The following is a 55,039-nucleotide window of genomic DNA, read 5'->3' on the forward strand; positions in this document are numbered from 1 at the left end:
ATCGACGCGGTGGCCGATACCCCCGTCTGGGGCCGTGCCGAATTGACCGAACGTCAGGTGTCCCGCCCGCAGGAGGGGCTGATCGTCATCGGCTATCATCTCGCAGCCAGCCGCGGCGACGAAGAATATCAGGCGCATTGCACCTCCGTCATCCGTCGCCTGGAACATGAGGTGTGGCGCGTCGTCCAGCATCAGCAGACACCGTTGCTGGCCAAGGCGCTGACCAGGGATTGATGCGATGGGGTCGGGGTCGCCATGCTCCGACCTCATAGGGCGCGGAACGTCCGAGGCGCCGCGCGCATTGGGTCGATCAGGAGAGACGCCATGACCGACCCGATCAAACCCACCACCGAAACCCGCGACCCCAATCTGTCGACTGAGCATCAAAAGGATGGCGACGCCCGCCGCCCCAGCGATACGCTCGACCGGGGGCAGGGAAGCACCGAAGGGCGGGACGCGCCGAAGCGCAAATCCTCGCTGACATAACAAAGCCGGTGTCGCTTTCCTCTCCTGGCAGGGAGGAAGGGGGCGGACACATGAGGATATGAAGCGGGCAGGGGCATAAGGGACGCCCCGTCCGATCCGTAGTGACACGATGATGGACGGGGCGCCGAGGACGTGCGGAAGCTCGACCTCGCCCCCTTCTAACGACCTTTCGCTGAAAAAGCTGCCATGGTCGGGACGTAGCAGCGGAAATATTCCTGCGGCCCCGTGCCCGCTGGTGTCGTGTCATCGAAACGACGCCGATATGTCACAAAAGATTCTTCCAAAATGCATCTTGGCGTCATGAGACGCGCCTAACGCCGGGTCCGGGATCGACAGGGGGACTTGTCTTGAGTCGGTCATCGGGCGGCGTTCGCCCGGCTTTTGCAACGATAAAGATCGGGAGTTTTTCGGCGATGGGCAGCTTCAAGCGCTTCGGCCTCCTTCTCATGACGACCTCGGCCTGTGCGGCTCTGAGCGCCTGCGGCGGTGCCGACAGCGTCGCGTCGCCCGGTGCGGGCAGCGTCGTGATCGTCCAGCCTCAGCCGACACCGACCCCGTCGCCCACCCCGACGCCGACCGCCAACATCACCGCCGCACAGTTCGCCGCCGTCACCGCGGTCAACGGCATCTCGATCACCGCCGACGAACAACTGGCGATCGTCAATGCGGGCACGAACAACAACGTCAACGGCACCGGCGCGGCGCTGAACGGCATCTATCCGACCAGCGCCACCTCGCTGACCACCGCGTCGGACCCCTCGACGCTGAACAGCTTCTTCACCTCGACCAACTATGTCGGCGCGCTCAACGGCCCGAACGATACCTCTTTCCAGGGTTGGACCTGCAATGCGCCAGGCCTGGATTTTGGTGGAGGCGGCACCTCCTGTTCGTCCAACTCCGCGCTCGCCGCTTATATTGGCACCAGCGACCAAGCGTCTGCCGCGACCTGCCCGGCGGGGACGACCGACGATGGCTTGGTCCAGGGTCGCAAGGCTTGCCGCCTCCCCCAGAACATCACGACGAACCTGACCCTGCCTCGCGTGGCGGGTGTCTTCTACCGCTTGCGCGGCCAGACCGAGGTGGGCACCGATCAGGGCTCTTCCGGCGGCTCGGGCGTGACGCTGACCATCGAGCCGGGCGTCGTGATCCTGAACGACGCCAGCGAGGCGACCAACGACCTGTTGCTGGTCAATCGCGGATCGAAGATCCAGGCGGTCGGTACGCGCGCGTTGCCGATCATCTTCTCGGGTCAGTTTAACCTGGGCGGCAGCAACAACTTCGGCGACAACGCGCAGGGCCTATGGGGTGGTATCATCCTGCTCGGCCGCGCGCCGACCGCCGTCTGTGCTACCGGCACCGGCCCGAACAATGCGGGCGGCACCTCGACCACCTGCCAACTGGCGATCGAAGGCGTGACCGGCCGCTTCTATGGTGGTGCGAACCAGACGGATTCGTCCGGTCAGATGTCCTATGTCCAGATCCGCTATTCGGGCATCGCCCTGGCGGAAGGCAATGAGTTGCAAGGGCTGACGCTGGGTGGCACCGGTTCCGGCACGGTGATCGATCATATTCAAAGCCACAATTCGGCCGATGACGGCATCGAAATCTTCGGCGGCACGACCAACCTCAAATATATTGCGATCACAGGCGCGGACGATGACGGGTTCGATATCGACAATGGCTATCGCGGCTTCATGCAGTTCATGATTGCAGCGCAACGGCCCTCGGGCGCGACGGTGGACAGCTTCTCGACCGAGATCGACTCGAACAATGCCGAAGACCTGCTGCCGCGCACCTTCGGCCGCTACGCCAACTTCACCTTCGTCCAGACGGCCAATGCTCCGGCCGCGATCCGCCTGCGCGGTGGTGCCGACATGACCTTCATCAACGGCATCGTGAAGTCGACGCAGAGCGGCGTGGCCTGCGTCAACCTGATCGCCGGCGAAGGATCGGGGGCGAGCCGCACCACGATCCGCGCCGCCGACGGCACGCTCCAGGATCAGGGGCCGCCGGTCTTCACCTCGGTCTATTTCAGCTGCAACGGCCGCTAAGGCCCCGCTGACCATGCGCCCGGACCTGATCGGGCGCTCTCGGCAGGCCGGGGTGGCGATCATCGCCGCCCCGGCTTTCCTCCATAAGACATTCATACGGGAAGACCCGGCCATGCAGCGACGCCTCGCTTATGCCTCCCTCCTTCTGCTGACCTCGCAACTCGTCGCGCCTGCCTTGCTCGCGCAGACGGCGGGTGCCCCGGCACAGACCAGCACCACCGCGACCAGCCCCGACGGGCAGGCCACTCCGCAGAGCCAGACCCCGACCGGCCAGGACGGCCAGTCGGCGGACGAGCCGGTCGAAATCTCCGCCCCCGGCGTCGACGCCTCGGCCAGCAACGAGATCGTGGTGGTCGGCCGCAATATCCCCAACACGATCCGCGCCACGCCGCAGATCGTCTCGGTCCTGTCCGCCGCCGATATCGCGCGCACGGGCGAGGGCGATATCGCGGGCGCGCTGACCCGAGTCACCGGCCTGTCGGTCGTGGGCGGCGGCTTCGTCTATGTCCGGGGCCTGGGCGACCGCTACTCCTCGTCGCTGCTCAACGGCTCGCCCTTGCCCAGTCCCGAGCCGCTGCGCCGCTCGGTCCCGCTCGACATCTTCCCGACCACCATCGTCGGCTCGGCGCTGGTGCAGAAGACCTATTCGGTCAATTATCCGGGCGAGTTCGGCGGCGGCGTCATCAACCTGACGACCAAGGCGATCCCGGCGAAGAACTTCATCTCGGGCGGCGTGACCCTGGCGGCGGACGATGCGACGACCAGCGAATTGGGCTATACCTATCGCGGCGGCGGTGCCGACTGGATCGGTTTCGACGACGGCACGCGCGGCGTGCCGCAGTTCGTGCGCGACGTGCAGGCGGGCAAGGGGTCGGGCATCGTTCCGGCGGCGCAGGTGGCGCAGTTGTCCAATGCCTCGACCACCTTGCTCCAGCGCAACAACCAGCTTCCCGCCAACTGGTCGGGCGAGCTATCCGCAGGCTCGGTGTTCGACATCGGCAGCGACCGTCTGGGCGTGATCTCGTCGCTCAGCCTGTCCAACACCTTCCGGACCCGCTCGGCGATCCAGCAGGATTCGGTGTCGCCCGACGGCACGATCCGCAACGATTTCCGCACGCTGCTGACCGACAACCGCATCGTCGCCAATGCGCTGGTGGGTTTGGGCTATGAGTTCGGCGACAACACGGTGCGCTGGACCAATGTCTATATTCACGACACGCTGAAGCAGGGGCGCGGATCGGCGGCGGAGGTCTATAACAACGCCAGCGGGCTTCGTTTCCAGCAGAACACCAACTGGTTCGAGCGCCAGCTGATCGAAAGCCAGTTGGTCGGTGAGTTCAAGCTGACCGACGCGTTGAAGTTCGACGCGCGCGGCGCCTTCGCCAATTCGAAGCGTAATGCGCCCTATGAACGCCAGTTCGACTATCTCTGCTCCGCGCGCACGACGACGGGCCTGCCGATCAGCTATGACGGCGCGAACGGTGCGGGTGGGTTCCAGTGCAACGGCGCGTATCAGGTGACGCAGCGCTTCACCCCCTTCGCCTCGATCATCTTCTCGGAGTTGAACGAGAATCTGTGGACCGGCCAGGCCGATCTTTCCTACAAGATCGACAGCGATCGTCCGATCACGCTGAGCACGGGCTATTTCTACCAAGGCACGGACCGCTATTCGAGCCGTATCCAGTTCAATTACCAGACCAGCGACGGTGCGGGCACCGCGCCGGGCTTCCCGTACAATCTCTATCGCCCCGACTATCTGCTCAGCCCGGACGTCATCAACAATGCCTGCCCCTTGCGCGGGCAGGGGGCGTGTACGCTCCAGCTGCAATTCTCGACCCAGGCGGGCGCCTATGCGTACGACGCCAAGCTGAACGTCCATGCCGGTTATGCCCAGGCCGAGGCAGAGGTGATGGACGGGCTGCGTGCGGTGGCGGGTGTCCGCTACGAAACCGCGGTCGAGACGGTGACCCCGGTGCAGAGCGCCACGACGCGGTTGAAGAATGATTATTTCCTCCCCGCCGGTACGTTGACCTGGAACTTCGCCGCCGACATGCAATTGCGCGCGAGCGGGGCCAAGACCATCTCGCGCCCGCAATTCCGCGAACTCGCGCCGCAGCAGTTCCGCGATCCCGACTCGGACCGCCTGTTCTTCGGCAACCCCAATCTGCGCGACAGCGAGTTGTGGAATCTCGAGGCGCGCTACGAATGGTTCTACGCGCGCGACCAGCGCTTCACGCTGGCGGGCTTCTACAAGCGTATCAAGAACCCGATCGAGCAGGTCGGCTTCTACACCGGCGCGGATGACCGGTTGCAGACGGGCTTCACCTATCTGCCCTCCGCCAAGCTGTACGGCGCGGAAGTCGAGTTGCAGAAGTACGCGCCGCTGGCGGGCCTGGGCGGGGACTTCTTCGCCACGCGCCGCCTGGTCGCGATCGCGAACTACACCTATACCAAGTCGCAGATCAACGCGGACGCGACCTGCGTGCCCAATCCGGCGGCGGCGGCGGGTTCGCCCGGGCTGGCGGGCTGTGCTTCGGGCTTCGGCCCGGCGCGGCTGCTGTTCCGCGACGGCGCGTCGCTGACCGGCCAGTCGGACCATCTGGTCAACCTGCAACTGGGTGTCGAGGATACCGCAGCCCTGTCGCAGGTCACCCTGCTGTTCAACTATGCCAGCAACCGCGTGACCAATCGCGGGCCGTCCAACCTGTCGGGCACCGGCTTCCAGCCGGACATCGTCGAGGTTCCGGGCATCCGCCTAGACCTCGTGGCGCGTCAGGGTTTCGAGTTGATGGGCGGCAAGTTCGAGCTGAAGGCCGAGGCCCGCAACCTGACCCGCACGCGCTACAACGAGCGGCAGGATTTCGGGAATGGGCGGTTCGTCTATCTGAACCGCTATAATCTGGGCCGGGTGTTCTCGCTGGGGATCAGCACGACCTTCTGATCCGACGAGGGGCCGTCGTTCGGGATGATCCGGGCGGCGGCCCTTTAGCTTGTGGTTGCTATGGGGCATGGGCTTCGACTTCGCTCAGCCTGAACGGAGTTGGGGATTCGTTTCGTCATGGCGAAAGGTTGGGCCCTACACCCCGTTCAGGCTGAGCGAGGTCGAAGCCTAAGGGAAAGCGAATGTCCGCCCATCGCGGAATCGTACGCTCATCCGTCATCCGATAAAACCAATATGACGAACATGTTTCGGGGCTTTGACGCAGGGCTGTAACATGCCATGCCTAGACCCCGAAAATGCGGATGGGGTCTGGTTTCATGCGGTTGAGGCTCGACACGCGCGGACGCCGATTGTTGCGGCGTCTGCCGGTCGTGAATGTCTATTCGGTCGCCGAACTGGCGATGATGGCGGTGCTCGCCGTGCAGGGGGCGCGGCTGCTCTGGGTGATCGTCACGCCGATCTCGCCCCTGGGCGAGTGGCGTCCCGTCGCGTCCGTCGTCGCCGGATCGCCGGGTGCGATCCTCGACGGCTTCGACCCCTTTTTCCGCTTGCAGGGACAGCAGGCGTCGTCCTCCGCGGTCACGACGCTGCAACTCACCCTGTTCGGGACGCGGATCGATGAGGCATCGGGGCGCGGTTCGGCGATCGTCGCGGGGCCGGACGGCGTCCAGCGCTCGGTATCGGTCGGCGAGGAGATCCAGCCGGGCGTCACGCTGAAGGCCGTGGCGTTCGACCATGTCACCATCGATCGCGGCGGTCGCGCTGAGGACCTGTATCTCGACCAGTCGGACGCGCCGCCCGCTGGTGCTTCGGCGGCGGAGGCGCCTTCCGTGCAACTGCCCGGATCGGTCCCCCCGGCGGGCGGCGTCGCGATGGCGCAGTTGCGCAGCGATATCGGTTTCATTCCCCGGCTCGACGGCGGGCGCGTCTCGGGACTGGTCGTCCGGCCGATGGGGTCGGGCGCGGCGTTCCGGGCGGCGGGCTTGCGCGAGGGCGATATCGTCACCGCGCTGGCTGGCCGTCCCGTCACGGGGCCCGGCGATCTCGACCGTCTGGCGGCGGATTTCGCCCAGGGCGGTTCTCTCTCCATCACGGTCGAGCGGGGCGATCAGACGCTGCCGCTCTCCCTCCAGATTGCGGCACCACGGCCATGAAGAAGCTTGTCCTCGGTTCGGTTCTGGCGCTGGCATTGACCGCAGGGGCGCATGGACAGACCACGCTCAATGTGCGTGATGCCGATATCCGCGCCTTCATCGCCGATGCCGCCAAGGTCACGGGGCGGACCTTCATCATCGACAGCCGGGTCAACGGCAAGGTGACGGTCGTGACCGACCGGCCGCTGTCCAGGTCCGAATATTTCGAGATTTTCCTGTCGACCCTGCGCTCCAACGGGCTGGTCGCGGTGCCGACTTCGGGTGGGGCGTTCCGGGTGCAGCCGGTGGATAACGCCGCGTCGCAGCCCAGCCGGATCGGGTCGGCGGGCGCGAACCGCAACGCCTATGTCACCGAGATCATCCGCCTGCGCGCGATCGACGCCAACAGCGCGCTGGAGACGGTGCGCCCGCTGGTCAGCGCGCAAGGATCGGTGACGGCCAATCGCGCGGGCAACAGCCTGGTCGTGGTGGACTTCGCCGACAATATCCGCCGCATCCGCGAGGTCGTCCGGCGGATCGACGCCGACAATGCCTCGACCCGCGTCATCGCGCTGAGGAATGCGGGCGCGCGCGAGATCGCGACCGCGCTCCAGACGCTGGCGGGCGGCGGTGGCGGTGCACAGGGCGGCCCGGCGCAAGGGGCGACCGGCGTGTCGGTGGTCGCGATCGACAGCTCCAACTCGGTCGCGTTGCGCGGCGATCCGTCGAGCGTGGCGCGCTTCGCCCAGATCGCGCTCGACCTGGACAACAAGGCCAAGAGCGGCACCGAAATCCGCGTCGTCTTCCTGCAAAATGCCGATGCGGAGCAGCTTCTGCCGGTGCTCCAGCAACTGGTCGGCCAGACACCCGATCCGGTGCAGGAAACCACCCTGTCGCGCGGCAGCTTCACCCAGACCAATAGCCAGGCGGGGTCGGCGGCGGGCACCTCGATCGCGCAGCGTATCCAGCCGGTGGCGCAACCCCAGGCCGCGAGCGCCCCCGGTGCGGGTGGCCAGAACGGCCAGCAACCCGCGATCAGCACGCAAGGGGGACGCACGGCGGCGGTCGTCACCCGCTTCACCGGCGCGAACGCCATCGTCATTGCGGGGCCCGCCGATATCCAGCGCCAGATCGGCGAGGTGATCCGCCAACTCGACGTGCGCCGCGAACAGGTGCTGATCGAGGCGATCGTCGCCGAGGTTTCGGACCAGACCGCGCGGCGGCTGGGCGCGCAGTTCCTGCTCGGCAGCCTTTCGGGCGGGGCGTTCGCGGCCTCGACCTATGGCAATACCGCGCCGAACATCCTCCAGATCGCGGGGGCGGTGGGGGCGCAGACCCTCGGCGGCACCAAGACGATCGTCACCGCCCCCGACGGCACGCGGACCGAAACCAATGTCCCCAACCCGGCCTTCAGCCAACTGACCCAGTCGGCGGTCCAGTCGATCCTGGGGACGACCGGCGGCTTTGCAGGCTGGGGCGGGCAGGTCGGCGACACGGTGTTCGGCGCGATCATCAACGCGGTGAAGAGCGACACCACATCGAACCTGCTGCAAGTCCCGCACATCATCACGCTGGACAATCAACAGGCGCACAGCCTGGTGGGTCAGGAAATTCCGGTGACGACCGGACAGGCGCTGTCGAACAATTTCGACAATGCCTTCCGCACCGTGCAGCGCCAGAATGTCGGCATTCAGTTGGACGTGAAGCCGCAGGTCAATGCGGGCGGTTCGCTGAAACTCTATGTCCGGCTGGAGGTGAGTTCGATCGCCGGGCCGGTGTCGAGCAACAACAGCGAGTTGATCCTGAACAAGCGCGCGTTCGAGAATGTCTTCACCCCCGATGACGGCCAGATCACGGTCATCGGCGGCCTGCTGGACGACAACGAACGCCGCACCATCGAGAAGATTCCGCTGCTCGGCGATATTCCCGGCCTGGGCGCGCTGTTCCGGTCCAAGGCGCGCAGCCGGTCGAAGACCAACCTGATGGTCTTCATCCGCCCGACCATCTTGCGCACGCCCGAGGACAGCCGCCGCGTCACCGAACAGCGTTACGGCTATCTCCGCCAGCTTCAAGGCTATGCCCAGCCGGGCGTCGAGCCCTCGATCGACGAACTGGTCCGCGATTACATGAACGCCGCGCCGCCCATCCCGCACGCGCCCATGCCCGGCAATATCGAGGACCCGCGCATCGCGGTCCCCGTCGCCAAGCCGGTCGAGCCGATCAAGCGCCGTGACTGACGACCCGCAACCCATTCCTACCGGCGATACCGTCCCCTTGCCGCTGGGCACGCCCGTCCCGCAGGCGGGAGGGGATGGGGGAGGGCCACCCGCTCTCCCGCTCCCCACGCCCGACGAAGCGCTGGAACTGGTCGCCCCGCTGACCATCCCCTACGCCTTCGCCCGCAAGTTCGGCACGGTCGTCCACACCGCCGATCCGCTGACCATCGCCCTGCGCGAAGGCGCGGACCCGCGCGCGCTGATCGAGCTGCGCCGCCATATCGGCCGCCCCTTCGCCATCGCCCTTGTCGAGGCGCCCGCTTTCGACCGGTTGCTCTCCGACGCCTATGCGATGGACGGACAGGCGACTGCGATCGCGGCGGTGGGCATGGGCGACGAGTTGGACATGCTCGCCGACGGCATCCCGACCGCCGAGGACCTGCTCGACACCGCCGATGATGCGCCCGCCATTCGCCTGATCAACGGCATCATCGCCGACGCCGCGCGCAACGGCGTGTCGGACATCCATATCGAGCCTTATGAGACGGGCCTCGTCGTCAGGATGCGCATCGACGGCGTGCTGCGCGAGACCTTGCGCATGCCGCCGCATGTCGCGCCGGTGGTGGTCAGCCGTATCAAGGTCATGGCGCGGCTCGACATCGCCGAGCGGCGCGTGCCGCAGGACGGGCGCATGGCGCTGACGCTGGGCGGCAAGCTGCTCGACGTGCGTGTCTCGACCCTGCCCAGCCGCGCGGGGGAACGCGTGGTGCTGCGTATCCTCGATAAGGAGAATGCGGGCATCGACCTCGACGCGCTGGGCATGAACCCGGCGATGTACGCGCTGCTGCGCGAGGCGCTGAGCGAGCCCAATGGCATCATCCTGGTCACCGGGCCGACCGGCTCGGGCAAGACGACCAGCCTGTACGCCGCGCTGCGCCTGCTGAACGATGGCAGCCGCAATATCCTGACCGTCGAGGACCCGGTCGAATATGCGGTCGAGGGGGTGGGGCAGACCCAGGTGAATGCGAAGGTCGACCTGACCTTCGCGGCGGGCTTGCGCGCGATCCTGCGCCAGGACCCGGACGTGGTGATGGTCGGCGAAATCCGCGACCGCGAAACCGCCGAGATCGCGGTCCAGGCCTCGCTGACCGGGCACCTCGTGCTGTCGACGGTCCACACCAACGATGCGGTCGGCGCGATCACCCGGATGCGCGACATGAAGGTCGAGCCCTTCCTGCTCGCCTCGACGCTCCGCGCCGTGATCGCGCAGCGGCTGGTGCGGCGGCTGTGCCCGGCGTGCAAGCGGCCGGTAAAGGCGAAGCACACTGTCGCGCCGCTGCTCGGCATCGAGAACAAGGCGACGGTGTACGAAGCGGTCGGCTGTCCGCAGTGCAACGGCAGCGGCTATAAGGGGCGCACCGGGGTCTATGAGGCGGTCCGGGTCGACGACACGATCCGGCGGCTGATCAACGAAGGCGGTGACGAACAGGCGATTGCCGCGCACGCCTTTGCCCGGCAGCAGCCATTGGCGGCGGCGGCGCGGACGCTGGTGCTGGACGGCGTGACCACGGCGGAGGAAGCCATCCGCGTGTCCCGCCGCGATTCCGAGGCGGGGTGAACGTGGTCGCCGTCCTCCCTCTCTTCCGTACCACCCCGGCGAAGGCCGGGGTCCCGTTGCGTTCACGCGAAGCCGCGAAGGCGCGAAGAGAAGATGTTTTTTTCGCGCGGAGGCGCGGAGAACGCGGAGGTGTCTGGCCCGCGGCAGCGAACAGCTTTTCCCATCAGCCGATGCATGAGCGCCGCTGGCGCGGCAGGCACGCCCTCTCTGCGTCCTCCGCGCCTCCGCGCGAACATCATTCCATTCTTCTTCGCGTCTTCGCGTCTTCGCGTGAGATAAAATTTCAATCCCGCACTCCGCTTCTGCACCGCCACCGCAACTGGACCCCGGCCTTCGCCGGGGTGGGCCCCTATTATGGGAAGGGGGGGCACTGACATGGCCGGGTTCGACTATGTCGCCATCGACACCAGGGGCGCGGAGAAGCGCGGCTTCATCCCCGCCGAGACCAGCGATGCCGCCCGCGCCGCGCTGGAGAAGCAGCGGCTCTATGTCGTCTCGGTCAAGCCGGGCAGCGGCGATACCGCCGAGCGGCGGCCGCTGTTCGGGCTCAAGCTCGGCCGCGCGCGCATGTCGGTCAAGCAGCTGACCCTGTTCACCCGCCAGCTCGCCACGCTCAACCGCGTCTCGCCGCTGGAGGAGTCCTTGCGCACCATCACCCGCCAGACCGAGCAGGAGCGGGTGCGCGCCATCGTCGCGACGGTGCATCAGGGCGTGACCGAGGGCCGCCGTCTGGCCGACGCCATGGCGCGCGAGCCCAAGAGCTTCCCCCCTCTCTACCGCGCGATGGTCGCGGCGGGGGAGAGTTCGGGGACGCTGCCCACGATCCTCGAACGGCTGGCCGCGCTGCTAGAGCGGCAGGCGGAGATACGCGGCAAGCTGATCACCGCGCTGGCCTATCCGACGATCCTGGCGGTCGTCGCGCTGGGCGTCGTCACCGCGCTGATGATGTTCGTCGTGCCGCAGGTGGTCGAACAATTCGATACGGTGGGGCAGGAGCTGCCCTTCCTGACGCGGATGGTGATCGGGGTGTCGGACCTGCTGGTCGGCTGGTGGTGGCTGATGGCGGTCGTGGCGGTCGTGGCAGGCGTCGGCTTCTGGCGCGCGTTGAAAGTGCCGTCGATCCGGCTGTCCTTCGACACGTGGCTGCTCAAGCTGCCCTTGCTCGGGCGATTGTTGCGCGACCTGCATGCCGCGCGGATGGCGCGGACGCTGGGGACGATGGTGGCCAGCCGGTTGCCGCTGCTCGAAGGGCTGACGCTGACGGCGGGCACGATCCACAACCGTCGCCTGCGCGTCGCCTCCGACGCGATCGTCGATTCGATCCGGGGCGGCGGCAGCCTGTCGGCGGCGATGCGGCGGGCGGGGGTGTTCCCGCCTTTGCTCACCTATCTGGTGGCCAGCGGCGAGGCGGCGGGGCGGCTCGACGAGATGCTGGAGCGCGCCGCCGACTATCTGGAGCGCGAGTTCGACCGCTTCACCGCCACCGCGCTCTCGCTGCTCGAACCGGCGATCATCGTCGTGATGGGCGGCGTGGTCGCCACCATCGTGCTATCCATCCTGCTGCCGATCCTCCAGCTCAACACGCTGGCCGGTCAATAAGAGGACATGTTCATGCGTACCCAAAATCGCCGTCCGATCCGCCGCAAGCGCCCCGCCAACGGCTTTACGCTGGTCGAGTTGATGGTCGTGATCGTCATCATCGGCCTGCTCGCCACCATCGTCGCGCTGAACGTGCTGCCCTCGGGCGACACCGCGCGGGTGCAGAAGGCCAAGGCCGATATTGCGCAGATCGAGGGCGGGCTGGAGATGTTCAAGCTCCAGAACCTGACCTTCCCGACGACGTCGCAGGGGCTTCAGGCGCTGGTGTCGATGCCCGCAGGGCTCGCCGATCCGTCGCGTTACCAGAAGGGCGGCTATCTGAAGAAGCTGCCCGACGATCCCTGGGGCCGTCCGTATCTTTATGCCTCGCCCGGCCAGCATGGCGAGGCGGATGTCTGGACCTATGGCGCCGACGGCAAGGAAGGTGGCGAGGGGATCAACGCCGATATCGGCAACTGGGATAAGTGAGCGCGCGGCTTCGCCTGGATGCCGGGGACGGCGGCGGGCGGGGCTCGTGTGGGGTATTCTCCCCACCCTCCGTTCGCACTGAGCGAAGTCGAAGTGCACGGGGTGACGTTTCCACGTGGCCTTCGACTTCGCTCAGGCTGAACGGAGGGTGGGAAAAGCGATTAGCCCGCCGTTCGCGGTCCGCCGAATACGGCTTTACCCTGGTCGAGCTGATGGTCGTCATCACCGTGATCGGCCTGGCTTCCGCCATCGCGGTCTGGTCGCTGCCCGACCGGCGGGGCCGCGTGGCCGACGAAGCCCTGCGCTTCGCCGCCCGCGTCCGCGCCGCGCATGACGTGGCGGTGGTGGGGGCGTCGCCGGTCAGCATCTGGGTGACGCGCGGTGGCTATGGCTTCGACCGGCGCTCGGACGGCGCGTGGAGTCCGATGACCGCGAAACCCTTGCGCGTCGCCCAATGGGAGGACGGCACCCAGGCGATGATCCCCGATGCCAGCGGGCGGGTGCGGATCACTTTCGACGTGACCGGGCTCGCCGACCGCCCGGTCGAACTCCGCCTGACCCGCGAGCGCGCCAGCAGCATCGTGCGGATCGGCGCGGACGGTACGGTGCGGGTCGATGGTTGAGGGAACCAGAATTCCTCCCCTGCAAGGGGAGGTGGCGCGGCGGAGCCGTGACGGAGGGGGCGTGCCTCATAGGGCGACCCTTGCGGGGATCCCCCTCCACCATCCTTCGGATGGTCCCCCTCCCCGTGCCGGGGAGGATGGCTTCACCCTGATCGAGATCATGGTGGCGCTGGCGGTGTTCAGCCTGGCGGCGATGGCCTTGGTCCGACTGGAGAGCGCGACGATCCGGGGAGCGGCGATCCTGGACGAAACGGTGGTCGCGCAGATGGTCGCGCGCAATGTCGCCATCGCCGCCGTCACCGATCCGCAGGCTCCCGCGCTGGGGCGTATGTCCGGCACCGAGGTAAATGGCGGACGAAGCTGGAAATGGACCCGGATCGTCAGCGGCACGGGCGACGTGCGCGTCGTGCGGATCGACGTGGCCGTGGCGAATGCGGGGGGCCGCATCGCGGGCCGGATGACGATGGTCCGCCCGCCCATGCCCGCGCCGCCGGTCGGGGTTTCGGCGTCGTGAGATTGCGCGCGCTTACCTTTCTGTTCCCCGGCGAAGGCCGGGGTCCCGTTGCTGCCCGGCTAAAGGCGCGGGGCGGCGTTGGCCCCGATTTTCCGGGTTCGCCGCAACTGGGCCCCGGCCTCCGCCGGGGAACAGGGCAGAACGGCTTCACCCTGGTCGAGGTCATGGTGGCGCTGCTCATCTTTTCGATGCTCGCCGCCGCCGCCGTGGCGATCCTGTCGCTGAGCGTCCGGGCGCAGGCGGTGACGGGGCAGAAGCTGGACGCGATGGCGGCGGTCAGCCGGACGACCGCGATCCTCTCCGCCGATCTGGCGCAGGCGGTCGATCGTCCGACCCGTGACGAAGGCCTCGTGCAGACCCCCGCCATGGTCGCAGGGGCCGACGCGATGCGCTTCGTCCGGGCGGGCTGGAGCAATCTCGACGGGGCGCAGCGGCCATCGTTGCAGAAGCTCGCCTATCGCCTGAACGGCGACGTGCTGGAGCGGGTGGCATGGCCGCTGCTCGACGGGGCGGCCCCGATGGAGCCCGCCGCGCTGATGGACCATGTCCGCGAACTGCACCTGCGCTATCGCTTCAACGGCGCGTGGCTCGACCAGTGGCAGGGGGAGCCGGGCGTCGCGCTGCCCCAGGCCGCCGAGGTGACGATCGTGCGCGATGACGGCATGATCTTTCGCCAGTTATTTCTGGTCGGCACCGGTTATGTCGCCGTGCCGCAAATCGGTCCGACGCCGACCCCTACGCCCACGCCGGCCCCCGGTGGCTAGGCCCCGATCCCGTCCCGGCGAGCGGGGCGCCGCGCTGCTCACCGTGCTGATCCTCGTCGCGGTGATCGCCGTGCTGGCGGCGACCGCGCTGGAAAAGCTGCGCCTGTCGACCCGGCTGGGCGGCAATGCGGTGGCGATCGAGCAGGCACGCGGCTTCGCTTATGCGGCGGAGGCACTGGCGATCATCCGTATCGGCGACCTGCTGGAACGGTCGCAGGGCAAGGTCTCGCTGCTCGGCGGGTGGAGCGATCGGCCCTTCGCGCTGCCGCTCGGCGATATGGCGGGGGGCGGGACGGCGGTGGCGCGCGTCACCGATGGCGGCAATTGCTTCAACCTCAACGGCCTGGCCCAGCCGATACTCGGCCAGCCCGGCGTCTATGCCGCGAACGGGGTGGAAATCGCGCATTTCGCCAAGCTGATGCGGCTGATCGGCATTCCGGGTCAGGTGGCGGAGCAGGTGGCGACGGGCACCGCCGACTGGATCGACAGCGATCCCAATCCGCAAGGCGGCGGTGCGGAGGATGCGCTCTATCTCGCCCGCGATCCGCCCTATCGGACCGGCGGCACGATGATGGCGGATGTCAGCGAGATGCGGATGGTGAACGGCGTCACCCCGGATATCTATGCGACCCTGCGCCCCTGGATCTGCACGCTGCCCGAAGCGAAGCCGACCAGTGTCAACATCAACACCCTGGCCCCCGAACAGGCGCCCCTGGTCGCGATGGCGCAGGTCGATATGATTTCGCCCTCGGCCATCACCCAGGCCCTTTTGCGCCGCCCGCCGCAGGGCTATGCCGACGCCGGTGGCTTTTGGGCGCAGATTCCGGGGGCGAGCGGGGCGGGGGGCGTGGCGACGACCAGTCGCTGGTTCAACCTGCGCATCGCGGTGACCTTGGGCAGTGTGCGGGTGGACGAGCGCGCGCTGGTCGATGCGTCGCGTCAGCCGCCGCGACTGGTGGCGCGGATTTGGGGGGAAGAGTGATGAGTGCGACCAACCTCCTGTTCCTGCCGCCGGGCGAGGGCGGCGATTATCGCTGGATGCGGATCGAGGATGCGCGCGTCGCGGCTGCGGGCGAGGGGCTGCCGCAAGGGGACGGCGACGTCATCGCGGTCGCGCCCGCCGATGCGGTGTCGCTGCATTGGGCCGAAATCCCCGCCCGCTCGACCGCGCAGGCCGCCGCCGCCGCGCGGCTGCTCGCCGCCGAGGTGAGTGCCGCCCCGATGGACGAACTCCATGTCGCGGTCGGTGCGGAGGAAGCGGGCGCACGCGCGATCGGGATCGTCAATCGCGGCGCGATGGCGGGATGGCTCAGCCTGTTGGCGGGCAAGGGGATCGATCCGGTGGCGGTCGTCCCCGCCCCGCTGCTGCTGCCGCGCCCGGACGCAGGCTATGTGCGCGGCGATCTGGCCGGGCAGGGCGTGGTGCGCGGGCGCAGTTCGGGTTTTGCCGACGAACCCGGCCTGATCGAGATCGTGATCGGCGAGGAAGCGCTCGCCGATCTGGATGCCGACGGCATCGAAACCGCACTCGGCGCGGCGGTGGCGGCTCCGGCGCTCGACCTGCGGCAGGGGCTGTTCGCGCGGCGGCGCAGCTTCGCGATCGACTGGCGGCTGGTGCGGCGGCTCGGCTGGCTGGGTGTGGCGATCGTCGCGGTGACGCTGGCGATCGATCTGGTGCGCTGGACCAGATACAGCTTTGCCGCCGACGCGACCGAGGCGAAGATCGAGCAGGTCGCGCGCACCGCCCTGCCGCGTGGCGAGACCCTGGTCGATGCGGACCGGCAGCTTACCGAGCGGCTGGCGGCGATACGCGGGCCGGGTCAGGGGTTCAGCCGGACGGCGGCGGCGGTGTTCTCGGCGGTGCGCAGCGTGCCGGGCTCGGAGTTGACCGCGATGGATTTCCAGCCGAACGGCGACATCCGCCTGGGCGTGGCGGTGGATCGCGAGGCGCTCGCCACCGATCTGAAGCGGGCGATCGAAACCCAAGGCTTCACCGTCCAGCCCAGCACCTTCGTCGCGGCGAATGGCCGGATCACGGGAGAATTCATGGTGCGCGCACGATGAAGGCGCTGAAACTCTGGTTCGACGGGCGCTCGACGCGGGAGAAGCGGCTGCTGCTGGTCATGGGCGCGCTGCTGATCGTGACGATCGTCTGGGGCGGCATCCTGCGGCCCATGGGTGACGGCCTGTCGAGCGCGCGGGAACGCCATGCCGATGCGGTGATCAGGCTGGGCGAGGCGCAGGCCATCGCCGACGAACTGCGTAACCGGCGGCGGCGTCCGCCCGCGCTGGCGGGGACGCTGGCCGATACGGTGCGACTGTCGGCGGAGCAGGCGGGCTTCACCTTGTCCGCGCTGACCGAGGACGGCCCCGGCCGTGTGCGTGCGCAGATCGCCTCGGCGCGGGCGGGGGCGCTGACCCCCTGGCTCGCCCGGCTGGAACGGGGCGGGGTGCTGGTCGAGCAGGCGACGCTGACCGACAATGGCGACCGGACCGTCGGCGTGGCGCTGATCCTGCGGACGCGGGTGTCGTGATGCGGTTGCGGATGACCACGCGGCCTTCGGTGCTGTTCGCAGCCATGCTGGCCGTGGCGCTGATCGTCTTTCTGCCGATGCGCCTCGCGCTGGGCGCGACCGGACTGGCCGACGAAGGGCTGAGCGCCAGGCGGGTCGGCGGCACCATATGGGGGGGCAGCCTGTTGGAGGCGCGGTTCGGCGACGTCGCGCTGGGCGACCTGCGCGTGTCGCTCTCGCCCTTCGCGCTGCTGGTCGGCCGCGCCCGGCTGGCGTTCGAGGGGGCGGGCGCGGATGGCCGTCCGATCATGGGCGCGGCGACGATCGGCCGTCATGCGATGGGGATCGATGGCGTTACCGCCAGCCTGCCCGCCGCCGCGCTGTTCGCTCCCCTGCCGGTCACCACGCTGGCGCTGGAGGATGTGACGGTCCGCTTCCGCGACGGCGTGTGCGAGGAAGCGGGCGGGCGCGTCCGTGCGAGCGTGACGGGCGATGCGGGCGGCCTGCCGCTGCCGCCGACGATGATGGGCAATGCGCGGTGCGAGGCGGGGGCGCTGCTGCTGCCGATGACGGGGCAGGGGGGCACCGAGTCGGTCAATCTGCGCATCCGGCCCGATGGTCGCTACACCGCCGACCTGGTCCTGACGCCCGGCGATCCGGCGGCGGCGGCGAAGCTGGAGCAACTGGGCTTCGTGGCGGGGTCGGGTGGCGGATACCGACTTTCGGCGGAAGGGCGCTTTTGACCGCTTGACGAAGGGGCTGCAACCCGTTTAGGGGCGCAAGCCTTCGCGGCGACCGTAGTTCAATTGGTTAGAGCGCCGGCTTGTGATGCCGGAAGTTGCGGGTTCAAGTCCCGTCGGTCGCCCCATTCTTTTCCGGCCATTTGCTGGCCACGGCACCGGCCCCCTTCAGAGCCGTGTCCTCCCAGAATCCTCACCGATCGGGTGGCCGGGTCGGAAGACTCGGTCCGGTTCCGCATTTGTCGGACCGAAGGACGAGCATGACCAACTGGGGCTTTCCCGATTTCGACGCGCATGAAGGCGTGCACCTGTTCACCGATCCCGCATCGGGATTGCAGGCGGTGATCGCGGTGCACTCGACGCATCTCGGCCCGGCGGCGGGGGGCGCGCGCTTCTGGAATTACGGCACCCCCGCGCTCGCCATCACCGACGCGCTGCGCCTGTCGCGCGGCATGAGCTACAAGAACGCGATGGCGGGTCTGGCGCTGGGCGGCGGCAAGGGCGTGGTACTCGCGGCCAAGCAGGGTGACACGATCACCACGGCGCAGTTGGAAGCCTTTGGGCGCGCGGTCGAATCGCTGGGCGGCCGCTATGTCACCGCCGAGGACGTGGGCATGTCCGAGGAGCGGATGAAGATCATCGCGACCCAGACCCGCTATGTCTCCGGCCTGCCGGTGGCGAGCGGCGCGGCGGGCGGCGATCCCGGCCCGTACACCGCGCATGGCGTCTATCTGGGCGTCAAGGCGGCGGCGAAGCGCGGGCTGGGCGCGACCGACATGAAGGGCGTGCGCGTCGCGATCCAGGGCGTCGGCTCGGTCGGCGGCGGGCTTGCCAAGCTGCTGGCCAAGGACGGCGCGGTGCTGACCATCGCCGACGTCAATCAGGCGCGAGCCGAACAGATGGCGGCGGAACTGGGCGCGAGCGTCGCCTCCGCGGATGAGATCCTGTTCGCGGATGTCGACCTGGTCAGCCCCAATGCGCTGGGCGCGGTGCTGAACGCCGATTCGATCCAGCGGCTGAAGGCCAAGGTCGTCGCGGGCGGCGCGAACAACCAGCTTGCCACCCGTGAAGACGGTGCGCGCGTGGCGGAGGCGGGCATCCTCTATGCGCCCGACTACGTCATCAACGCGGGCGGCATCATCAATGTCGGCCTGGAATATCTGGGCCAGGGCGACGAGGCCGAGGTCATGGCGCGCATCGCCAAGATCCCCGAGCGTCTGGAGCAGGTGTGGCAGCGGTCGGAGGAGACGGGCCATCCGGCCTCGGACGTCGCGGACGAAATCGCGCAAGACCTGATCGGGCGCTGACTGAGTCTCACGCCCCTCCCGTAAACGGGAGGGGATGGGGGAGGGCCGGGAGTCTCACCGAGACCATCGCCTGTGGCCTTGCCCTCCCCAAACCCCTCCCGCCTGCGGGAGGGGCTTAAGAAAGAAGATGAGCGGCACTGCCACTCACACCCATCGAAATTCCCGCATCGAAACCCGGTTGACGAACCGGCCCCTCACGCCCATTTGCCAATCGGATCAAATTCATCCGATTGGGAGAATATGCGCCTTTCCAGCCTGGCCGATTATGCGGTCGTCATGATGACCGCCGCCGCGCGCGAAGGTGCGGGCGGGCGCAGCAATGCGACCTTGCTGGCCGGGCAGACGGGCGTGCCCTTGCCCACCGCGCAGAAGCTGGTCAGCCGTCTGGCGAGCGCGGGCCTGATCGAGAGCACGCGCGGCACCGGCGGTGGAATCCGTCTGGCGCGCGAGGCGGACACGATCAGCCTGGCCGACATTGTCGAGGCGGTGGACGGCCCGATCGCGCTGACCGCCTGTGTCGAGGGGGCCGCGCATGAATGCGGCCTTGAAATGCAATGCCGCGTTCGTCCGCATTGGCATGTCGTCAATCAGGCGGTACGCGCCGCTTTTTCCGGGGTGACGCTCGCGACGCTCGCCGCCGATCCTGTTGAATCGCAAGTGATGGACGCCGGTTTGCGTCCGGGGGTATTCGCCTGATGGCCACGAAGAATGCAGAGGCGCTCGCCGCCGCCAACAAGAAGTACGAGTGGGGCTTCGCCACCGAGATCGAGCAGGACTTCGCGCCCAAGGGGCTGAGTGAGGATACGGTCCGCTATATCTCGGCCAAGAAGGGCGAGCCGGAATGGATGCTCGACTGGCGGTTGAAGGCGTTTCGCCTGTGGCAGACGCTGGAGACGCCGGACTGGGCGAAGCTGAACATCCCGCCGATCGACTATCAGGACGCGTATTATTACGCCGAGCCGAAGCAGAAGAAGACGATCGCTTCGCTCGACGAACTCGATCCCGAGATTCGGCGGACTTACGAAAAGCTGGGCATCCCGATCGCCGAGCAGGAAGTGCTGGCGGGCGTCGAGGGCGCACGCAAGGTCGCGGTCGACGCGGTGTTCGACAGCGTCTCGGTCGCGACCACCTTCCGCAAGGAACTGGAAGCGGCGGGGGTCATCTTCCGCTCCATCTCCGAGGCGATCAAGGAATATCCCGATCTGGTCCGCAAGTGGCTGGGCAAGGTCGTGCCGCAGCGTGACAATTATTTCGCGACACTCAACTCGGCGGTCTTTTCCGACGGCACCTTCGTCTACATCCCCGAGGGCGTTCGCTGCCCGATGGAACTGTCCACCTATTTCCGCATCAACGCGGAGAATACCGGCCAGTTCGAGCGCACGCTGATCGTCGCGGACAAGGGGGCCTATGTCTCCTATCTCGAAGGCTGCACCGCGCCGATGCGCGACGAGAACCAGTTGCACGCGGCGGTCGTCGAACTGGTCGCGCTGGACGATGCCGAGATCAAATATTCGACCGTGCAGAACTGGTATCCGGGCGACGAGAATGGCGTCGGCGGCATCTACAACTTCGTCACCAAGCGCGCGCTGTGCCAGGGCAAGAACAGCAAAGTGTCGTGGACGCAGGTCGAAACCGGCTCGGCGGTGACGTGGAAATACCCAAGCTGCGTGCTGGCGGGCGATGGCTCGGTGGGCGAGTTCTACTCGGTGGCGGTCACCAACAACCGCCAGCAGGCCGATACCGGCACCAAGATGATCCATCTCGGCAAGAACACCCGCTCCACCATCGTGTCGAAGGGGATTTCGGCCGGGCGCTCGGACAATACCTATCGCGGGTTGGTCCGTGTGGCGGCGACCGCCGAGAATGTCCGCAACTTCACCCAGTGCGACAGCCTGCTGCTGGGCGACCAGTGCGGTGCGCACACCGTGCCCTATATCGAGGTCAAGAACCCCAGCGCGCAGATCGAGCATGAAGCGACGACCAGCAAGATCAGCGAAGACCAGCTCTTCTACGCGATGAGCCGGGGGCTTGATCAGGAAGCGGCGGTCGCGCTGATCGTCAACGGTTTCGCGCGCGAAGTCTTGCAGCAACTCCCGATGGAGTTCGCGGTCGAGGCGCAGAAACTGCTGGGGATTTCGTTGGAGGGGAGCGTGGGGTGATGACTTTCCTCCCCTGCAAGGGGAGGGGGACCGCGCCCGTCAGGGCGGGGTGGAGGGGTGTCCCCCTATCGTGAGCGCGACACCCCTCCGTCAGCGCTTCGCGCTGCCACCTCCCCTTTAAGGGGAGGAAAGAAATTAACGCCGACACGGTCGGTCACGTCATGGTCGAGCTGAGAAACTGATGCTGAAAATTGAAAACCTCCACGCCGAGATTGACGGCAAGCCGATCCTCAAGGGCCTGTCGCTTGAGGTGAATGCGGGCGAAGTCCATGCGATCATGGGCCCCAATGGTGCGGGCAAGTCGACGCTCGGCTATGTGCTGGGCGGCCGTCCGGGGTATGAAGTGACCGAGGGTTCGGTGACGTTCGACGGCGTCGACCTGCTCGAACTGGAGCCGAACGAGCGGGCCGCCGCCGGGCTGTTCCTGGGCTTCCAGTATCCGGTCGAAATTCCCGGCGTGTCCAATGTCCAGTTCCTGCGCGAGAGCCTGAACGCACAGCGTGGCCAGCGCGATGAAAAGCCGCTGTCGGGGGCTGAGTTCCTGAAGCTCGCCCGCGCGCAGGCCGATGGGCTGGGGCTAAACCAGGACATGCTCAAGCGTCCGGTCAATGTCGGCTTCTCGGGTGGCGAGAAGAAGCGCAACGAGATGGTTCAGATGGGCATCCTGAATCCCAAGTTCGCGATCCTCGATGAGACCGACTCGGGCCTCGACATCGACGCGCTGCGCATCGTCGGCGACGGCATCAACCGGATCATGCGGGCGCCCGACAAGGCGGTGCTGCTGATCACCCATTATCAGCGGCTGCTCGACTATGTGCAGCCCGACCGGGTGCATGTGCTGGCCGATGGCCGCATCGTGCGTTCGGGCGGTCCCGAACTCGCGCTTGAACTGGAACGTGAAGGCTATGCCGGGGTGGAGGCATGAGCGTGACCGCACCATTCCTCCCTGCGCAAAGCGCGGGGAGGGGGGGCGCTCGCGAAGCGAGGGGTGGAGGGGCCGGAGGGGCTTGCCCCTCCACCATGCTGCGCATGGTCCCCCTCCCCAAGCATGGCTTGGGGAGGAATTGATGGTGGACGTGTTGGACCTTCCTTCCAAGCGGGAAGAGGCCTGGCGCTGGGCGGATCTCGACGCGCTTCGGCGGGCGGCGGAGAGTGAGCGGGCTGGCCCGGTTGCGGGGGCGGATCGTTTCCTCGATCTCCCCGGCGCGCGGTTGCTGTTCGTGGACGGCGTGCTGGATGAAAGCGCCAGCCATCTCGGCCCGGTGCAACTGACCCAGATCGACGCCAGCGATCATCCGCTCGGGCGGCAGGCTTTGGGGCGTGGCTGGTCGCTGCGGCTGGAGCGCGATGCGGTCGCGGAGCCCGTGCAGATCGTCCATGTCGCCAGCGGCGCGGCCAATCACCTGCCCGCCGAGATCATACTGGCCGAGGATGCGGCGGCGCAGGTCTATGAGACCTATGTCGGGCGCGGCTGGACCAACCGGCTGACGCGGGTGACGCTGGCGGCGTCGGCGCGGTTGATGCGTGGCGTTCGGCTGTTGCAGGACGACGGCTTCGTGTCGCTGCGCGAGGAAGCCGAACTGGGCGAGGGCGCGAGCCTGACCGCGACTTTCCTGGCGGCGGGCAATATGGGCGCGCGGATCGATGGCGGGATCACCCAGACCGGCGACGGGGCCTATGCCGAGTTCGGCGGCGCGCTGCTGACCAAGGGGGAGTTGAAGCAGGAATGTGCGGTGGGCCTGCGTCACGCCGCGCTGAACGGGCAGAGCCACCAGCTATGGCGTGCGGTCGCCGCCGATCGCAGCCAGGCGAGCCTTGCCGCCCGCGTCGAAGTGGCACGTCATGCACAGAAGACCGATGGCGAACAGTCGCTTCGTGGCCTGCTGCTCCAGCGGACGGCAACGGTGAATTTGAAGCCCGAACTGGAAATCTTCGCCGATGATGTGAAGTGCGCGCATGGCGCGACCGTGGGCGAACTCGACGCCCGCGCGCTGTTCTATATGCAGAGCCGTGGCATTCCGAAGCCCCGCGCGCAGGCGTTGCTGACCCGCGCCTTCGTGGCGGATGCCATCGACCGCATCGGCAACGAGGTGGTGCGCGAAGCCTTCGCGGCGGATGCCGATGCCTGGCTGGAGGCGGCGCTTTGAACGTGACCACCCAAATCCTCCCTGCGCTTTGCGCGGGGAGGGGGACCGCTCGCGAAGCGAGGGGTGGAGGGGCCGGAGGGGCTTGCCCCTCCACCACCGCTTCGCGGCGGTCCCCCTCCCCATCGGAGATGGGGAGGAATGGGTGATGGCGACGGCTTGTCCTCTTGACCGGGTGGCGGATTTTCCGGCCATCCCGGACGGTTGGGCCTATCTCGACACGGCCGCGACCGCGCAGAAGCCGCAAGTGGTGATCGACGCGATCACCCGCGCCTACGACACCAGCTATGCGACCGTGCATCGCGGGGTGTATCAGCGTTCGGCGGACATGACGCTGGCCTATGAGGCCGCGCGCGAGGCGACCGCGCGATTCATCGGTGCGGGTTCGGCCAACGAGATCGTCTTCACGCGCGGCGCGACCGAAGGGATCAACCTCGTCGCGCAATGCTGGGCCGCGACCCACCTCAAGGCGGGCGACCGCATCCTGTTGTCGATGCTGGAGCATCACTCCAACATCGTGCCGTGGCAGATGGTCGCCGAGCGGCTGGGCGTCGCGATCGATGTGTTGCCGCTGACGGCGGATCACCGCATCGACCTGGATGCAATGGCGCGCATGCTGACCCCGGCGCACAAGCTGGTGTCGCTGGGCCATGTGTCGAACGTGTTGGGCTCGGTCCTCGACGGACGGCGCGCGGCCGATCTGGCGCATGGCGTGGGTGCGAAGATCCTGCTCGACGGGTGTCAGGCGGTGCCGCGCATCGCGGTCGATGTGAAGGCGCTGGATTGCGACTTCTATGTCTTCTCCGGCCACAAGCTTTATGGCCCGACCGGGATCGGCGTGCTCTGGGCGCGGCCCGAATTGCTGGACGCGATGCCGCCCTATCAGGGTGGCGGGTCGATGATCGATCGGGTCAGCTTCGCGAAGACGACCTACGCCCCCCCGCCCGGCCGGTTCGAGGCGGGGACGCCGCATATCGTCGGCGCATTGGGGCTTCATGCCGCGATCGACTATGTTTCGGCCATCGGGCTGGACGCGATCCATGCGCATGAGGCGGCTTTGGTCGCGCAGGCGCGCGAAGGTCTGTCGGCGATCAACTCGGTGCGGCTGCTGGGCCCTGAGGACTCGGCGGGAATCGTCAGTTTCGCGGTCGAGGGGGTGCATCCCCATGATATCGGCACCATATTGGACGAGAGCCGGGTGGCGATCCGCGCGGGCCATCACTGCGCGCAGCCGCTGATGGAGGCGCTCGGCCTGCCCGCCACCGCGCGGGCGAGCTTCGGCGTGTATAACGGACCCGATGACGTCGCGGCGCTGGTGGATGGCGTCCGGCGGGTCACGAGGATTTTCGGATGAGCGACTACAAGATCGAAGAAGTGGACAGCGTCGCGCAGCCGCCCAAGGCGCGGGTGCAGGATGTCGTCGAGTCCCCGGCAGAACGCCAGCGCGACTATCTGTCGGGCTTCCTGTCGCAAAAGCCGGCCAGTGACGATCCGACGCAGCCGGGCGGGGCGCTGTATGATGGCATCATCGACGCGCTGAAGGATATTTTCGATCCTGAAATCCCGGTCAATATCTATGATCTGGGGCTGATCTACGGGGTCGAGGTGACCGAGGGCGGCCATGCGGTCGTTACCATGACGCTGACCACCCCGCATTGCCCGGTCGCCGAATCGATGCCGGGTGAGGTCGAACTGCGCGTCTCGGCGGTGCCGGGGATCGCGACGGCGGACGTCAACCTGGTCTGGGACCCGCCCTGGGATCCGCAGAAGATGTCGGACGACGCCAAGCTCGAACTGGGGATGCTCTGACCATGGCGACCACCTTGCGCCCGCGTCCCGCCGCGCTCAACCTGACGCCCTCCGCCGAGGCGCGGATTGCCGACCTGATGGCCCGCGCGCCCGAGGGGGCGATCGGGGTCAAGCTGTCCACCCCGCGCCGGGGGTGTTCCGGCCTCGCCTATTCGGTGGATTACGTGACCGAGGCCAAGGCGTTCGACGAGAGGATCGACACGCCGGGCGGCACGCTGTTCGTCGATGGCGGGTCGATCCTGTACCTGATCGGCTCGACCATGGATTGGGTGGAGGACGACTTCACCGCCGGTTTCGTGTTCCAGAATCCGAACGCCAAGGGCGCGTGCGGGTGCGGGGAAAGCTTCACGGTTTGAGGGGAGGGGGTATCCCTTCCTGATCCCGTTCGCACTGAGCGAAGTCGAAGTGCACGTCCCGACCTCTCGCCCGGAATCCCCTGGCCTTCGACTTCGCTCAGGCTGAACGGAGGCTGGGGAACCGCACAGCCTAAACCCGGTGCTCCAGCCTCAAACTCGCGCCATCCCACTCCACCGACAAATCACGATAGTCCGTCACCATCGCATGGTGCGTATCCATCCTATCCCGATGCGTCTCGGCGATCACCACCACCGTCATTCCCGCCGCTTCGGCCGCCGTGATTCCGGCGGGGGCGTCTTCGAACGCCAGGCAATCCTCCGGTGCGACACCCAGACGCTCGGCCCCCAGCAGGAAGCCATCCGGCGCGGGCTTGCTCCGTTCCGCATCCTCCGCCGTCACGAATACGCCCGGTAGCGGCAACCCGGCGGCCTTCAGCCGCACCTCGGCCAGCCGCTTGGGCGCGGAGGTCACGATCGCCCAGCGATCCGCCGGCAGCGCCGCCAGGAATTCGGCCGCGCCGCCGATCGGCGCCACATCGTCCACGTCCAGCATCTCCGCCTCGGTCAGCGCATGCGCTTCGGCCACCGGATCGACTCCGGGCAGGTTCAGTCGCCGGATCGTCTCGACCGACTGGACGCCGTGGATGGTTGGGAGGAACGCGGCCACGTTCAATCCATGCCGCTCCGCCCAGATGGTCCAGGCGCGTTCGGCCGAAGCGATGGAACTCAGGATCGTTCCGTCCATGTCGAACAGGAAGCCGCCAAATGCGCGAGTGGGCAGGGCTTTGGTCATCGGCGCTCCGGGTAGGGATCAGCGCCCCGCCACCCGATCGGCGGCGGGGCGAAGGGGCTTAATTGGCCTGGAAAACGCCACAGGCGATGCGGCCGCCGCTATTGCCGCTGGGGTCGGTCTTGAGATCGTCGGCGGCGGCATGGATTACGATCGCCGAGCCGTCCGCATCGAGCAGCCCCGCCATGGTCGCGCCCGGCAGCACCACGCCCAGCGTCCCGCGCCCGTCGCTGCCGACCGTCATGTTGGGCATGTCGCCCTCATGCGGCCCTTGCGGGTTCATGCTGCCATGCTGGCGCTGCGTCGGGTTCCAGTGGCCGCCAGCGGTCGTGAAGTCCGGTGCGTCGCAGCGACCGACTGTGTGGATATGGACGCCGTGCATCCCCGCCGGAACGTTCATCGCGTCCAGCGTGATGCGAAGCCCGCCCGCCACCTCGGTCGCGGTGGCGCGGCCCGCCTCGACGCCGGTGCCGGTACGCAGGCTCGCGGTCGCACTCGGTCCGCCGGGGACGGGGGAGCCCGTTTCCATCCTGGTCTGGTCGCAGGCCGACAGGCCCAGCGCGACGATCGCGGCAGTCGTGAGTGCGAGATATTTCATGTCGGAAGCTCCCTGATCGAACGAAACGAAGAAGGCCCGGCTTGTCACCCGCCGGTATCCAGCGGCCAACGCATCAACGGTTCATAGGATGCGCCGCCATGGCCGAGGTGGCTTTGATAGAGCAGGATATGCTCCATGGCGAAAGGGGCGCTGGACAGACCGGCATGGACGGCGCGCCACCCCTCGATCTCGGGCGCGGTCCCGGCGGATCGGGGCAGGCGGGCCAGCGTGATATGCGGGCGATAGGCGCGCGCTTCGGCGCGGCAGGCCGACACGCACACAGGCCTGGTCCACCTTGCGATGCAGATGGGCGAGCGCGTCGTGCGGGCCGACCCCGGCCCATAGGGTGTCGACCCGCCCGCGGTGATCGAACGCGCCGACCCCGGCGATTCGGACGACCGGCGCGGGGGCGTGGACCTGTCCCAGCACGGCGACGATATCCTCCGCCACCGGGCGATCCACCTCGCCGATGAAGCGCAGGGTCAGGTGAAGCTGGTCGTCATCCTGCCACCGGGCATGGGGAACGCCGTCCATGACATCGGCCAGCCTGTCGCGAATGGCGGGGGGCGGGCGAAGGGCGACGAACAGGCGGACCATGACAAAACATGTCTATCGCATTCTGTTGCCGTCACGGGAACCTCTCCCGCTTGAAATGAGTCACCAACGGAGCGATATTTCCCATAACCGGCATATGGCCGGGCAAAGGAGCAATGTTTCACCATGGCAAACTGGTCTGATCCACGGCCGAGCGCCGCGCCGTTCGGTACCACCGCCACCACGGGCTCGACCGCCTATGATGCGGGTCTGCGTTCGTACATGCTGTCCGTCTATAATTACATGACGTCGGGCGTGCTGCTGACGGGTATCGTCGCGCTGCTCTTCGCATGGGGCGGGCGGGGCAGCATGGCCGCGAACGTCTTCCTGAACGGCGGTCCGCTGAAATATGTCATCATGTTCGCGCCGCTCGGCTTCGTGTTCGCCCTGAGCATGGGCGTCAACCGCATGAAGACCTCGACGATGCAGATGCTCTTCTGGGCGTTCGCGGTCGTCATGGGCCTGTCGCTGTCGACCATCTTCCTGGTCTATAGCGGTTCGTCGATCGCGGGCGCGTTCTTCGCCACCGCGGCGGGCTTCGCGGCGCTGAGCCTCTATGGCTACACCACCAAGCGCGACCTGTCGGCGTTCGGCACCTTCCTGATCGTCGGTCTGGTCGGCCTGATCGTCGCCAGCGTGATCAACATCTTCCTCCAGTCGGGCACGATGGCGCTGGTCATCAGCTTCGTCGGCGTGCTGCTGTTCGCTGGGCTGACCGCCTATGACACGCAGCGGACCAAGGAGATGTATTATCAGGTGCGCGGTACGTCGATGCAGGACCGGGTGGTCATCATGTCGGCGCTCAGCCTGTATCTCGATTTCATCAACATGTTCCTGTTCATCCTGCGTCTGTTCGGCTCCAGCCGCGACTAATCGTCGGATAACGGGTTTAGACATGGGGCCCGGCGGAGTGTCCGCCGGGCCCTTTTTTCGTGGAAGGAACACGGCCCATGCGCCTGTCGATCGAAGTGACGCTGGACTATGGCCTTCGCGAACCGGCGGATATCCTGTTGCAGGTCGAGGTGGCGGCGATGGCCGACCAGCGGCTGGAGCATCAGGCGCTGACCATCTGGTCCGACCACGGCGTGACGGCGGTGCCGGGCGAGGACGGGATCGGACAGCGATGCTGGGTGCGCGCGGACCATGCCCTGGTCGCGCGGTACGAGGCGGTGGTGGCGATCGACCGCCCCGTGCTGCGGCTGGAGGGGATGCAGGCGACCCCGGCGCGCGCGCTGACCGGCGACCTCATCCCCTATCTGCTACCCAGCCGTTATTGCGAGTCCGACCGGCTGGAGGGGTTCGTGCGACGGCGTTTTGCCGGTCTTTCGGGCGGTGTGATGGCGACGGCGCTGATCGACTGGGTGTCGACCCGCCTCGACTATCGGTCGGGCAGTTCGACCGGCGGGACCAGCGCGCTCGATACCTTCGGAATGCGCATCGGGGTGTGTCGCGACTATGCCCATCTGCTGGTCGCCCTGGCGCGGGCGGCGGAGATCCCGGCGCGCTGCGTCTCGGCCTATGCGCCCGGCGTCGACCCGCCCGACTTCCATGCCGTCGCCGAGTTGTGGCTGGAGGGAAGCTGGCACCTGGTCGATGCGACCGGCATGGCGCGTGCCGACGAGATCGCGCGGGTGTGCGTCGGGCGCGATGCCACCGACATCGCCTTCATGACCGTCTTCGGCGAGGCGCAGCTTTGCGATCAACGGGTCAGCGTTCGCCGTCTCGACTGAGGCGGGGCAGGAACGCTTGCGCGGGCTGGCTCGTTGATCCTGTCCACTCGTGATGGGGAAGTGACATGAACGACAGCATCGACGACCGCGCGCTGGACAGCGTGTCGGTGGCGCCGGGCGGCGAACAGGCCGAGCAGGGCAACCGTCCGCGTCCGCCCGAACAGGACGCCGGACAGGACCCGGAGATCACCGGCGACCTGAAGAAGAACCCCGAGGATGTCGAAGCACAGCTCGACGAAAGCCTCGACGAATCGATGGACGCCAGCGATCCGCCCTCGATCACCCAGCCCGGCCGCGACGGCCCGGCAGAGTCGTCGGGTTACAAGGAATAATCGCCGATCCGGGTGGGGAGGCGCAACCGCGCCGCCTCGCCCGATGGGTTCGTCGCGACGCATCCGGGCCGCGTGGTCGATGCGGAACCGGGATGTCGCCAAACGACCCTTTCTGTCCCGTCTGCGGACAATATCCGGAAAATGATGGCCCCGAGCACCGTTCGTCGCAATCAATGTTGCGGCGCGGCGGATTTCATGGTCGTCTGTCTTCGGCCCGTTCAGCATTGCGTTAACGAGATCGGCGCATGATGATCGGGCAGTCTCGATGGGCGGGGTAAAGGATATGGGATCGAGGAACAGACCGGCCGAAGGCACGATGACATTGGCCGAGATGAAGGAATTTGCGGGCTTCGCGGCGGCGACCCAGCGTTACATCCGCCGGTCGCTCGACATCGGGCTGGACCGTGAGGATGCGATGGCCCGCTGGTCGCGCGACGTGGTCGAGGCGGCAAGCATCCGCGCCCAAGCCCGGCTGTACCGCAACCTGCCCGAAATTCGGCACCTGATCCCGGTCGACAGCGGCCTGGAATCGCTGGAGCCGTTCATGGCCCCCTTCGTGACGATCGCGGCGTTCGATCTGGGGCAGGGGCGGCTGACCAGCTTTTCGGCCTTCCGCTTCCTTTATGAGCGGCTGATCGGGGCCGAGGTGCGGCCCTGGCTGCCGGCGGTCTTCTGTTCGGCGGCGGCGCTGCCGCATCTGCATCCCGAATTGCGGCGCAAGCTGCTCCAGTCGATCAGCGAGGCGGCGGCGACCGCGGCAGGCTGGTCGAGCCGCCAGCCCGCCTTCTTCCCGCATTGGGTGGAGAAGGTGGACACCAACGGCACCTCGCTGGCCAATTGATCGCCGAAGAGCGCGCCGGTCAGCGACAGGCGCGCCAGCCCATCGGCCCGCGATAGGCCTGGTCGAGATGGAAATGATCGGCATGGGCGGCGTTATAGTCGGGCGACAAGGTGGTCGCGAACAGATCGCATGCCTCGTCGCGGACCCGGCGCAGGAATTGCCCGGTCTTTCCCTGATTGCGCCAGTCGCGCAACACGCTGATCCGGCGACCGTCGCTCAGGCGAAACCCCGCGATATCGACCGCATTGGCGCGCGCATGTTCGCTCCAGTCGCTGGAACTGCGACCGTTGATCCGGCGGCAATTATAGCTGCCCAGATGATCGATCGCGACGACCTCCGCCCCCAATAGCGCGCGGGCGGCGGGCTGGACGCTGTTCCATTCCCATAAGGCGAGCGAGGCGGCGACCGGGCAGGAGACGCCGAGCGAGGCGGGCCGATAGCCGACCGACCGCGCGCCGCCGGTTGCGAAGCGCACCGCATCGTCATAGCCGCACTGTCCGCCCGTCGAGCGTGGCGGCAAGGCGGTATAGGCGATCCCCGCCTTGTCGAGCAGCGCCAGGCACGCCGCCCGGTCCCGGGTCAGTGCGGTCAGCTTGCGCCCGGTGAACAGCCCGACCGGCTGGCCGAGATCGAGCGGCGCCCAGGGCACGTCCTGTGGCCGCTGCCGCACCAGAGTCCAGATCAGCAGCGCCAGCATCGCCGATCCGGCGATCAGGACCATGACGGTCGTCCATCGCCGGAGCGCGCGCATCACCCGCGTCTGGCGGCGGTGACGGGCTCCGAGGTGATCGGATAGCCCATATCGTCGGGGATGCAGATCGATGGCACGCCGTTACGCTCCGCCTGGAAAGGAACGATCCGCCGGACCGGCCAGGCGCGGGCATCGGCCATGGCAGAGGGGAAATCCCGATACTGGGCCAATCGTTCCAGCGTCCGACGGGTCGGGAAGATGATATGGATATCCCCCCGGTCCGCCGCCGACAGGGCGGCCTGCGCCGTCATCCACCGCGCGGCGGCGGTTTCGCCCCCGTCGATGATCGGGGTGGAGGCGTGGCGCGGTATCTCCGCCAGATAGAAGCGCGCATCGAACCGACGCACGGGGACATGTTCGGGACACCATCGGGCAAACGGTGTCAGCGCGGCCTCCTCGATCCGCAGGTGCCGTTGGGACAGCGCCGCCGCGAAGGACTGGCCGCGAGCCATGTCGGCGCGCAGGTCCGCGATGGTGATTTCATCGGGATTCGGCATCAGGCCGGCCGCCAGCCCGACTTCCTCGATCGTCTCGCGAATGGCGGCGATGCGCGCGGCGCTGTCGTCCGGATCTGCGGCATCGGCGGGCACCATGGCATGGTCGCCGGGATCTACCCGACCACCGGGAAAGACCATTGCCCCGCCCAGAAAGGCCAGCGCCGCGCCGCGTTCGACCATCAGGATTTCGGGAAGGGCGTCGCGCTCCGCCCCTTCGCGCATCAGGATCAGGGTGGCGGCGGGAATGGGATCGGGGATCATCGCGGCGTCAACGCATGGCATGCGGGATCGGGCAAGAGCCGGACGGCGTCAGCGATGGGGGAGAAAAGCACCGGCATATCGTCCGGTAAAAGGGGTGGTGGAGCTGAGGGGAATCGAACCCCTGACCTCTGCAGTGCGATTGCAGCGCTCTCCCATCTGAGCTACAGCCCCGCCCCATATCCCGACCGTGGTCGGGAGCGACGCCATTAGCCGGTGATCCGGGGCGACGCAACACTCCAAAGCGGCGGGCTGCGAAAATTTTTCCGCCGCTTTCGGCCTTTCGCATCGGGCATTCCGTCGTGCGGAGCACCCCGGCCACGGAACAATGTCTTGATCTTCCTCATTGAAACCGTCGGAAGGTACGGCCCGCCGGACGAGCGGCGTCGGCCCCCGCAGGACCGATTTTCAGGAGGGTTTAGGATGGCTTACGATCGCTATTCCCGCGACGCCAATCGTGGCGGTCGCGACTTCGACTATGGCCGGGATTACGGCTCGGGGCGGGACTACACCTATTCCAGCGCGCGCGATTACGAAGCGGCGGGCGCGTTCGACGACGATCGCGATGACAGCCGCAACGACAGCCGTCGCGGTTACGGCGCGCGCGACTATGGCCATCAGGGCTATGGCCGCCAGGGCTATGACCGGGACGACAGCTATCGCGGCTCACGCCAGGATTTCGGCGGTCGCCAGAACGAAGGCCGCTATGGCGAAGGGCGTTCGGGTTCGGGCGATTATGGCTCCTATGGGCGCGACAGCTATCGCGGTGGCCAGCGCGACTATGGCCGCGAAGGCTATCGACCCTCGGGCTATAGCGACACGACGCGCGGTTACGGCGATTCCGCGCGAGGCTATGGCTATACCGGCGATCGCTATGGCCGGGACGACCGCCAGGGTCGCGGCGATCAGGGCCGCCAGCAGTCGGGCCGCGACTATGGTCGCCAGCCGCAGGGCTATGACTATGACGATCGCGGCTTCTTCGCCCGCGCAGGGGACGAGGTCCGTTCGTGGTTCGGCGACGAGGAGGCGGAGCGCCGCCGCGAGGCCGATGCCCGCTTCGACGAGCGTTACTATGCCGCGCAGGACCACGACTATAATAGCTGGCGCTCGGGCCAGATCGCCGCGCTCGACCGCGATTATGACGAATATCGCAGCGAGAACCGCACCAAGTTCGAGAACGAGTTCAGCAGCTGGCGCACCGAGCGCGAGGGGCAGCGCGGCCTGTTGTCCAAGGTGACCGAACATCAGGAAGTGCTGGGGTCGGACGGCGCGCATGTCGGCACCGTCGACAAGGTGCGCGGCGATCGCATCCTGCTGACCAAGAACGACCGCGATGCGGACGGCCAGCACCACTCGATCCCGTCGCGCTGGTTGAAGTCGGTCGAGGACAAGGTCACGCTGACCAAGACCGCCGAAGAGGCCAAGAGTCACTGGCGCGAAGAGGAAAACGCCCGCGCCATGTTCGGCGATCGCACCAGCGAGACCGGATCGAACCGCTACGGCCAGTCGAACGCCTATGGTCAGTCGAGCAGCTACGGCCAGACCGGCCAGGGCACGACCGGCACCACCGGTCAGAGCGCTACGGGGGCGACCTCGACCACCGGCGGTTCGACGGCGTCGACCAGCACGAGCGGCACGACCACGGGCAGCACCTCGGACACCAACCGGGGTTACTGATAGAAAAAAACGTCACTAACTGGTGACTTTTCTTGGAGGGCTCGGGTGGACTTCACCCGGGCCCTCTCCCATGTCCGCCGCAGACGATGAAAAGGATATGAGCATGAAAGCTTGGACGCTGGCAAACCGCCCGCAGGGGATGCCGAAGCCACAGGATTTCGCGTTGATCGAGCAGGCGCTGCCCGAACTCGCCGAGGGGCAGGTGCGGGTGGCGAACCGCTGGTTGTCGGTCGACCCCTATATGCGCGGGCGGATGAACGACGTGAAAAGCTATGTCCCGCCCTTCCAACTGGGCGAGCCGATGCAGGGCGGCGCGATCGGCGAGGTGGTGGAAAGCCGCGCGGACGGCCTCGCGGTCGGCACGCTGGTCAGCCATATGGCGGGCTGGCGCGACGAGGCGGTGATCCCGGCGTCGCAGGTCCAGCCGCTGCCCGATCTGTCGGTCGATCCCCAGGCCTTTCTGGGCCAGTTCGGCATGCCGGGCATGACCGCCTATTACGGCCTGCTCCGCATCGCCGAGGCCAAGCCGGGCGACACGGTGTTCGTGTCGGCGGCCGCGGGCGCGGTCGGATCGACGGTGGTTCAGATCGCCAAGGCCAAGGGGATGACGGTCATCGGATCGGCGGGCGGCGCGGACAAGGGCGAATGGGTACGCTCGCTGGGGGCCGATAAAGTCATCGATTACAAGGCGGGCAAGCCGGTGGTCGAGGCGCTGGGCGAAGCGGCACCGGACGGGATCGACGTCTATTTCGACAATGTCGGCGGCGACCATCTCGACGCCGCGCTGGCCCATGCGCGGCCGGGTGCGCGCTTCGCCATTTGCGGGATGATCGACGTCTATAACGACGCCAAGCCGACCAGCCTGAAATATTTCGCCCGCCTGATCGGCAATCGCGTGCGGATCCAGGGGTTCATCGTCTCCGACTTCAAGGATCAGGAAGGCTTCTACCGCGACATGGCCGCGATGCTGGGCGAGGGGAAGTTGCAGCGGGAGGAGACGGTCTTCGAAGGGCTGGACCGGATGCCCGAGGCGTTTCTGGCGCTGTTCTCGGGCGGTAATAAGGGCAAGATGCTGGTGAAGCTGTAAGGGCTATTAAAGCCCCCCTCCCGCAGGCGGGAGGGGTTGGGGGAGGGGAGTGCCACGAGCGTCGTCCTGTGGGGCGTTCCCTCCCCCCGACCCCCTCCCGCTTGCGGGAGGGGGAGTGTGCTGGGCGGGCGCTGGCCCTTCAATAACTCCCCTCCCGCAGGCGGGAGGGGCTGGGGGAGGGGAGTGCCGCGAGCGTCGTCCTGTGGGGCGTTCCCTCCCCCCGCCCCCCTCCCGCTTGCGGGAGGGGGAGTGTGCTGGGCGGGCGGCGGGCCTTTGATAATTCCCTTCGGCAGACAGCCGGGCTATCCCTGCCGCCTCAAATTGCGCCCGAGAACGTATCGCACTGGGCGGGATCGCCGGTTTCCATGCCGCGACGAAGCCAGCGCATCCGCTGTTCCGACGAGCCATGGGTGAAGCTGTCGGGCACGACCCGCCCGGTCGCTTCGCGCTGGAGCGTGTCGTCGCCGATGGCGCGAGCGGCGGTCATGCCTTCCTCGACATCGCCGGGCTCCAGCCGGTCGCGGTTCTTCGCCGCCCAGACACCCGCATAGCAATCCGCCTGCAACTCCAGCCGGACCGACAGGGCGTTGCCCTCCGCCTCGCCCGCCGCCTGTTGCGCCTGGCGGACCTTGTCCGACGTGCCGAGCAGCGTCTGGATATGATGGCCGAACTCATGCGCGACGACGTAATTGCGGGCGAAGTCGCCCTTGGCACCGAAGCGGTTGGCCAGCTCGTCGAAGAAGCGTGTGTCGAGATAGATGGTGCGGTCGGGCGGGCAGTAGAAGGGGCCGACCGCCGACTGCGCCACGCCGCAGCCCGACTGGGCCGAGTTGCCGACGAAGAAGCGCAGGCCCGGCGCCTCGAAGCGCTGGCCGCTGTCGGCGAAGATCTTCTCCCAGGTGTTGTCGGCGTTGCTGAACGCCTGGCAGGCCTCACGCCGCTCGGGCGAGGCTTCGCAGATCTGGCGTGCGCTCTGCTGGCCGCTGTCGGCGGACCGGGTCACGGGCGCATTGCCCCCGCCGGTCAGCAGGCCGAGCGGGTTCATACCCAGCACGGCCAGGATGATGAGCACCACGACGATCCCGCCGCATCCGAAGCGGCTGCCGATCAGCGGGAGCAGGCCGAACAGCAGCCCGCCGCCGCCACCGCCGAAACCGCCGCCGGGTTGCGCCTCTCCGACATTGATGTCGTTGTCATAATCGTCGAGCCGCATGGCACCGTCACCCCTTTGTCGTTTCGCCCGCCTTTCGGGTCTTGCCGCTTTGAACCCGCAAGGCCTTGCGGCGGTTGCACGACCGGTAATCTGGCCGCATGGTGCGCGCCATACCAGGGGAGAATGGCATGTTCCTGAAGGGCAAGACGGCGGTGATCTCGGGCTCCACCTCGGGGATCGGGCTGGCTTATGCCAAGGCGCTGGCGGCGGAGGGCGCGAGCGTCGTGCTGAACGGTTTCGGCGATGCCGACGCGATCGAGACGGAGCGTGCCGCGCTGGAGACGCTGAGCGGTGCGACGGCGCTCTACGACCCCGCCGACATGACCCGGCCCGAACAGATCGCCACGATGATCGAGCGCGCGGTGGCGGAAACCGGATCGGTCGATATCGTCATCAACAATGCCGGTATCCAGCATGTCGCCCCCATCGCCGAATTTCCGGTCGAGAAATGGGACGCGATCATCGCGATCAACCTGTCTTCCGCCTGGCATATGATGCGCGCGGCGATCCCGCATATGCGTGCGACGGGCTGGGGACGGATCATCACCACCGCCTCGGCGCACAGCCTGGTCGCCAGCCCCAACAAGTCGGCCTATGTCGCCGCCAAGCACGGCGTGGTCGGCATCACCAAGACGGTGGCGCTGGAAGTGGCGACGGACGGCATCACCGCCAACTGCATCTCGCCGGGCTATGTCTGGACGCCGTTGGTCGAGAACCAGATTCCCGACACGATGAAGGCGCGGGGGATGAGCCGCGAGCAGGTGATCGACGAGGTTCTGTTGAAGGCGCAGCCGACCAAGGAGTTCGTGACCATCGAACAGGTCGCGGCACTGGCGCTGTTCCTGTGCCGGGACGAGGCGAAGTCGATCACCGGCGCGAACCTGTCGGTCGATGGCGGCTGGACCGCGCAATGAGGGCGGCGGCGGCCCTGCTGGGTGCGGCGATGGCGTTGGGCGCGGTCGGTACGGCGGTCGCGCAACGGGTCGAGCAGGCGGCGGACTGGCGGCTGGCGGCGACCGAGGATGACCGCGTTCGCCTGCGCGGCTGGCGCACCGCCTGGGTGAAGGGCATCGCGCAGGCTCGGGCGGGCGGATCGGCGGCGGCGGTCGCGGCGCTCGGCTCGCTGGCGGACCCGGATCATTCGATCGCGGAGCCGGGCCTGCCCGATGGCGATTATCGCTGTCGCACGATCAAGCTGGGGTCGCAGGGCCGCGCGCTGCTGACCTATGTCGCCTATCCCTATTTCCGGTGCCGCGTGTCGGACGACGGTACTCAGTTGACCAAGCTCGACGGGTCGCAGCGGCTGAGCGGGCGCATCTTTCCCGATACCGATGCGCGCAGCATCTTCCTGGGCACGTTGATCCTGGGGGATGAGGAGCGCTCCTATGCCTATGGGCGCGACCGGGCGCGCGACATGGCGGGGGTGCTGGAGCGGATCGACGCCCAGCACTGGCGGATCGCCTTTCCCTATCCGGCTTATGAATCGGTGGTCGACATACTCGAACTGGTGCCCGCCGGCGGCTGAGGCGCGGGGGCTGGGGCTGCGATGGTCGCGGGCGTTGCGGTCGGCAGCGGTGGGAGCGAGGCGAGATAGGTCTTGCCGTTCTGGCCAATGATCGTGACCCGGTCGGCATTGGCCTGCGCCACGGCCTTCAGATAGGAGCGCGGCTTCTTCATCAATTCGGGATGATCCAGCCCGACCAGCCCCAGCCGCCGCGCCGCCTCCTGCACGAAATGGACGCAGTTGCGATTGTTGAGATTGTAGCGCGCGTCCCCGGTCTTCTCGTCCCAGGCGGCGACGAGCGCCAGGATATCGGCATATTGCGCGTCGCTCATGACATAGGAGAATTGCGCGTCGCTGGTCGAGATGTAGAAGGGCTTGGAGATGTCCAGCCGCCCCTTGACCGTGCCCATCAGCAGCGCGGGCGAGACCGATTTGGCGGTGAAGCCGTAATTGGCGTCGACCGGCGCGCCATTGGCATCGATCGTTCCGCGCAGGGAAAAGAAGCTGTGCGGGAAGCTGTTCCCCAGCTCATGGCTCCAGAAGGTGATCGTGACCGCCGCCTGTGCGGGCAACGCACAGCCGAGCCAGAGCGTCAGGGCAATGGCGATTCGCATCAGCTTCGTCATGGCGATCCTTATAGCGCGGCGGGCGACACGGGCGGAGCGGCATTTTCATGCTTCTCCGGCCGGATATAGATGGAGGACAGGCTGGGGACCGCACGGCGCAGATCGTCCTCCAGCACCTCGATCATCGTCTCGGCGACGCCCATGGGCAGGCTGTCGTCGAAGTCCGCGCTGATCGCGGCGAAGATGCTGTCGGGCGCGGTATGGATGGTGCGGACATGGTTGACCCGCGTGATCCAGGGGCGCGACGCGACGATGGTGCGGATGGTCTCCACCACCTTGGGGTCGGCCCGCTCGCCGATCAGCAACCCCTTGGCCTCGCGCGCCAGCAGGATCGCGACCAGCCCCAGCACCATCCCGATCAGGATCGAGGCGACGCCGTCGATCCGCGGGTCGTCCAGTGCGTGCGACAGCCACACGCCCAGCCCCGCGATGACCAGACCCGCCAGCGCCGCCGAATCCTCGAACAGCACGATGAAGCCCGCCGGGTCCTTCGACTCATGGATCGCCTGCCACCAGCCGCTATCGCCCTTGGCGCGCGAGAATTCCCGCACCGCGATCGTCCAGGACGCTCCTTCCAGGGCGAAGGCGATGGCGAGCACGATGTAATTGACCGTCGGGTCGCGCAGCGGCTCGGGCGTCTGGACATGCAGCCAGCCCTCATAGATCGAAATGCCCGCGCCCAGCGCGAAGATCAGGATCGCGACGACGAACGCCCAGAAATACAGCTCGCGCCCATAGCCGAAGGGGTGGATCGCATCGGGCAGGCGCTTGGCGCGCTTCTGGCCATAGAGCAGCAGAATCTGGTTGCCGCTGTCCACCACCGAATGGACGCCCTCGGTCAGCATCGAGGAGGACCCGGTGATCCCCGCCGCGACGAACTTGGCCACGGCGATGCCCAGATTGGCGGCGAGCGCGCCATAGAGGACGAGGTTCTCGCGAATACGCGCGGTCAGGCCGGTGTCGGGCATGGGCGGATAAGCGTGCGACCGGGATGCTTGTTCCGCTGCCCGAACAAACCCCGCCGATGGGCATCGGCGGGGTCGCTTCCTTCCCCAAGGAAGAAGGGGGCACTTCGATGTCGCTCCGTGCGAACGGAGGGGAACTCGGCACCAACCTCCGTTCAGCCTGAGCGAAGTCGAAGGCCAAGGGACGACCTCAGGACGCGATCCGGCCCAGTCGGTGATAGAGATGCGCGAACTTGATCGAGCGGGGATCGTCGGCGACGCGCTTGACGTGTTCGGCGATGGCTTCCTTCATCAGGGCGAAGTCTTCGGTCGAGAAGACGGCGCGGCTGCGTTGCGGTTCGGTGGGCATGACATTCTTTCCTTGGCTGGTCGGGTCAGGCGGCGCGGACGAACTGCGCCGCCTCGGTGGATTCGGCGAGGGCGGTGGTCGAGCTGTCGCCGCCCGCCACCATTTGCGCGATCAGGTCGAAATAGCCGGTCCCCACCTCGCGCTGGTGGCGGGTCGCGGTATAGCCATGGCGCTCGGCGGCGAATTCGGCCTGTTGCAGCTCGGAATAGGCCGCCATGCCCCGGTCGCGATAGCCGCGCGCCAGCTCGAACATGCCGAAATTGAGCTGGTGGAAGCCGGCGAGCGTGACGAACTGGAACTTATACCCCATCGCGCCGATCTCACGCTGGAAGCGGGCGATATCGTCGCGGTCGAGATTGGCCTCCCAATTGAAGCTGGGCGAGCAGTTATAGGCCAGCATCTTGTCCGGATGCTCGCGGCGGATCGCCTCGGCGAAGCGGCGGGCATCGGCCAGGTTGGGCTTGGACGTCTCCCACCACAACAGGTCGGCATAGGGGGCGAAGGCCAGGCCGCGCCGGATGCAATGGTCGACGCCGGTCCCGTCCTTCAGTCGGAAAAAGCCCTCCGCCGTCCGCTCGCCGGTCAGGAATTCGCGGTCGCGTTCGTCCACGTCCGAGGTGATCAGCCGCGCGCTTTCCGCATCCGTCCGCGCGCAGATGACGGTCGGCACCCCCGCCACATCCGCCGCCAGCCGCGCCGCGGTCAGGTTGCGGATTTGTGCCGCGGTCGGGATCAGCACCTTGCCGCCCAGATGGCCGCACTTCTTCTCGGAGGCGAGTTGATCCTCGAAATGCACGCCCGCCGCGCCCGCCGCGATATAGGCCTTCATGATCTCATGGCAGTTGAGCGGCCCGCCGAACCCGGCCTCGGCATCGGCGACGATCGGCGCGAACCAGTCGCGCGTCGCACCACCCTCTGCATGTTCGATCTGGTCGGCACGGGCGAGCGTCGCGTTGATCCGCCGGGCCAGATCGGGCCCGGCATTGGCGGGGTAGAGCGACTGGTCGGGATACATCTGTCCGGCGGTGTTGGCGTCCGCCGCGACCTGCCAGCCCGACAGATAGATCGCCTTCAACCCGGCGCGCACCATCTGCATCGCCTGATTGCCCGACAACGCGCCCAGCGCATGGACATAATCCTCGGTCTTCAGCAACTCCCACAGCTTCAGCGCGCCGCGCCGGGCCAGCGTATGCTCGACGGTGATCGATCCGCGCAGCCGGGCGACATCGTCCGGGCTATAGGGGCGGGCGATACCGTCGAACCGACCGGCGGGGGCGGGCACGAGGTCTTGGAAGCCGGTCATCGCGATGTCCTTTACAAAATGGCTGTTCTTGACGACCCTTTGTGGGCGGTTCGATCGCTCCTGAGAATGAGGCTCGTAGGTTTCTCGGCGTCGTCGCGTCGGTGGCGATCCGGTCCTTCGATGTCCTGTTGTAAAGAATTGACAAGGCCCGACACGGCGAGGCAGCCTGACTTTCAACGACAGGAGAGCGGCGATGGCCGGGGCCAAGTTGATCGCGGGTCATGCGGTGCGGCGGGTGCGGCGTCAGCATGGACTGTCGCAGGCGGCGATGGCGGAGATGCTGGATATCTCGCCCAGCTATCTCAACCTGATCGAGCGCAACCAGCGCCCCGTCACCTCGACATTGCTGGTGCGGCTGGTCGAGGCGTTCGACTTCGACCCGCGCAGCCTGACGGCGGATGCGCCGGGGGGCGGGGCGGCGGCGATGCGGCGGCGGCTGGCCGATCCGATGTTCGCCGATCTGGAGATCGACCGCACCGACCTGGAAGAATGGCTGGCCGCCGCGCCCGCCGGGGCCGAGGCCTTCGCCCGCGCCTTCGACCGGCTGGGTGGTGGCGCGGGGGATGGAGTGGCGCAGTCCGCCACACCGGACCCGACGATGCTCGTCCGGCGTGAGATCGAGCGGTGGCGCAACCACTTCTCCGATCTGGATGCAATGGCGGAGGAACGGGCCGACGAATTGCGGATGACGGCGGGCGACCTGTACGGCGCACTGGCGGAGCGGTTGCGGGTTCGCCATGCGCTGACCATCCGCATACTCCCGGTCGATATCCTGCCCGACCGGCTGGTGCGGCTGGACCTGCATGCGCGTCAGTTGCAACTGTCGGAATTGCTCGAAGGCCCCGCGCGCGTCTTCGCGCTGGCGGTGCAACTGGGGCAATGGGAGGCGCGCGCGGAGATCGAGGCGCTGGCCCGGGGCGCGGCCTTTGGCGATCGGATCGCCGAACGGCTGTTCCGCCGCTACCTGGCGCAATATTTCGCCGCCGCGCTGGTCATGCCCTATGCCCGCTTCCTGCGCGCCTGTGAGGCGACCGGTTATGACACCGCCATCCTCCAACGGCGGTTCGGCGTCTCGTTCGAGCAACTGGCGCATCGGCTGACCACGCTCAACCGGGTGGGCGCACGGGGGCTGCCCTTCTTCCTCATGCGGCTCGACCGGGCGGGGCAGGTGTCCAAGCGGTTCGCCGGAGCCGCCGATGCCGCGCTGGTCGAGGCGAAGGGCGTGTGTCCGCTATGGAATGTCTTCGATGCCTTTGGTCGGCAGGGGGAGCCGCTCTATCAGGCGGTGGCGATGCCCGACGGCGCGCATTTCGTCACCCTGGTCCAGGCGGGCGCGCGCGCAGGCCGATCGCTGGCGGGCGTCACCGCCAGCTTCGCGGTGGTCATCGGACTGGAAGCCGGGCTCGCCGGTCATCTCGCCATGGCGCGCGGACGCGATCCGGTCGGCGAAGCATCGCCGATCGGGCCGGGATGCCGCCGCTGCCTGCGGATCGACTGCCCACAGCGTGCCCATCCCCCGATCGGTCGCGCTTTGTCGGTCCAGGAGCGCGAGCGTCCGCTCAACGCCCTCCATTTCGCCGGCGACTAAAAGCATCCGCCCTTCACCAAAAATAAGGGCCTGACATATTATATACCGGTGGATGAGTTGGTTAGCCCGTCGGTTCCGTTCGCTTGAATTTCGTTTCGCAGCGATGCTGACGGCCGTCTTCTGCATCTTCATGGCGCTGAGCGCGGCCAGTTGGCTGCTCAACCGGCAATTGCTGGCGACGATCGAATCGAGCCGCCGGATCACCACGGTGCTCGAAGCCTATGGCGCTCAAGAGGCCAGCTTGCGCCAGTTGCACAAGTCGGTCTTGAACCTGCCCCGTTACCCGCAGGAACCTGGGGCGGATGCGCGGTGGAACCGGATGCGGCAGACGATCTTCGCCCAGCTTGGGGATTCGAACGCTGTCGCCGAAAAAATGCCCTCCGGCCTTCGCAAGTCGGAGGAGGACGTGCGCCGGGCCGAGCGTGACCTGGCGCGCGCGACGGTCGCTCTGGTGCGGCGGGCGCAGGATCGTCCTGAAACCATCGCCGTCACCCTGCCGGGCTTCGAGGGCGCGCTGCGGCGACTGGAATATCGCCGGGACATCTTCCGCCAGCGGCTGAGGCAGGAATTGAACGCGCGTACCATGCTGGTCGAGGCATTGACGCGTCGGGCGCTCGTCCAGATGGCGCTGGCCGCCACCTTCATGCTGATATTGGTGAGCGGGCTGTTCCTGTGGCTGCGTCGCCGGATCATCAGGCCGTTGATGGCGATCGTCTCGGCGGTGCGCGCGATGAGCGCGGGGCGCGCGCTGCCGCCCCTGTCATCGATCCGGCGGGCCGACGAGCTGGGCGAACTGGCGCGCGGGCTGCAGGCGCTATCCGCCGCCGCCGAGGAGCGCGAACGTATCCAGCGGCAGGTCGAATATCTGGCGCATCATGACAGCCTGACGGGGCTCGCCAATCGCGTCGTTTTCGGCAAGCGGCTGACCGAGGCGTTGCGGACGGGAAGGCGCATCGCGCTGCTCGCCATCGATCTGGACGGGTTCAAGGGGGTGAACGACACGCTGGGCCATGCGCAGGGCGACGTCATGCTCCGACGCGCGGGGGCGGTCCTGACCGAGGCCGCGCGTGAGGGCGACGTCGTCGCGCGGATCGGCGGCGACGAATTTGCCATCGTCCATCATCTCCGACCCGATGAGCGGGACGCCTCGGCACTGGTCGAGCGGATCTATGCCGTCATCGACGCCGATCCGGGCAGCCCGGCCATCCGCCTGAGCATCGGTATCGCCCTGTCCCAGCGTCATGGGCAGGAGGGCGACGAACTCCATGCCTGTGCCGACATCGCGCTCTACCGGGCCAAGGCCGATGGCCGCCACCGCGCCAGCCATTACGACGCCGGGATGGACGAGGAACGCCGCCAGCGGAACTGGCTGGCGCATGAATTGCGCGATGCGGGCCTGCGCGGCGATATCCGGCTGGCGTTCCAGCCGATCGCCGATTGCGCCACCCGCACTGTCATCGGGCAGGAGGCGCTGGCGCGCTGGACGCACCCGGTGCTGGGGCCGATCAGCCCCGATGTCTTCATCGCCATCGCCGAGGAAAACGGCCTGATCGTCGAGATCGGCCAGCGGCTGTTCCTGCAGGCCTTGGCCATCTTGCGCCAATGGCCCGCGCACTGGATGATGGCGGTCAACCTGTCCCCGGTGCAGTTGCGCGATCCGGAACTCGCCACGCGGATGCTCGCCACGATCGTCGGGCAGGGCGTCGACCCGCATCGGATCGAGGTGGAGGTGACCGAGGGCGTCCTGATCGACCACCGCGAAACCGCGACCGCCAATCTCAGCATGCTCAGGAGTGCGGGCATGCGGATCGTCATGGACGATTTCGGTACCGGCTATTCCTCGCTCAGCAGCCTTCAGCAATTCCCCTTCGACAAGATCAAGATCGATCGCAGCTTCATCCGCGCAATGGGCGAGCATGGCCCGGCGCTGTCGATCGTCCGCGCCTCGATCGGACTGGGGCGAAGCCTGAACATCCCGATCGTCGCCGAAGGGGTGGAGACGGAGGCGCAACATGCGATGTTGTGCCAGTTGGGATGCGATCAGATTCAGGGATATCTGATCGGCCGCCCCATGGCTTTCCGATCCGAAGCGGCGTGATGACTCCAGGCGAGTTGCTGGGTCAGTAGCCGTATCACGTCATGCCCGGCATAGGGCTTGGGGACGAAGCGCACGCCTTCGGGCAGATCGTCGGGCAGGTAGCTCTGCTCGCCGGATGTGACGAGGACGGCGACATGCGGATGCGTCCGGTGGATCCGTGCCGCCAGCGCCGCTCCGTCGAGGGAGCCGGGCATCGCCACATCGGTGAAGACCGCCTGTATCTCCGGATGCCGTTGCAGAGCGATCAACGCCTCGTCGGCGCTGGCCGCCTGGATCACGACATAGCCCGCATCCTCCAGCGCGAATTGCACATGGAGCAAGAGCAGCGGCTGGTCCTCGACGATCAGGATGGTGGGGGCGGCGGGCATCATAAGTGGGGTATAAATCTCCGCCGGGATGCCCGTTCCAGAACTTAATTTGAGATAATGCTTGGCGGCGGGGTCAAGCGCCGCTTTCGTCGAGTCGCCCAATCTGTTCCTTGGTTAGCGTCAGGGTCATGGCGGGCATCAGTTCGGACAATTGTTCGACACCGGTCGCACTGGCGATCGGTGCCGTCACACCGTCCTGCGCCATCAGCCAGGCTAGGGCCACCTGCGCCTGCGTCGCGCCGGTTTCCTCCGCCACCTGGTCCAGCGCGGCGAGGACCTCCGCGCCCTTGCCACGCAGCAACTCGCCCATCCTGCCGCCGCGCACGCTTTGCGACAGGTCGGCCTCGTTGCGATATTTGCCGGTCAGGAAGCCGGCGGCGAGGCCATAATAGGGCACGACGCCGATATTCTCGGTGATGCAGTAATCCTGAAGCTCGCCTTCGAACTTGTGACGGCTGACCAGATTATATTCGGGTTGCAGGACGTGGAAGCGCGGCAGTCCGGCGTCGCGCGCGGCCTCGTTGGCGGATTTCAGCCGTGCGGCATGGAAGTTGGACGCACCGATGACGCGGACCTTGCCCGCCTCGACCAGTTTGGCGAAGGCTTCCATCACCGCCTCCTGCGGCTGATCCTCGTCATCCTGATGCGCGAAATACAGGTCGATCCGGTCGGTGCCGAGCCGCCGGAGCGACGCCTCCGCCGCCGCCGCGATCCGGGCGGGGGCCAGCTTCTCGCCGCCTTCGCCCGGCAGCATCCCGACCTTGGTGGCGATCAGCACCTGCTCGCGCTTGCCGCTGGTCTTCAACCATTCGCCGATCATCGTCTCGGACTCGCCGCCCTGATGGCCGTCCACCCAGGCGGAATAGACGTCCGCCGTGTCGATCATCGTGCCGCCCTGGTCGACGAACGCGTCGAGCACCGCGAAGCTGGCCGCCCGGTCGGCGGTCCAGCCGAACACATTGCCGCCCAGCACCAGCGGCGCGATCATCAGGTCGGTCGAGCCCAGGCGGCGAAGCGGCGTGTCGGTCATGGACGATCAGCTTTCATTGTCGGTGGGATTTTCCGCCTCAACGTTCGAAGGGGCCATCGCGTTCAGATCGATCGCATTGGCGTCGAGCATCGCGGCGGCCTCGTTCAACTGGCGGTTCTCTTCGGCGCTCAGGCCGGTGGGCTGGTCGCCGGACGAACAGGCGGCGAGCGAGAGCAGCGCGGCGGTCAGGAGGATACGGGTCATGCCGTCATCATGGCGCAGCCGGGGGTCGATGGGGAAGGGGCTTGCGAAACCCGAACGGAACCCTTCGCAGGCCGACGCGCGTTGTCGCGGCCTGCTTATCCGTATCCGAGAGGTGACGTCATGCTCGCATCGTTCAAAATGGGTCTGGTCGGCGGACAACGTGCGATGACGCCGCTGGCCGCCGTGTCGATCGCGGCGGCGCGGGGGCAATTGCCGCTGGGCAAGGGCGTGCTGCGCTGGTTGGGCAACCCCGTCGTCGCGGCGGGTACGCTCGCGCTCGCGATCGGTGAGATGGCGGGCGACAAGCAGAAGACCGCGCCCGACCGAATCGTGCCCATCGGGCTGGTCGCGCGCTTCACGACCTCCGCCATCGCGGGGGCGGCGCTGGCCGACCCGAAGCGTCGTTGGCTGGGCGCGGCGATCGGCGGGGTGACGGCGGTGGTCGCCTCCTATCCCGGCTGGCGCGGCCGGATGGCGGTGCTGGGCCGTTACGGTCAGACCAAGACGGGCTTTGCCGAGGATGCCGCCGTACTGGCAGGCGCGCTGGGGATCGTGCACGGCCGGAGCGTCAAGGCGGCGTGACTCATGACACGACCGCCGAAGCCGTGAGGCTCCGGCGGTCGGCAGGCCGGTTCAGAGGAAAGGATTGCGGTGCGGCGCGGGCGTCTTGCCGTTCATCATGCGGAACAGCGTCCACTCCTCGACGATCTTATTGCCGGGCAGATAGCATAGCCCGACCGTCGCGCCGTCCGGCAGCTTGGCCATCACCGAACGGCCGCCCATCTTGCCGCAAAAAGCGGATGCGGGGTTGGGCATGGCCTGCGCGACGCCCGGCAGGGCCAGCGCGGCGCAAGCGACGATCGCGTACAGGGACTTCATGAGAAACACCTCCATGGTTGATCCTCTGCAATCCTTATCATCGCGAAATGAATGCCCGATGACGGCCGACTAAAGCGGGATGACAGGAGAGCGTTCCAACCCCCCGGTCCGTCCGCTGAAAGGGATCTCTGCAAAACCCGCCAGACCATCCCGGCGAAGGCCGGGATCCAGTTGGGAATACGCTGGTAAACCACTACCATCGCTACGTAACTGGACCCCGGCCTTCGCCGGGGTGATGCGTGAGAGAAGGGGAGGTGAACTTTCGCAACGATCCCCGGAAGGGGAGGGGTGATGCAACGAGCTTTCCTCCCGACCTAAAGCGATAGTAGCGTCCACTTCTCATCGGCCTGGGCATTGGCCAATACCGCCTCGACAAAGGCCATGGTGCGCAGGCCGGATTCCAGGCCGGGGAACCAGGTCGCCTCGCCCAATGCGCCGCCCTCCGCTGAGCCGCCATCGCGCAAGTTTCCCGCGACCGCGCGGTAGAGGTTGCCGAACGCCTCGATATAGCCCTCCGGATGGCCCGAGGGGGTGCGCAGTCGTGGCAGGGTGGTCCCGGACAGGCCGGGGCCGCCCGCCCGCACGATCTCCGCGGGACGGTCGAGCCAGCGCAGAGTGAGCGTGTTGGGCTCCATCTGCGACCATTCCAATCCGCCCTTCTCGCCGTGAATGCGCAGGCGCAGGCCGTTCTCCTCGCCCGCCGCCACCTGCGTCGCGCGCAACGTGCCGCGCGCGCCCTCGGCAAAGCGGAGCAGGACGTTGACATCGTCGTCCAGCATTCGCCCCGGAACATGGGTGGTCACGTCCGCCGACAAGGCCTCGACCGTCAGGCCGGAGACATGCTCGGCAAGCTGGAAGGCGTGGGTGCCGATATCGCCCAACGCGCCGCCCAGCCCCGCGCGGGCGGGATCGGTGCGCCATTCGGCCTGCTTGTTGCCCTCGCGGTCGAGCGGGCTGCTGAGCCAGCCCTGGACATATTCGACATGGACCAGCCGGATCGCCCCAAAGTCGCCGCGTGCGATGCGGGCGCGGGCCTCCTCGACCATGGGATAGCCGCTATAGGTGAAGGCGAGGGCATAGAGTTGGCCGGATGCGCGTGCGGCATCCGCAATGGCCTTGGCTTCGGCGAGGTTCATCGCCATCGGCTTTTCGCTGAACACCGGAAAGCCCGCGTTCAGCGCGGCGATCGCCATCGGCGCGTGGAGGTGATTGGGGGTAACGATCGCCACCGCGTCGATCCGCTCCCCCTCGGGTCGGGCGCGTTCGTCGGCGAGCAGCGCCTCGATCGAGGCGTGGACCCGGTCGGGGGAGAGGCCGAGCGATTCCCCGCTGCGTCGGTTGCGCTCCGCATCGCTGCTGAACGTCCCCGCGACCAGTTGCCAGTCGCCGTCCAGCGCCGCCGCCATCCGGTGCACGCCGCCGATAAACGCGCCTTCGCCACCGCCCGCCATCGCCAGTTTCAGCTTGCGTCCCGCCATCATCCACTCCTCTCGTCCGTCGCTCGATCGGCGACATTCCCTGCTTGCACCGAAGCGGTTTACCGGTAAACTCGCCCGTGAACCAGCGAGTCTGGGAAAGAAAATGACAGGAGAGAGAGAATGAGGCAGCTATTTTGGCTGGCCGCATTGCCGGGTGCCGTGGCGCTTGTCGTGGCCGCGAATGCGCCATCGACGGCCCAGTCCGCCCCCGCCGCCGGGGCGCAGGCCTTCGCCGCCTGTCGCGCCTGCCATACGCTCAACAAGGGTGGCCGCAACGGCGTCGGCCCCAATCTGAACGGCGTGTTCGGTCGGCAGGCCGGGACGGTTCCGGGCTTCAACTATTCGCCCGCGATGAAGGCGTCCGGGTTGAAATGGGATGACAAGACGCTGGGTGAGTTCATCGCCGCGCCGATGAAGAAGGTGCCGGGCACGCGGATGCCGATCGGCGTTGCCGACCCCGCCAAGCGCGCCGCGCTGATCGCATATCTCAAGGCCGAGACCGCCAAATGAGCGCGGGCGCGATGCGCGGACCGAGCATTTTCCTGGCCCAGTTCATGGGCGACGCCGCGCCGTTCGACACGCTGGATTCGGCGGCGCGCTGGATGGCGGAGGCGGGCTATGAGGGCGTGCAGATCCCGACCTGGGACGCGCGCTGCATCGACCTGAAACTCGCCGCCGAGAGCCAGGATTATTGCGACGATCTGGCCGGGCGTTGCGCCGATGCCGGGGTGGCGATCACCGAATTGTCGACCCATTTGCAGGGTCAGTTGGTCGCGGTCCATCCGGCCTATGACGCGGCGTTCGACGGCTTTGCGCCCGAAGCGGTGCGAGGCAAGCCCGCCGAGCGACAGCAATGGGCGGTCGGGCAACTCCTTTACGCCGCCAGGGCGAGTCGGCGGCTGGGGTTGAAGGCGCACGCGACCTTCTCCGGCGCGCTGCTCTGGCCTTTCGTCTATCCCTGGCCGCAGCGGCCCGGCGGTCTGGTCGCGGAAGGCTTCGCCGAACTCGGCAAGCGCTGGCGACCGATCCTTGATGCGTTCGAGGAAGAGGGCGTCGACCTTTGCTACGAACTCCATCCGGGGGAGGATCTGCACGACGGCACGACCTTCGAGCGGTTCCTGGACGCGGTCGGCGGCCATGCCCGCGCCAACATCCTCTACGACCCCAGCCATTTCGTGTTGCAGGCGATGGACTATCTCCAGTTCATCGATTTCTACCACGACCGCATCCGCATGTTCCACGTCAAGGATGCCGAGTTCAACCCGACCGGCCGCGCGGGTGTCTATGGCAGTTACAGTGAATGGATCGACCGGCCCGGACGATTCCGCTCGCTGGGCGACGGGCAGGTCGATTTCGGCGGCATCTTCTCGAAGCTGACCCAATATGGCTATGCCGGTTGGGCGGTGCTGGAATGGGAATGCTGCCTGAAGCACCCGGAGGACGGCGCGCGCGAAGGGGCGCCCTTCATCGCCGCGCACATGATCCGCCGGGCGGAACGCGCCTTTGACGACTTCGCCGGTGGGGGCGATCCGGCCGCCAACAGGCACTGGCTGGGACTTTAAGATGGCATAGGCTTGACCATCCGCCCCGGAGAGTAAAGCCTGACAAAAAATACAGACGGGAGAGGGGCATGGAAGCGATACCGGGCAATCGGTCGCGGCTGTTCTGGCTGAGCGTGCTGGCGCTGTTTACGGCGGCGGCAAGCGCGGCCTTGCGCGCGGCGGTGGCGAGCAGCCTGAAGGTGGAGTGGATCGATCCCATCGCGCCGGTCGAAGCGGGCGAGTTGATCGGATCGGCGCTGGGTTCGGCCTTTCTGGGCTTTGCCGCGACCTTGTTCGTGGCGAGCGCGCTGCTCGACCGGATCGGTGCGCGGCGGATGCTGATCGGCTGCGGCCTGTGTTTCCTGATCGGAACGGCGGCGATCATCGGGGCAGGCCAGGTCGCCACCGGCATGGCGGTCTATCACATCGTCTGGGGCGGGATGCTCCTGAGCGGGATCGGCTGGGGGCTGGCGGAGGCGTCGATCAACCCGCTGACCGCGCGGCTTTACCCGGAAGAGACGACTCACCGACTGAACGTCCTCCATGCCTGGTATCCCGGCGGGCTGATCGTCGGCGGGCTGGCGGGCGTGTTGCTGGCCGAACTCCTGTCATGGCAGGCGATCATGGCGCTGGTGCTGATCCCGGCGCTGGGCGTGCTGGTGATGGCGGCGACCACGCATTTCCCGCCGGTCCCGCGCGAAGTCCGTGACGTCGGTTTCGGCGGCATGATCGCGGAGGTGTTCAAGCGCCCCAGCTTCTTCGTATGGTTCGGCGCGATGTTCCTGACCGCCGCGTCCGAACTGGCACCCGGCCAGTGGCTCGACGTGGCGCTCAGCAGCCGGGTGGGCATGCGCGGCATTCTCCTCCTCGTCTATGTCAGCGCGCTGATGTTCGTGTTCCGCCATTTCGCCGGGCGGATCGCGGGGCGGCTGTCCAATCCGGGGCTACTCTGGGTGTCGAGCCTGATGGCGGGGATCGGCCTGTTCCTGCTGTCGCGGGCACAGTCGCCGGTGGCGGCGATCCTGGCTTCGACCGTCTGGGGGCTGGGCGTCTGCGCGATGTGGCCGACCATGCTCGCCTCGGTCGCCGAGCGTTATCCGCGCGGCGGGGCCTGGGCGCTGGGACTGGTCGGATCGGCGGGGGCGCTCGCCAGCTTCTTCGTGCTGCCCCGGCTGGGCGCGATGTTCGACGCCGCCAAGGTCGAACTGGCCGGTGGACCGGAGGCGTTCAAGCGGCTGACCGGTGAGGCGCTGCGTCAGGTCGAGGATGCGGCGGCGTCGCAGTCCTTCGCCCGGCTGGCGCTGGTGCCGGTGATCCTGTTGTTCGTCTTCGGCGGTATCTGGCTGGCCGAGCGCCGCCGTCCCCGTCCCCAAGTCGCGGAGACTGTCGCATGAACTGGTCGCGTCGCACCGTCATTGGCGGGCTCGCCGCCGCCGCACCCGTCGCGGCCTTGGCGGGGCAGAAGGCGGGCAGATCGTCCAACGCCGCGCGCTTTGCCCTGGGCTTCGCGCCGCATCTGGGCAGCTTCGCCAGCCGGGGGGAGAGTTCGGTCGAACAGATCGCCTATGCCGCGGATCAGGGTTTCTGGGCGTGGGAGGACAATGAATATCGCCTCCGCCCCGTCGCGGAGCAGGAGGCGATCGCCAAGGCCTTGCGCGACCGGAAGATGACGATGGGCGTGTTCGTCGCCTCCATGCCCAAATGGTCGGAATCGCGCCCCTTGCTCGGCGGCGATGACGATGCCGAGCGGCAGGCTTTTCTCGCCGATATCCGCAGCGCGGTCGATGTCGCCAAGCGGGTCGGGGCCAGGCATATGACCGTCGTCACCGGCTTCATGGACAAGAAGCTGCATCCCGCGATTCAGCAGGGGCGGATCATCGACCTGATGCGCCGCGCGGGCGATATCGTCGCGCCGCACGGGATGACGCTGGTGATGGAGCCGCTCAACACCCGGACCAACCATCCGGGCGTGTTCATGCAGTCGATCGCGGAAGGCTATGCGGTGGCGCGCGGGGCGAACAGTCCGGGCGTGAAGGTGCTCGCCGACCTCTATCACGAGCAGATCCAGTCGGGGAATCTGATCCCGACGATGACGCTGTGCTGGGACGAGATCGGCTATATCCAGTTCGGCGACAATCCGGGCCGAAACGAGCCGGGCAGCGGCGAGGTCAACTATGCCAATGTCTGCCGCTTCCTGAAGGAGCGCCGCTATGCCGGGGTGATCGGCATGGAGCATGGCAATTCGGTCAAGGGCCGGGCGGGCGAAGAAAAGCTGATCGCGGCATACCGCGCGATCGATCCGACAGCATGAGGAGGGGAGCGATGCGGGCATTTCCATTGATCGCGTTGGTCATGGCGAGTGGTGCCACGGCGCAGGACAAGCCGGGCCTGGGGTTCCGCGACACGCCGATGCTGCCCGGCGGCCAATGGCATGTTCATGACCCAGACCGGCCCGCACCCAAGGTGGTGACTCCGTCCGCGCAACCCGGCGGTGCGCCGTCCGACGCGGTGGTGCTGTTCGACGGACGCTCGATGGATGCCTGGACGCCCAGCGGCAAGCCATGGCTGCTCCAGAACGGGGTGATGACCGTGCCGCCGCGCGACGGCAAGGGCGAGAGCCTGTTGGTCAGCAAGCAGAGCTTCGGCGATGTCCAGATGCATCTCGAATTCCGCTCGCCCAACCCGCCGCGGAAGAGTTCGCAGGATCGCGGTAATAGCGGCATCTGGTTCATGCAGCGCTATGAGGTGCAGATCCTCGACGGCTATGACAACCCGACCTATGCCGATGGGCAGGTGGGGGCGGTCTATGCCTGGAAGCCGCCGCTGGTGAATGCGGCGCGAAAGCCCGGCGAGTGGCAGAGCTATGACATCATCTTCGAGCGGCCCCGCTTCGTCGCCGATGGCAAGCTGCTGCGGCCCGCTTATGTCACCGCTCTGCTGAACGGCGTGGTGGTGCAGAACCACCAGGCGATGCTCGGCACCACCATCTGGCGGCAGGTGGAGAAATACCAGGCGCATGGCGATGCCGCGCCGATCCAGCTTCAGGATCACGACTCGCCCGTTTCGTTCCGCAATATCTGGGTCCGCCCGCTGCCGCCCGAGGCGATCGCGCAGGACCTGCCGGAGGATGCCCGATGATCGCCCACCCCCATATCGACCGCAGACACGCCCTGGCGGGGATCACCGCCATGTTCGGCTCCGCGCTGTTCGCCCCCATCGCCCGTGCGGCGGGTGCGGTCGAGCAGACGCGAGGGAGCATCCCCGTCATCTCCGACGGCCCGCCCAGCGTCGCCGTCTTCACCCCGACCCAGCGCGCGACGATGGTCGCCCTGTCGGAGCGGGTGATCCCGACCACCGACACGCCCGGCGCGATCGCGGCCAAGGTGCCCGAGTTCATCGAGAAAATGCTCGCCGACTGGTCGCTGCCCGAAGACCGGGTGCCGATCATCGCCGGGTTGAACGCGATCGAGGCGCGAAGCCAGAGCGTCAACCGCACCCCCGCCGCCAAGGCGACGCCCGCGCAACAGGACACGCTGCTGACCGAGGCGATGGAGGGCGTCCTGCCCGAAGGCCGCGCCTTTTTCGAGCCGTTCCGGCAACTGGTCATCACCGGCTATTACACGTCGGAGATCGGCATCACGCAGGAGCGCGAATATCTGCCCGTGCCCGGCGAATATAATGGTGCCTTCCCCTATTCTCAGGTCAACAAGGTGTATTCGGCATGATCGATCGGCGTTCGCTCATGGGGGCTGGCCTTGGCCTTGGCGCGGCGGCGCTGGTGCCGGGTCGCGCACAGGCCGCGCAACTCGGGGCCATCGGGTTGCAACTCTATACGATCCGCGAGCTGTTCTCCGCCGATCCGGTCAAGACCTTGGAGGCGGTGGCGAAGATTGGTTACCGCGAGATCGAATATGGCGGTGGCGGCTATGATGCGATGGACCATGCCATGCTTCGCCGCACGCAGGACCGGCTGGGGCTGAAAGCGCCATCGGTTCATATCGGTTACGACGCGCTGCTTGGCGATTTCGACAAATGCGTGACGATGGCCAAGACGCTGGGCGCGGATACGGTCGTGCTGCCCTATATGACCGACGAGCATCGGACGGAGGCGGGCTGGAACGCGGCGCTGCCCAATTTCAACCGCTTCGCCGAGGGGCTGAAGAAGGCTGGTCTCGGCTTCGCCTATCACAATCACGATTTCGAGTTCACCAACAAGCCGGGCGGCGTCAGCCTCTATGAGCGGTTGCTCAAGGGCACCGACCCGGCGCTCGTGAAGCTGGAGATCGACCTCTATTGGGCGATCCATGCGGGCGAGGATGCGGCGGCGCTGATCCGGCGGCTGGCCGGGCTGCGGATTTACGCTTACCACGTCAAGGATGCGCGCGCCGACGGCAGCATGACCGCGGTGGGCGCGGGCCGGATCGACTTCGCCGCGCTCTTCAAGTTGAACAGGCTGGCGGGCGTGAAGCATTTCTATGTCGAGAATGATCAGGCGCCCGCGCCCTATCTGCCCGACATCACGACCAGTTTCCGGACGCTGCGCGCCTTGCGCTTTTAAGAAAACGATAAAGGGAGGATAGCCATGGCGGCGACGAACCGTTTCGACGCGATCGTGATCGGGTCGGGTATCAGCGGCGGTTTCGCCGCCAAGGAACTGACCGAAAAGGGCCTGCGTGTCCTGATGCTCGACCGGGGCGTCATGGTGGAGCATGGCGAGGGCTATCCCTATGACGGCAAGCCGCCGTTCGAGGTGCCCGCGCGCAACATCATGCCCAAGCCTTTGGTGGAGAGCGACTATTTCATCGCGAAATATGGCTATGTCGCGCCCAGCAACCAGAAATTCTACAATGACGACCGGCTGAACCCCTATGCCTATGACGAGGGGAGCAAATTCTACTGGATCCGGCCCGGCGCGGTGGGCGGCAAGTCGCTGATCTGGGGCCGCTGGTCCTTCCGCTGGAGCCCGGACGATTTCGAGGCGAACAAGCGCGAGGGCGTCGCCGCCGACTGGCCGATCCGCTACGACGATGTCGCGCCCTGGTACTCGTACGTCGAGAAATATATCGGCGTGTCGGGCTCGCGCGAGAATCTGCCCTATCTGCCCGACAGCGAATTCCAGCCGCCGATCCCGATGAACGTGGCGGAGAAATGGTTGAAGGAACGGCTGGAGGGCCAGTTTCCGGGGCGCAAGCTGATCCACACCCGCCTGTCCAACATGACCGAGGACAAGCCCGACCAGAACCGCACCAAATGCCAGTTCCGTAACCAGTGCGGCAATGGCTGTTCCTTCGGGGCCT

At 67.1% G+C, this 55,039-nt stretch carries 57 protein-coding genes, 2 tRNA genes and 1 pseudogene (2 of these 60 only partly in view); 44 read left to right on the forward strand and 16 right to left on the reverse strand.

Annotation, left to right across the window (positions count from 1 at the left end):
* From QE379_RS06115 to QE379_RS06235, 25 genes are all read left to right on the forward strand, one after another.
* Positions 1-234, forward strand: the 3' portion of a protein-coding gene (locus tag QE379_RS06115) for a DUF4440 domain-containing protein (protein ID WP_306998848.1). Its footprint begins 135 nt before the window's first position; 234 of the gene's 369 nt are visible here — the last part of the coding sequence; the start codon falls outside the window, past its left edge; it ends in the stop codon at positions 232-234.
* A gap of 90 nt (positions 235-324) precedes the next feature.
* Complete coding sequence (locus QE379_RS06120; RefSeq protein ID WP_306998849.1) at positions 325-486, forward strand: hypothetical protein; 162 nt, start codon at positions 325-327, stop codon at positions 484-486.
* A 413-nt stretch (positions 487-899) separates the two neighbouring features.
* The gene (locus tag QE379_RS06125) at positions 900-2,537 is read left to right on the forward strand and encodes a hypothetical protein (protein WP_306998851.1); all 1,638 of its coding nucleotides are present in this window, start codon (positions 900-902) and stop codon (positions 2,535-2,537) included.
* Between the two features lie 112 nt (positions 2,538-2,649).
* A complete protein-coding gene (locus tag QE379_RS06130; RefSeq protein WP_306998853.1) occupies positions 2,650-5,478 on the forward strand; it encodes a TonB-dependent receptor domain-containing protein in 2,829 nt (942 codons plus the stop codon).
* Between the two features lie 317 nt (positions 5,479-5,795).
* Positions 5,796-6,632: a type II secretion system protein N gene (locus QE379_RS06135; protein ID WP_306998855.1), complete on the forward strand. Its 837-nt coding sequence runs from the start codon at positions 5,796-5,798 to the stop codon at positions 6,630-6,632.
* Positions 6,629-8,848, forward strand: coding sequence for a type II secretion system secretin GspD (gene gspD / locus QE379_RS06140; protein WP_306998857.1), 2,220 nt, complete (start codon positions 6,629-6,631; stop codon positions 8,846-8,848). Before QE379_RS06135 ends, gspD begins: the two co-directional genes overlap by 4 nt.
* Before the next feature lie 121 nt (positions 8,849-8,969).
* The gene (gene gspE / locus QE379_RS06145) at positions 8,970-10,445 is read left to right on the forward strand and encodes a type II secretion system ATPase GspE (protein WP_373461845.1); all 1,476 of its coding nucleotides are present in this window, start codon (positions 8,970-8,972) and stop codon (positions 10,443-10,445) included.
* Between the two features lie 375 nt (positions 10,446-10,820).
* Positions 10,821-12,044, forward strand: a complete 1,224-nt coding sequence (gspF, locus tag QE379_RS06150) for a type II secretion system inner membrane protein GspF (protein ID WP_306998859.1) — start codon at positions 10,821-10,823, stop codon at positions 12,042-12,044.
* Positions 12,045-12,056: 12 nt separating this feature from the next.
* On the forward strand, positions 12,057-12,512 hold the full coding sequence (gene gspG, locus QE379_RS06155) for a type II secretion system major pseudopilin GspG (RefSeq protein ID WP_306998861.1): 456 nt from the start codon (positions 12,057-12,059) through the stop codon (positions 12,510-12,512).
* Positions 12,513-12,649: 137 nt separating this feature from the next.
* Positions 12,650-13,135: a GspH/FimT family pseudopilin gene (locus QE379_RS06160; RefSeq protein WP_307003101.1), complete on the forward strand. Its 486-nt coding sequence runs from the start codon at positions 12,650-12,652 to the stop codon at positions 13,133-13,135.
* 61 nt (positions 13,136-13,196) lie between these two features.
* Positions 13,197-13,649, forward strand: coding sequence for a type II secretion system minor pseudopilin GspI (gspI, locus tag QE379_RS06165; protein WP_373461735.1), 453 nt, complete (start codon positions 13,197-13,199; stop codon positions 13,647-13,649).
* The gene (gene gspJ / locus QE379_RS06170) at positions 13,646-14,413 is read left to right on the forward strand and encodes a type II secretion system minor pseudopilin GspJ (RefSeq protein WP_306998864.1); all 768 of its coding nucleotides are present in this window, start codon (positions 13,646-13,648) and stop codon (positions 14,411-14,413) included. Before gspI ends, gspJ begins: the two co-directional genes overlap by 4 nt.
* Entirely contained in the window at positions 14,406-15,395 is a 990-nt protein-coding gene (gene gspK, locus QE379_RS06175; protein ID WP_306998867.1) for a type II secretion system minor pseudopilin GspK, read from the forward strand. The genes gspJ and gspK overlap by 8 nt, the downstream gene beginning before the upstream one ends.
* Positions 15,395-16,477: a type II secretion system protein GspL gene (gene gspL / locus QE379_RS06180; protein WP_306998870.1), complete on the forward strand. Its 1,083-nt coding sequence runs from the start codon at positions 15,395-15,397 to the stop codon at positions 16,475-16,477. The genes gspK and gspL overlap by 1 nt, the downstream gene beginning before the upstream one ends.
* Positions 16,474-16,947: a type II secretion system protein GspM gene (gspM, locus tag QE379_RS06185; protein ID WP_306998873.1), complete on the forward strand. Its 474-nt coding sequence runs from the start codon at positions 16,474-16,476 to the stop codon at positions 16,945-16,947. Before gspL ends, gspM begins: the two co-directional genes overlap by 4 nt.
* 11 nt (positions 16,948-16,958) lie before the next feature.
* On the forward strand, positions 16,959-17,669 hold the full coding sequence (locus tag QE379_RS06190) for a type II secretion system protein N (RefSeq protein WP_306998875.1): 711 nt from the start codon (positions 16,959-16,961) through the stop codon (positions 17,667-17,669).
* 48 nt (positions 17,670-17,717) lie between these two features.
* A tRNA-His gene (locus QE379_RS06195) sits at positions 17,718-17,794 on the forward strand.
* Between the two features lie 132 nt (positions 17,795-17,926).
* Positions 17,927-18,973 carry a Glu/Leu/Phe/Val dehydrogenase family protein gene (locus QE379_RS06200; RefSeq protein WP_306998877.1) on the forward strand — a complete coding sequence of 349 codons (1,047 nt, stop codon included), beginning with the start codon at positions 17,927-17,929 and terminating at the stop codon, positions 18,971-18,973.
* 240 nt (positions 18,974-19,213) lie between these two features.
* Positions 19,214-19,669, forward strand: a complete 456-nt coding sequence (locus QE379_RS06205) for an SUF system Fe-S cluster assembly regulator (RefSeq protein ID WP_306998879.1) — start codon at positions 19,214-19,216, stop codon at positions 19,667-19,669.
* Positions 19,669-21,132 carry a Fe-S cluster assembly protein SufB gene (gene sufB, locus QE379_RS06210; RefSeq protein WP_007404490.1) on the forward strand — a complete coding sequence of 488 codons (1,464 nt, stop codon included), beginning with the start codon at positions 19,669-19,671 and terminating at the stop codon, positions 21,130-21,132. Before QE379_RS06205 ends, sufB begins: the two co-directional genes overlap by 1 nt.
* A gap of 181 nt (positions 21,133-21,313) precedes the next feature.
* On the forward strand, positions 21,314-22,057 hold the full coding sequence (gene sufC / locus QE379_RS06215; protein ID WP_306998881.1) for a Fe-S cluster assembly ATPase SufC: 744 nt from the start codon (positions 21,314-21,316) through the stop codon (positions 22,055-22,057).
* A 142-nt stretch (positions 22,058-22,199) separates the two neighbouring features.
* The gene (locus QE379_RS06220) at positions 22,200-23,279 is read left to right on the forward strand and encodes a SufD family Fe-S cluster assembly protein (protein ID WP_306998883.1); all 1,080 of its coding nucleotides are present in this window, start codon (positions 22,200-22,202) and stop codon (positions 23,277-23,279) included.
* Between the two features lie 145 nt (positions 23,280-23,424).
* Positions 23,425-24,630: an aminotransferase class V-fold PLP-dependent enzyme gene (locus QE379_RS06225; protein ID WP_306998885.1), complete on the forward strand. Its 1,206-nt coding sequence runs from the start codon at positions 23,425-23,427 to the stop codon at positions 24,628-24,630.
* Entirely contained in the window at positions 24,627-25,085 is a 459-nt protein-coding gene (locus QE379_RS06230; RefSeq protein WP_306998887.1) for an SUF system Fe-S cluster assembly protein, read from the forward strand. Before QE379_RS06225 ends, QE379_RS06230 begins: the two co-directional genes overlap by 4 nt.
* 2 nt (positions 25,086-25,087) lie before the next feature.
* A complete protein-coding gene (locus QE379_RS06235) occupies positions 25,088-25,441 on the forward strand; it encodes an iron-sulfur cluster assembly accessory protein (RefSeq protein ID WP_306998889.1) in 354 nt (117 codons plus the stop codon).
* Positions 25,442-25,571: 130 nt separating this feature from the next.
* Here QE379_RS06235 and QE379_RS06240 read toward each other — a convergent pair whose 3' ends face one another.
* The 3 genes and pseudogenes from QE379_RS06240 to thpR all read right to left on the reverse strand — a co-directional run bounded on the left by QE379_RS06240 (position 25,572) and on the right by thpR (position 27,426).
* Positions 25,572-26,234 carry an HAD-IA family hydrolase gene (locus QE379_RS06240; RefSeq protein WP_306998891.1) on the reverse strand — a complete coding sequence of 221 codons (663 nt, stop codon included), beginning with the start codon at positions 26,232-26,234 and terminating at the stop codon, positions 25,572-25,574.
* Between the two features lie 58 nt (positions 26,235-26,292).
* Positions 26,293-26,829: a superoxide dismutase family protein gene (locus QE379_RS06245; protein WP_306998893.1), complete on the reverse strand. Its 537-nt coding sequence runs from the start codon at positions 26,827-26,829 to the stop codon at positions 26,293-26,295.
* Between the two features lie 44 nt (positions 26,830-26,873).
* A pseudogene (gene thpR / locus QE379_RS06250) lies at positions 26,874-27,426 on the reverse strand (RNA 2',3'-cyclic phosphodiesterase).
* A 123-nt stretch (positions 27,427-27,549) separates the two neighbouring features.
* Here thpR and QE379_RS06255 point away from each other — a divergent pair.
* The 4 genes from QE379_RS06255 (at position 27,550) to QE379_RS06270 (ending at position 30,326) form a co-directional block, all read left to right on the forward strand.
* On the forward strand, positions 27,550-28,296 hold the full coding sequence (locus tag QE379_RS06255) for a Bax inhibitor-1/YccA family protein (protein WP_306998895.1): 747 nt from the start codon (positions 27,550-27,552) through the stop codon (positions 28,294-28,296).
* 77 nt (positions 28,297-28,373) lie between these two features.
* Positions 28,374-29,153, forward strand: coding sequence for a transglutaminase family protein (locus QE379_RS06260; RefSeq protein ID WP_306998897.1), 780 nt, complete (start codon positions 28,374-28,376; stop codon positions 29,151-29,153).
* Between the two features lie 65 nt (positions 29,154-29,218).
* On the forward strand, positions 29,219-29,485 hold the full coding sequence (locus tag QE379_RS06265) for a hypothetical protein (protein WP_267435148.1): 267 nt from the start codon (positions 29,219-29,221) through the stop codon (positions 29,483-29,485).
* Positions 29,486-29,768: 283 nt separating this feature from the next.
* Positions 29,769-30,326: a hypothetical protein gene (locus tag QE379_RS06270; RefSeq protein ID WP_306998899.1), complete on the forward strand. Its 558-nt coding sequence runs from the start codon at positions 29,769-29,771 to the stop codon at positions 30,324-30,326.
* Between the two features lie 19 nt (positions 30,327-30,345).
* Here the strand turns inward: QE379_RS06270 and QE379_RS06275 are convergent, their stop codons facing one another.
* From QE379_RS06275 to QE379_RS06285, 3 genes are all read right to left on the reverse strand, one after another.
* Positions 30,346-31,077 (reverse strand): extensin family protein, encoded by a 732-nt coding sequence (locus tag QE379_RS06275; RefSeq protein WP_307003105.1) that lies wholly within the window; start codon positions 31,075-31,077, stop codon positions 30,346-30,348.
* The gene (locus tag QE379_RS06280) at positions 31,077-31,835 is read right to left on the reverse strand and encodes an NUDIX domain-containing protein (protein ID WP_306998901.1); all 759 of its coding nucleotides are present in this window, start codon (positions 31,833-31,835) and stop codon (positions 31,077-31,079) included. Before QE379_RS06280 ends, QE379_RS06275 begins: the two co-directional genes overlap by 1 nt.
* Before the next feature lie 95 nt (positions 31,836-31,930).
* Positions 31,931-32,006 (reverse strand) — tRNA-Ala (locus QE379_RS06285).
* A gap of 249 nt (positions 32,007-32,255) precedes the next feature.
* Between QE379_RS06285 and QE379_RS06290 the strand changes: the two genes are divergently transcribed.
* Both QE379_RS06290 and QE379_RS06295 read left to right on the forward strand, forming a co-directional pair.
* Positions 32,256-33,509, forward strand: a complete 1,254-nt coding sequence (locus QE379_RS06290) for a DUF2171 domain-containing protein (protein WP_306998903.1) — start codon at positions 32,256-32,258, stop codon at positions 33,507-33,509.
* A 103-nt stretch (positions 33,510-33,612) separates the two neighbouring features.
* Positions 33,613-34,596: an NADP-dependent oxidoreductase gene (locus QE379_RS06295; protein WP_306998905.1), complete on the forward strand. Its 984-nt coding sequence runs from the start codon at positions 33,613-33,615 to the stop codon at positions 34,594-34,596.
* A gap of 316 nt (positions 34,597-34,912) precedes the next feature.
* Here the strand turns inward: QE379_RS06295 and QE379_RS06300 are convergent, their stop codons facing one another.
* Entirely contained in the window at positions 34,913-35,809 is an 897-nt protein-coding gene (locus QE379_RS06300) for a neutral zinc metallopeptidase (RefSeq protein WP_306998907.1), read from the reverse strand.
* Positions 35,810-35,937: 128 nt separating this feature from the next.
* On the opposite strand from QE379_RS06300, the gene QE379_RS06305 reads away from it, so the two are divergent.
* Positions 35,938-36,723 carry a 3-hydroxybutyrate dehydrogenase gene (locus QE379_RS06305; RefSeq protein ID WP_306998910.1) on the forward strand — a complete coding sequence of 262 codons (786 nt, stop codon included), beginning with the start codon at positions 35,938-35,940 and terminating at the stop codon, positions 36,721-36,723.
* On the forward strand, positions 36,720-37,334 hold the full coding sequence (locus QE379_RS06310) for a DUF4893 domain-containing protein (RefSeq protein WP_306998912.1): 615 nt from the start codon (positions 36,720-36,722) through the stop codon (positions 37,332-37,334). Before QE379_RS06305 ends, QE379_RS06310 begins: the two co-directional genes overlap by 4 nt.
* On the opposite strand, the gene QE379_RS06315 is transcribed toward QE379_RS06310, so the two are convergent.
* From QE379_RS06315 to aceA, 4 genes are all read right to left on the reverse strand, one after another.
* Entirely contained in the window at positions 37,286-37,939 is a 654-nt protein-coding gene (locus QE379_RS06315) for a hypothetical protein (protein ID WP_306998914.1), read from the reverse strand. The two genes, QE379_RS06310 and QE379_RS06315, sit on opposite strands and share 49 nt — an antisense overlap.
* 8 nt (positions 37,940-37,947) lie before the next feature.
* On the reverse strand, positions 37,948-38,907 hold the full coding sequence (locus QE379_RS06320; protein ID WP_306998917.1) for a cation diffusion facilitator family transporter: 960 nt from the start codon (positions 38,905-38,907) through the stop codon (positions 37,948-37,950).
* Between the two features lie 187 nt (positions 38,908-39,094).
* Entirely contained in the window at positions 39,095-39,253 is a 159-nt protein-coding gene (locus QE379_RS06325) for a hypothetical protein (protein WP_167345467.1), read from the reverse strand.
* 25 nt (positions 39,254-39,278) lie between these two features.
* Positions 39,279-40,556 (reverse strand): isocitrate lyase, encoded by a 1,278-nt coding sequence (gene aceA, locus QE379_RS06330; RefSeq protein ID WP_306998920.1) that lies wholly within the window; start codon positions 40,554-40,556, stop codon positions 39,279-39,281.
* A gap of 193 nt (positions 40,557-40,749) precedes the next feature.
* On the opposite strand from aceA, the gene QE379_RS06335 reads away from it, so the two are divergent.
* Both QE379_RS06335 and QE379_RS06340 read left to right on the forward strand, forming a co-directional pair.
* Positions 40,750-42,144 (forward strand): short-chain fatty acyl-CoA regulator family protein, encoded by a 1,395-nt coding sequence (locus tag QE379_RS06335; RefSeq protein WP_306998922.1) that lies wholly within the window; start codon positions 40,750-40,752, stop codon positions 42,142-42,144.
* Between the two features lie 103 nt (positions 42,145-42,247).
* On the forward strand, positions 42,248-44,242 hold the full coding sequence (locus tag QE379_RS06340; protein ID WP_306998924.1) for a bifunctional diguanylate cyclase/phosphodiesterase: 1,995 nt from the start codon (positions 42,248-42,250) through the stop codon (positions 44,240-44,242).
* Here QE379_RS06340 and QE379_RS06345 read toward each other — a convergent pair.
* The 3 genes from QE379_RS06345 to QE379_RS06355 form a co-directional block, all read right to left on the reverse strand.
* Positions 44,191-44,613: a response regulator gene (locus QE379_RS06345; RefSeq protein ID WP_306998926.1), complete on the reverse strand. Its 423-nt coding sequence runs from the start codon at positions 44,611-44,613 to the stop codon at positions 44,191-44,193. The genes QE379_RS06340 and QE379_RS06345 overlap by 52 nt on opposite strands.
* A gap of 70 nt (positions 44,614-44,683) precedes the next feature.
* Positions 44,684-45,640 carry an aldo/keto reductase gene (locus QE379_RS06350; protein WP_306998928.1) on the reverse strand — a complete coding sequence of 319 codons (957 nt, stop codon included), beginning with the start codon at positions 45,638-45,640 and terminating at the stop codon, positions 44,684-44,686.
* Positions 45,641-45,646: 6 nt separating this feature from the next.
* Entirely contained in the window at positions 45,647-45,844 is a 198-nt protein-coding gene (locus QE379_RS06355; protein ID WP_306998930.1) for a hypothetical protein, read from the reverse strand.
* A gap of 120 nt (positions 45,845-45,964) precedes the next feature.
* Here QE379_RS06355 and QE379_RS06360 point away from each other — a divergent pair, with 120 nt between their 5' ends.
* Positions 45,965-46,426 (forward strand): DUF4126 family protein, encoded by a 462-nt coding sequence (locus tag QE379_RS06360; RefSeq protein WP_306998933.1) that lies wholly within the window; start codon positions 45,965-45,967, stop codon positions 46,424-46,426.
* Positions 46,427-46,477: 51 nt separating this feature from the next.
* Here QE379_RS06360 and QE379_RS06365 read toward each other — a convergent pair whose 3' ends face one another.
* Both QE379_RS06365 and QE379_RS06370 read right to left on the reverse strand, forming a co-directional pair.
* A complete protein-coding gene (locus QE379_RS06365; RefSeq protein ID WP_306998935.1) occupies positions 46,478-46,723 on the reverse strand; it encodes a DUF333 domain-containing protein in 246 nt (81 codons plus the stop codon).
* 314 nt (positions 46,724-47,037) lie between these two features.
* A complete protein-coding gene (locus tag QE379_RS06370; RefSeq protein ID WP_373461847.1) occupies positions 47,038-48,201 on the reverse strand; it encodes a Gfo/Idh/MocA family protein in 1,164 nt (387 codons plus the stop codon).
* 120 nt (positions 48,202-48,321) lie between these two features.
* On the opposite strand from QE379_RS06370, the gene QE379_RS06375 reads away from it, so the two are divergent.
* From QE379_RS06375 to QE379_RS06410, 8 genes are all read left to right on the forward strand, one after another.
* On the forward strand, positions 48,322-48,711 hold the full coding sequence (locus QE379_RS06375) for a cytochrome c family protein (RefSeq protein ID WP_306998939.1): 390 nt from the start codon (positions 48,322-48,324) through the stop codon (positions 48,709-48,711).
* Positions 48,712-48,722: 11 nt separating this feature from the next.
* Entirely contained in the window at positions 48,723-49,763 is a 1,041-nt protein-coding gene (locus tag QE379_RS06380; protein ID WP_373461736.1) for a sugar phosphate isomerase/epimerase family protein, read from the forward strand.
* A 68-nt stretch (positions 49,764-49,831) separates the two neighbouring features.
* Positions 49,832-51,136 carry a sugar MFS transporter gene (locus tag QE379_RS06385; protein ID WP_306998942.1) on the forward strand — a complete coding sequence of 435 codons (1,305 nt, stop codon included), beginning with the start codon at positions 49,832-49,834 and terminating at the stop codon, positions 51,134-51,136.
* The gene (locus tag QE379_RS06390; protein WP_306998944.1) at positions 51,133-52,053 is read left to right on the forward strand and encodes a hydroxypyruvate isomerase family protein; all 921 of its coding nucleotides are present in this window, start codon (positions 51,133-51,135) and stop codon (positions 52,051-52,053) included. Before QE379_RS06385 ends, QE379_RS06390 begins: the two co-directional genes overlap by 4 nt.
* A gap of 11 nt (positions 52,054-52,064) precedes the next feature.
* Positions 52,065-52,880 (forward strand): DUF1080 domain-containing protein, encoded by an 816-nt coding sequence (locus QE379_RS06395; protein ID WP_306998946.1) that lies wholly within the window; start codon positions 52,065-52,067, stop codon positions 52,878-52,880.
* Positions 52,877-53,467, forward strand: coding sequence for a gluconate 2-dehydrogenase subunit 3 family protein (locus QE379_RS06400; RefSeq protein ID WP_306998948.1), 591 nt, complete (start codon positions 52,877-52,879; stop codon positions 53,465-53,467). The genes QE379_RS06395 and QE379_RS06400 overlap by 4 nt, the downstream gene beginning before the upstream one ends.
* Complete coding sequence (locus tag QE379_RS06405; RefSeq protein WP_306998950.1) at positions 53,464-54,300, forward strand: sugar phosphate isomerase/epimerase; 837 nt, start codon at positions 53,464-53,466, stop codon at positions 54,298-54,300. The genes QE379_RS06400 and QE379_RS06405 overlap by 4 nt, the downstream gene beginning before the upstream one ends.
* Before the next feature lie 24 nt (positions 54,301-54,324).
* Positions 54,325-55,039, forward strand: the 5' portion of a protein-coding gene (locus tag QE379_RS06410) for a GMC family oxidoreductase (protein ID WP_306998952.1). Its footprint extends 968 nt past the window's final position; the window shows 715 of its 1,683 coding nt (coding positions 1-715); the start codon lies at positions 54,325-54,327; the stop codon falls past the right edge of the window.

This window comes from Sphingomonas sp. SORGH_AS_0879 (assembly GCF_030819175.1).
GTDB lineage: Bacteria > Pseudomonadota > Alphaproteobacteria > Sphingomonadales > Sphingomonadaceae > Sphingomonas.

What these genes read in the sequence shown, in the direction of transcription:
- QE379_RS06360 (WP_306998933.1), top strand. Translation starts at nt 45,965, where the DNA reads ATGCTCGCATCGTTCAAAATGGGTCTGGTCGGCGGACAACGTGCGATG.
- QE379_RS06315 (WP_306998914.1), bottom strand. Translation starts at nt 37,939, where the DNA reads ATGACGAAGCTGATGCGAATCGCCATTGCCCTGACGCTCTGGCTCGGC.
- aceA (WP_306998920.1), bottom strand. Translation starts at nt 40,556, where the DNA reads ATGACCGGCTTCCAAGACCTCGTGCCCGCCCCCGCCGGTCGGTTCGAC.
- QE379_RS06230 (WP_306998887.1), top strand. Translation starts at nt 24,627, where the DNA reads ATGAGCGACTACAAGATCGAAGAAGTGGACAGCGTCGCGCAGCCGCCC.
- QE379_RS06225 (WP_306998885.1), top strand. Translation starts at nt 23,425, where the DNA reads ATGGCGACGGCTTGTCCTCTTGACCGGGTGGCGGATTTTCCGGCCATC.
- QE379_RS06295 (WP_306998905.1), top strand. Translation starts at nt 33,613, where the DNA reads ATGAAAGCTTGGACGCTGGCAAACCGCCCGCAGGGGATGCCGAAGCCA.
- QE379_RS06370 (WP_373461847.1), bottom strand. Translation starts at nt 48,201, where the DNA reads ATGGCGGGACGCAAGCTGAAACTGGCGATGGCGGGCGGTGGCGAAGGC.
- QE379_RS06340 (WP_306998924.1), top strand. Translation starts at nt 42,248, where the DNA reads ATGCTGACGGCCGTCTTCTGCATCTTCATGGCGCTGAGCGCGGCCAGT.
- QE379_RS06345 (WP_306998926.1), bottom strand. Translation starts at nt 44,613, where the DNA reads ATGATGCCCGCCGCCCCCACCATCCTGATCGTCGAGGACCAGCCGCTG.
- QE379_RS06300 (WP_306998907.1), bottom strand. Translation starts at nt 35,809, where the DNA reads ATGCGGCTCGACGATTATGACAACGACATCAATGTCGGAGAGGCGCAA.
- QE379_RS06405 (WP_306998950.1), top strand. Translation starts at nt 53,464, where the DNA reads ATGATCGATCGGCGTTCGCTCATGGGGGCTGGCCTTGGCCTTGGCGCG.
- QE379_RS06125 (WP_306998851.1), top strand. Translation starts at nt 900, where the DNA reads ATGGGCAGCTTCAAGCGCTTCGGCCTCCTTCTCATGACGACCTCGGCC.
- QE379_RS06120 (WP_306998849.1), top strand. Translation starts at nt 325, where the DNA reads ATGACCGACCCGATCAAACCCACCACCGAAACCCGCGACCCCAATCTG.
- sufB (WP_007404490.1), top strand. Translation starts at nt 19,669, where the DNA reads ATGGCCACGAAGAATGCAGAGGCGCTCGCCGCCGCCAACAAGAAGTAC.
- QE379_RS06235 (WP_306998889.1), top strand. Translation starts at nt 25,088, where the DNA reads ATGGCGACCACCTTGCGCCCGCGTCCCGCCGCGCTCAACCTGACGCCC.
- gspL (WP_306998870.1), top strand. Translation starts at nt 15,395, where the DNA reads ATGAGTGCGACCAACCTCCTGTTCCTGCCGCCGGGCGAGGGCGGCGAT.
- QE379_RS06325 (WP_167345467.1), bottom strand. Translation starts at nt 39,253, where the DNA reads ATGCCCACCGAACCGCAACGCAGCCGCGCCGTCTTCTCGACCGAAGAC.
- QE379_RS06135 (WP_306998855.1), top strand. Translation starts at nt 5,796, where the DNA reads ATGCGGTTGAGGCTCGACACGCGCGGACGCCGATTGTTGCGGCGTCTG.
- QE379_RS06385 (WP_306998942.1), top strand. Translation starts at nt 49,832, where the DNA reads ATGGAAGCGATACCGGGCAATCGGTCGCGGCTGTTCTGGCTGAGCGTG.
- QE379_RS06400 (WP_306998948.1), top strand. Translation starts at nt 52,877, where the DNA reads ATGATCGCCCACCCCCATATCGACCGCAGACACGCCCTGGCGGGGATC.
- QE379_RS06220 (WP_306998883.1), top strand. Translation starts at nt 22,200, where the DNA reads ATGGTGGACGTGTTGGACCTTCCTTCCAAGCGGGAAGAGGCCTGGCGC.
- QE379_RS06355 (WP_306998930.1), bottom strand. Translation starts at nt 45,844, where the DNA reads ATGACCCGTATCCTCCTGACCGCCGCGCTGCTCTCGCTCGCCGCCTGT.
- QE379_RS06365 (WP_306998935.1), bottom strand. Translation starts at nt 46,723, where the DNA reads ATGAAGTCCCTGTACGCGATCGTCGCTTGCGCCGCGCTGGCCCTGCCG.
- gspD (WP_306998857.1), top strand. Translation starts at nt 6,629, where the DNA reads ATGAAGAAGCTTGTCCTCGGTTCGGTTCTGGCGCTGGCATTGACCGCA.
- gspG (WP_306998861.1), top strand. Translation starts at nt 12,057, where the DNA reads ATGCGTACCCAAAATCGCCGTCCGATCCGCCGCAAGCGCCCCGCCAAC.
- gspM (WP_306998873.1), top strand. Translation starts at nt 16,474, where the DNA reads ATGAAGGCGCTGAAACTCTGGTTCGACGGGCGCTCGACGCGGGAGAAG.
- QE379_RS06245 (WP_306998893.1), bottom strand. Translation starts at nt 26,829, where the DNA reads ATGAAATATCTCGCACTCACGACTGCCGCGATCGTCGCGCTGGGCCTG.
- QE379_RS06350 (WP_306998928.1), bottom strand. Translation starts at nt 45,640, where the DNA reads ATGACCGACACGCCGCTTCGCCGCCTGGGCTCGACCGACCTGATGATC.
- QE379_RS06280 (WP_306998901.1), bottom strand. Translation starts at nt 31,835, where the DNA reads ATGATCCCCGATCCCATTCCCGCCGCCACCCTGATCCTGATGCGCGAA.
- QE379_RS06380 (WP_373461736.1), top strand. Translation starts at nt 48,723, where the DNA reads ATGCGCGGACCGAGCATTTTCCTGGCCCAGTTCATGGGCGACGCCGCG.
- QE379_RS06130 (WP_306998853.1), top strand. Translation starts at nt 2,650, where the DNA reads ATGCAGCGACGCCTCGCTTATGCCTCCCTCCTTCTGCTGACCTCGCAA.
- QE379_RS06375 (WP_306998939.1), top strand. Translation starts at nt 48,322, where the DNA reads ATGAGGCAGCTATTTTGGCTGGCCGCATTGCCGGGTGCCGTGGCGCTT.
- QE379_RS06310 (WP_306998912.1), top strand. Translation starts at nt 36,720, where the DNA reads ATGAGGGCGGCGGCGGCCCTGCTGGGTGCGGCGATGGCGTTGGGCGCG.
- QE379_RS06270 (WP_306998899.1), top strand. Translation starts at nt 29,769, where the DNA reads ATGGGATCGAGGAACAGACCGGCCGAAGGCACGATGACATTGGCCGAG.
- QE379_RS06290 (WP_306998903.1), top strand. Translation starts at nt 32,256, where the DNA reads ATGGCTTACGATCGCTATTCCCGCGACGCCAATCGTGGCGGTCGCGAC.
- sufC (WP_306998881.1), top strand. Translation starts at nt 21,314, where the DNA reads ATGCTGAAAATTGAAAACCTCCACGCCGAGATTGACGGCAAGCCGATC.
- QE379_RS06190 (WP_306998875.1), top strand. Translation starts at nt 16,959, where the DNA reads ATGACCACGCGGCCTTCGGTGCTGTTCGCAGCCATGCTGGCCGTGGCG.
- QE379_RS06255 (WP_306998895.1), top strand. Translation starts at nt 27,550, where the DNA reads ATGGCAAACTGGTCTGATCCACGGCCGAGCGCCGCGCCGTTCGGTACC.
- QE379_RS06335 (WP_306998922.1), top strand. Translation starts at nt 40,750, where the DNA reads ATGGCCGGGGCCAAGTTGATCGCGGGTCATGCGGTGCGGCGGGTGCGG.
- QE379_RS06305 (WP_306998910.1), top strand. Translation starts at nt 35,938, where the DNA reads ATGTTCCTGAAGGGCAAGACGGCGGTGATCTCGGGCTCCACCTCGGGG.
- QE379_RS06240 (WP_306998891.1), bottom strand. Translation starts at nt 26,234, where the DNA reads ATGACCAAAGCCCTGCCCACTCGCGCATTTGGCGGCTTCCTGTTCGAC.
- QE379_RS06320 (WP_306998917.1), bottom strand. Translation starts at nt 38,907, where the DNA reads ATGCCCGACACCGGCCTGACCGCGCGTATTCGCGAGAACCTCGTCCTC.
- QE379_RS06205 (WP_306998879.1), top strand. Translation starts at nt 19,214, where the DNA reads ATGCGCCTTTCCAGCCTGGCCGATTATGCGGTCGTCATGATGACCGCC.
- QE379_RS06265 (WP_267435148.1), top strand. Translation starts at nt 29,219, where the DNA reads ATGAACGACAGCATCGACGACCGCGCGCTGGACAGCGTGTCGGTGGCG.
- gspF (WP_306998859.1), top strand. Translation starts at nt 10,821, where the DNA reads ATGGCCGGGTTCGACTATGTCGCCATCGACACCAGGGGCGCGGAGAAG.
- QE379_RS06395 (WP_306998946.1), top strand. Translation starts at nt 52,065, where the DNA reads ATGCGGGCATTTCCATTGATCGCGTTGGTCATGGCGAGTGGTGCCACG.
- QE379_RS06275 (WP_307003105.1), bottom strand. Translation starts at nt 31,077, where the DNA reads ATGCGCGCGCTCCGGCGATGGACGACCGTCATGGTCCTGATCGCCGGA.
- QE379_RS06260 (WP_306998897.1), top strand. Translation starts at nt 28,374, where the DNA reads ATGCGCCTGTCGATCGAAGTGACGCTGGACTATGGCCTTCGCGAACCG.
- QE379_RS06200 (WP_306998877.1), top strand. Translation starts at nt 17,927, where the DNA reads ATGACCAACTGGGGCTTTCCCGATTTCGACGCGCATGAAGGCGTGCAC.
- QE379_RS06390 (WP_306998944.1), top strand. Translation starts at nt 51,133, where the DNA reads ATGAACTGGTCGCGTCGCACCGTCATTGGCGGGCTCGCCGCCGCCGCA.